The organism is Sphingomonas sp. NIBR02145 (assembly GCF_027359115.1).
Classification (GTDB): Bacteria; Pseudomonadota; Alphaproteobacteria; order Sphingomonadales; family Sphingomonadaceae; genus Sphingomonas; species Sphingomonas kyeonggiensis_A.
The window spans coordinates 2,590,792-2,645,944 of record NZ_CP114791.1 but is presented as its reverse complement, the minus strand read 5'-3'; the positions used below and the strand labels follow the sequence as shown (position 1 = coordinate 2,645,944).

General features: G+C 67.1%; 59 protein-coding genes (2 of these 59 running past the window's edge). 29 read left to right on the top strand and 30 right to left on the bottom strand.

Annotated elements, in window-relative coordinates:
* Positions 1-248, bottom strand: partial view of a GcrA family cell cycle regulator gene (locus O3305_RS11645; protein ID WP_184169023.1) — the beginning only. Its footprint begins 424 nt before the window's first position; 248 of the gene's 672 nt are visible here — the first part of the coding sequence; the start codon lies at positions 246-248; its stop codon lies off the left edge, out of view.
* A 55-nt stretch (positions 249-303) separates the two neighbouring features.
* On the opposite strand from O3305_RS11645, the gene O3305_RS11640 reads away from it, so the two are divergent.
* From O3305_RS11640 to queE, 8 genes are all read left to right on the top strand, one after another.
* The gene (locus O3305_RS11640) at positions 304-1,143 is read left to right on the top strand and encodes an ABC transporter permease (protein WP_269572720.1); all 840 of its coding nucleotides are present in this window, start codon (positions 304-306) and stop codon (positions 1,141-1,143) included.
* Between the two features lie 294 nt (positions 1,144-1,437).
* Positions 1,438-2,634 carry an aspartate aminotransferase family protein gene (locus tag O3305_RS11635; RefSeq protein ID WP_269572719.1) on the top strand — a complete coding sequence of 399 codons (1,197 nt, stop codon included), beginning with the start codon at positions 1,438-1,440 and terminating at the stop codon, positions 2,632-2,634.
* Between the two features lie 177 nt (positions 2,635-2,811).
* Positions 2,812-3,732, top strand: a complete 921-nt coding sequence (gene argF / locus O3305_RS11630; RefSeq protein WP_269572718.1) for an ornithine carbamoyltransferase — start codon at positions 2,812-2,814, stop codon at positions 3,730-3,732.
* A 10-nt stretch (positions 3,733-3,742) separates the two neighbouring features.
* On the top strand, positions 3,743-4,156 hold the full coding sequence (locus O3305_RS11625) for a hypothetical protein (RefSeq protein ID WP_269572717.1): 414 nt from the start codon (positions 3,743-3,745) through the stop codon (positions 4,154-4,156).
* A 101-nt stretch (positions 4,157-4,257) separates the two neighbouring features.
* Entirely contained in the window at positions 4,258-5,184 is a 927-nt protein-coding gene (locus O3305_RS11620; protein WP_184169017.1) for an Hsp33 family molecular chaperone HslO, read from the top strand.
* Positions 5,185-5,253: 69 nt separating this feature from the next.
* The gene (locus tag O3305_RS11615; protein ID WP_269572716.1) at positions 5,254-5,664 is read left to right on the top strand and encodes a hypothetical protein; all 411 of its coding nucleotides are present in this window, start codon (positions 5,254-5,256) and stop codon (positions 5,662-5,664) included.
* 163 nt (positions 5,665-5,827) lie between these two features.
* Positions 5,828-6,511 (top strand): 7-cyano-7-deazaguanine synthase QueC, encoded by a 684-nt coding sequence (queC, locus tag O3305_RS11610; protein WP_269572715.1) that lies wholly within the window; start codon positions 5,828-5,830, stop codon positions 6,509-6,511.
* A gap of 1 nt (position 6,512) precedes the next feature.
* Positions 6,513-7,145: a 7-carboxy-7-deazaguanine synthase gene (gene queE, locus O3305_RS11605; protein ID WP_269572714.1), complete on the top strand. Its 633-nt coding sequence runs from the start codon at positions 6,513-6,515 to the stop codon at positions 7,143-7,145.
* A gap of 163 nt (positions 7,146-7,308) precedes the next feature.
* Here the strand turns inward: queE and O3305_RS11600 are convergent, their stop codons facing one another.
* From O3305_RS11600 to lipB, 3 genes are all read right to left on the bottom strand, one after another.
* A complete protein-coding gene (locus O3305_RS11600) occupies positions 7,309-7,989 on the bottom strand; it encodes a hypothetical protein (RefSeq protein ID WP_269572713.1) in 681 nt (226 codons plus the stop codon).
* Positions 7,990-8,180: 191 nt separating this feature from the next.
* Complete coding sequence (locus tag O3305_RS11595; protein ID WP_269572712.1) at positions 8,181-8,417, bottom strand: hypothetical protein; 237 nt, start codon at positions 8,415-8,417, stop codon at positions 8,181-8,183.
* Positions 8,418-8,531: 114 nt separating this feature from the next.
* Entirely contained in the window at positions 8,532-9,176 is a 645-nt protein-coding gene (lipB, locus tag O3305_RS11590; protein WP_269572711.1) for a lipoyl(octanoyl) transferase LipB, read from the bottom strand.
* Between the two features lie 93 nt (positions 9,177-9,269).
* On the opposite strand from lipB, the gene O3305_RS11585 reads away from it, so the two are divergent.
* Together O3305_RS11585 and O3305_RS11580 are read left to right on the top strand one after the other, a co-directional pair.
* On the top strand, positions 9,270-10,103 hold the full coding sequence (locus tag O3305_RS11585; protein WP_269572710.1) for a DUF7847 domain-containing protein: 834 nt from the start codon (positions 9,270-9,272) through the stop codon (positions 10,101-10,103).
* Positions 10,100-10,840, top strand: a complete 741-nt coding sequence (locus O3305_RS11580) for a hypothetical protein (RefSeq protein ID WP_269572709.1) — start codon at positions 10,100-10,102, stop codon at positions 10,838-10,840. The genes O3305_RS11585 and O3305_RS11580 overlap by 4 nt, the downstream gene beginning before the upstream one ends.
* Here the strand turns inward: O3305_RS11580 and O3305_RS11575 are convergent.
* From O3305_RS11575 to O3305_RS11565, 3 genes are all read right to left on the bottom strand, one after another.
* Complete coding sequence (locus tag O3305_RS11575; protein WP_269572708.1) at positions 10,804-11,403, bottom strand: GNAT family N-acetyltransferase; 600 nt, start codon at positions 11,401-11,403, stop codon at positions 10,804-10,806. The genes O3305_RS11580 and O3305_RS11575 overlap by 37 nt on opposite strands.
* A gap of 127 nt (positions 11,404-11,530) precedes the next feature.
* The gene (gene hemF, locus O3305_RS11570; RefSeq protein WP_269572707.1) at positions 11,531-12,385 is read right to left on the bottom strand and encodes an oxygen-dependent coproporphyrinogen oxidase; all 855 of its coding nucleotides are present in this window, start codon (positions 12,383-12,385) and stop codon (positions 11,531-11,533) included.
* A complete protein-coding gene (locus O3305_RS11565) occupies positions 12,382-12,834 on the bottom strand; it encodes a tRNA (cytidine(34)-2'-O)-methyltransferase (protein WP_269572706.1) in 453 nt (150 codons plus the stop codon). The genes hemF and O3305_RS11565 overlap by 4 nt, the downstream gene beginning before the upstream one ends.
* Positions 12,835-13,036: 202 nt before the next feature.
* Here O3305_RS11565 and petA point away from each other — a divergent pair, with 202 nt between their 5' ends.
* The 4 genes from petA to O3305_RS11545 all read left to right on the top strand — a co-directional run bounded on the left by petA (position 13,037) and on the right by O3305_RS11545 (position 16,339).
* Complete coding sequence (petA, locus tag O3305_RS11560) at positions 13,037-13,585, top strand: ubiquinol-cytochrome c reductase iron-sulfur subunit (protein ID WP_184169006.1); 549 nt, start codon at positions 13,037-13,039, stop codon at positions 13,583-13,585.
* 12 nt (positions 13,586-13,597) lie between these two features.
* The gene (locus O3305_RS11555; RefSeq protein ID WP_184169005.1) at positions 13,598-14,857 is read left to right on the top strand and encodes a cytochrome b; all 1,260 of its coding nucleotides are present in this window, start codon (positions 13,598-13,600) and stop codon (positions 14,855-14,857) included.
* A gap of 15 nt (positions 14,858-14,872) precedes the next feature.
* Positions 14,873-15,709, top strand: a complete 837-nt coding sequence (locus tag O3305_RS11550) for a cytochrome c1 (RefSeq protein WP_184169004.1) — start codon at positions 14,873-14,875, stop codon at positions 15,707-15,709.
* Between the two features lie 99 nt (positions 15,710-15,808).
* Complete coding sequence (locus tag O3305_RS11545) at positions 15,809-16,339, top strand: adenine phosphoribosyltransferase (protein WP_269572705.1); 531 nt, start codon at positions 15,809-15,811, stop codon at positions 16,337-16,339.
* A 135-nt stretch (positions 16,340-16,474) separates the two neighbouring features.
* On the opposite strand, the gene O3305_RS11540 is transcribed toward O3305_RS11545, so the two are convergent.
* Positions 16,475-16,930 carry a MaoC family dehydratase gene (locus O3305_RS11540; RefSeq protein ID WP_269572704.1) on the bottom strand — a complete coding sequence of 152 codons (456 nt, stop codon included), beginning with the start codon at positions 16,928-16,930 and terminating at the stop codon, positions 16,475-16,477.
* 172 nt (positions 16,931-17,102) lie between these two features.
* Positions 17,103-18,383 carry an alkaline phosphatase family protein gene (locus tag O3305_RS11535; protein ID WP_269572703.1) on the bottom strand — a complete coding sequence of 427 codons (1,281 nt, stop codon included), beginning with the start codon at positions 18,381-18,383 and terminating at the stop codon, positions 17,103-17,105.
* 129 nt (positions 18,384-18,512) lie between these two features.
* On the opposite strand from O3305_RS11535, the gene O3305_RS11530 reads away from it, so the two are divergent.
* Complete coding sequence (locus O3305_RS11530; RefSeq protein WP_269572702.1) at positions 18,513-19,967, top strand: alpha/beta hydrolase; 1,455 nt, start codon at positions 18,513-18,515, stop codon at positions 19,965-19,967.
* Here the strand turns inward: O3305_RS11530 and O3305_RS11525 are convergent.
* Positions 19,936-20,550: a hypothetical protein gene (locus tag O3305_RS11525; RefSeq protein ID WP_269572701.1), complete on the bottom strand. Its 615-nt coding sequence runs from the start codon at positions 20,548-20,550 to the stop codon at positions 19,936-19,938. The two genes, O3305_RS11530 and O3305_RS11525, sit on opposite strands and share 32 nt — an antisense overlap.
* Positions 20,551-20,675: 125 nt before the next feature.
* Here O3305_RS11525 and O3305_RS11520 point away from each other — a divergent pair, with 125 nt between their 5' ends.
* Positions 20,676-21,995: an acetamidase/formamidase family protein gene (locus tag O3305_RS11520; protein ID WP_269572700.1), complete on the top strand. Its 1,320-nt coding sequence runs from the start codon at positions 20,676-20,678 to the stop codon at positions 21,993-21,995.
* A 7-nt stretch (positions 21,996-22,002) separates the two neighbouring features.
* Here O3305_RS11520 and O3305_RS11515 read toward each other — a convergent pair whose 3' ends face one another.
* On the bottom strand, positions 22,003-23,112 hold the full coding sequence (locus O3305_RS11515; RefSeq protein ID WP_269572699.1) for a DUF4272 domain-containing protein: 1,110 nt from the start codon (positions 23,110-23,112) through the stop codon (positions 22,003-22,005).
* 38 nt (positions 23,113-23,150) lie between these two features.
* Positions 23,151-24,248 carry a redox-regulated ATPase YchF gene (gene ychF, locus O3305_RS11510; protein ID WP_269572698.1) on the bottom strand — a complete coding sequence of 366 codons (1,098 nt, stop codon included), beginning with the start codon at positions 24,246-24,248 and terminating at the stop codon, positions 23,151-23,153.
* Positions 24,249-24,517: 269 nt separating this feature from the next.
* Between ychF and O3305_RS11505 the strand changes: the two genes are divergently transcribed.
* Together O3305_RS11505 and O3305_RS11500 are read left to right on the top strand one after the other, a co-directional pair.
* Positions 24,518-25,543: a HupA family protein gene (locus tag O3305_RS11505; protein ID WP_269572697.1), complete on the top strand. Its 1,026-nt coding sequence runs from the start codon at positions 24,518-24,520 to the stop codon at positions 25,541-25,543.
* Positions 25,544-25,730: 187 nt separating this feature from the next.
* Positions 25,731-26,918 carry a JmjC domain-containing protein gene (locus O3305_RS11500; RefSeq protein ID WP_269572696.1) on the top strand — a complete coding sequence of 396 codons (1,188 nt, stop codon included), beginning with the start codon at positions 25,731-25,733 and terminating at the stop codon, positions 26,916-26,918.
* A gap of 34 nt (positions 26,919-26,952) precedes the next feature.
* Here the strand turns inward: O3305_RS11500 and O3305_RS11495 are convergent, their stop codons facing one another.
* Together O3305_RS11495 and O3305_RS11490 are read right to left on the bottom strand one after the other, a co-directional pair.
* Positions 26,953-27,393 (bottom strand): GFA family protein, encoded by a 441-nt coding sequence (locus O3305_RS11495; RefSeq protein ID WP_269572695.1) that lies wholly within the window; start codon positions 27,391-27,393, stop codon positions 26,953-26,955.
* A gap of 86 nt (positions 27,394-27,479) precedes the next feature.
* Entirely contained in the window at positions 27,480-28,460 is a 981-nt protein-coding gene (locus O3305_RS11490; RefSeq protein WP_269572694.1) for an aldo/keto reductase, read from the bottom strand.
* 76 nt (positions 28,461-28,536) lie between these two features.
* Here O3305_RS11490 and O3305_RS11485 point away from each other — a divergent pair, with 76 nt between their 5' ends.
* Entirely contained in the window at positions 28,537-28,932 is a 396-nt protein-coding gene (locus tag O3305_RS11485; RefSeq protein WP_269572693.1) for a MerR family transcriptional regulator, read from the top strand.
* 61 nt (positions 28,933-28,993) lie between these two features.
* Here O3305_RS11485 and pth read toward each other — a convergent pair whose 3' ends face one another.
* The 5 genes from pth to O3305_RS11460 all read right to left on the bottom strand — a co-directional run bounded on the left by pth (position 28,994) and on the right by O3305_RS11460 (position 32,408).
* The gene (pth, locus tag O3305_RS11480; RefSeq protein ID WP_269572692.1) at positions 28,994-29,563 is read right to left on the bottom strand and encodes an aminoacyl-tRNA hydrolase; all 570 of its coding nucleotides are present in this window, start codon (positions 29,561-29,563) and stop codon (positions 28,994-28,996) included.
* A gap of 83 nt (positions 29,564-29,646) precedes the next feature.
* Complete coding sequence (locus O3305_RS11475; protein WP_269572691.1) at positions 29,647-30,267, bottom strand: 50S ribosomal protein L25/general stress protein Ctc; 621 nt, start codon at positions 30,265-30,267, stop codon at positions 29,647-29,649.
* Positions 30,268-30,501: 234 nt separating this feature from the next.
* Positions 30,502-30,978 (bottom strand): SRPBCC family protein, encoded by a 477-nt coding sequence (locus tag O3305_RS11470; RefSeq protein ID WP_269572690.1) that lies wholly within the window; start codon positions 30,976-30,978, stop codon positions 30,502-30,504.
* Positions 30,975-31,304 (bottom strand): ArsR/SmtB family transcription factor, encoded by a 330-nt coding sequence (locus O3305_RS11465; RefSeq protein ID WP_269572689.1) that lies wholly within the window; start codon positions 31,302-31,304, stop codon positions 30,975-30,977. Before O3305_RS11465 ends, O3305_RS11470 begins: the two co-directional genes overlap by 4 nt.
* Before the next feature lie 204 nt (positions 31,305-31,508).
* Entirely contained in the window at positions 31,509-32,408 is a 900-nt protein-coding gene (locus O3305_RS11460) for a TraB/GumN family protein (protein ID WP_269572688.1), read from the bottom strand.
* An 81-nt stretch (positions 32,409-32,489) separates the two neighbouring features.
* Here O3305_RS11460 and O3305_RS11455 point away from each other — a divergent pair, with 81 nt between their 5' ends.
* From O3305_RS11455 to ppdK, 3 genes are all read left to right on the top strand, one after another.
* Positions 32,490-33,383, top strand: a complete 894-nt coding sequence (locus tag O3305_RS11455; protein ID WP_184168989.1) for a glycine--tRNA ligase subunit alpha — start codon at positions 32,490-32,492, stop codon at positions 33,381-33,383.
* Entirely contained in the window at positions 33,380-35,494 is a 2,115-nt protein-coding gene (gene glyS, locus O3305_RS11450; protein WP_269572687.1) for a glycine--tRNA ligase subunit beta, read from the top strand. Before O3305_RS11455 ends, glyS begins: the two co-directional genes overlap by 4 nt.
* Before the next feature lie 279 nt (positions 35,495-35,773).
* Positions 35,774-38,440, top strand: coding sequence for a pyruvate, phosphate dikinase (gene ppdK / locus O3305_RS11445; RefSeq protein WP_269572686.1), 2,667 nt, complete (start codon positions 35,774-35,776; stop codon positions 38,438-38,440).
* A gap of 15 nt (positions 38,441-38,455) precedes the next feature.
* On the opposite strand, the gene O3305_RS11440 is transcribed toward ppdK, so the two are convergent.
* The 10 genes from O3305_RS11440 to O3305_RS11395 form a co-directional block, all read right to left on the bottom strand.
* Complete coding sequence (locus O3305_RS11440; RefSeq protein WP_269572685.1) at positions 38,456-39,730, bottom strand: serine hydrolase domain-containing protein; 1,275 nt, start codon at positions 39,728-39,730, stop codon at positions 38,456-38,458.
* Between the two features lie 176 nt (positions 39,731-39,906).
* Positions 39,907-40,416: a helix-hairpin-helix domain-containing protein gene (locus tag O3305_RS11435; protein WP_269572684.1), complete on the bottom strand. Its 510-nt coding sequence runs from the start codon at positions 40,414-40,416 to the stop codon at positions 39,907-39,909.
* Positions 40,417-40,428: 12 nt separating this feature from the next.
* Positions 40,429-41,001 (bottom strand): hypothetical protein, encoded by a 573-nt coding sequence (locus tag O3305_RS11430; RefSeq protein ID WP_269572683.1) that lies wholly within the window; start codon positions 40,999-41,001, stop codon positions 40,429-40,431.
* Positions 41,002-41,068: 67 nt separating this feature from the next.
* Complete coding sequence (locus tag O3305_RS11425; protein ID WP_269572682.1) at positions 41,069-42,076, bottom strand: type II secretion system F family protein; 1,008 nt, start codon at positions 42,074-42,076, stop codon at positions 41,069-41,071.
* 4 nt (positions 42,077-42,080) lie between these two features.
* Positions 42,081-43,061, bottom strand: coding sequence for a type II secretion system F family protein (locus O3305_RS11420; RefSeq protein WP_269572681.1), 981 nt, complete (start codon positions 43,059-43,061; stop codon positions 42,081-42,083).
* Between the two features lie 51 nt (positions 43,062-43,112).
* Positions 43,113-44,405: a CpaE/TadZ family protein gene (locus O3305_RS11415; protein ID WP_269572680.1), complete on the bottom strand. Its 1,293-nt coding sequence runs from the start codon at positions 44,403-44,405 to the stop codon at positions 43,113-43,115.
* The gene (locus tag O3305_RS11410; RefSeq protein WP_311768512.1) at positions 44,402-45,028 is read right to left on the bottom strand and encodes a CpaD family pilus assembly protein; all 627 of its coding nucleotides are present in this window, start codon (positions 45,026-45,028) and stop codon (positions 44,402-44,404) included. Before O3305_RS11410 ends, O3305_RS11415 begins: the two co-directional genes overlap by 4 nt.
* Before the next feature lie 29 nt (positions 45,029-45,057).
* Positions 45,058-46,779, bottom strand: coding sequence for a type II and III secretion system protein family protein (locus tag O3305_RS11405; RefSeq protein ID WP_269572679.1), 1,722 nt, complete (start codon positions 46,777-46,779; stop codon positions 45,058-45,060).
* Between the two features lies 1 nt (position 46,780).
* Entirely contained in the window at positions 46,781-47,812 is a 1,032-nt protein-coding gene (gene cpaB / locus O3305_RS11400; protein WP_269572678.1) for a Flp pilus assembly protein CpaB, read from the bottom strand.
* Positions 47,813-47,874: 62 nt separating this feature from the next.
* Complete coding sequence (locus O3305_RS11395; RefSeq protein ID WP_184168977.1) at positions 47,875-48,348, bottom strand: A24 family peptidase; 474 nt, start codon at positions 48,346-48,348, stop codon at positions 47,875-47,877.
* Positions 48,349-48,397: 49 nt separating this feature from the next.
* On the opposite strand from O3305_RS11395, the gene O3305_RS11390 reads away from it, so the two are divergent.
* The 5 genes from O3305_RS11390 to O3305_RS11370 all read left to right on the top strand — a co-directional run bounded on the left by O3305_RS11390 (position 48,398) and on the right by O3305_RS11370 (position 52,004).
* Positions 48,398-49,342, top strand: coding sequence for an alpha/beta fold hydrolase (locus tag O3305_RS11390; RefSeq protein ID WP_269572677.1), 945 nt, complete (start codon positions 48,398-48,400; stop codon positions 49,340-49,342).
* On the top strand, positions 49,342-50,427 hold the full coding sequence (locus O3305_RS11385; protein ID WP_269572676.1) for an NAD(P)/FAD-dependent oxidoreductase: 1,086 nt from the start codon (positions 49,342-49,344) through the stop codon (positions 50,425-50,427). Before O3305_RS11390 ends, O3305_RS11385 begins: the two co-directional genes overlap by 1 nt.
* 34 nt (positions 50,428-50,461) lie before the next feature.
* Positions 50,462-50,635: a YegP family protein gene (locus O3305_RS11380; protein ID WP_269572675.1), complete on the top strand. Its 174-nt coding sequence runs from the start codon at positions 50,462-50,464 to the stop codon at positions 50,633-50,635.
* A gap of 122 nt (positions 50,636-50,757) precedes the next feature.
* The gene (locus tag O3305_RS11375) at positions 50,758-51,132 is read left to right on the top strand and encodes a hypothetical protein (protein WP_269572674.1); all 375 of its coding nucleotides are present in this window, start codon (positions 50,758-50,760) and stop codon (positions 51,130-51,132) included.
* 113 nt (positions 51,133-51,245) lie between these two features.
* Positions 51,246-52,004, top strand: coding sequence for a hypothetical protein (locus tag O3305_RS11370; protein ID WP_269572673.1), 759 nt, complete (start codon positions 51,246-51,248; stop codon positions 52,002-52,004).
* Positions 52,005-52,241: 237 nt separating this feature from the next.
* On the opposite strand, the gene manD is transcribed toward O3305_RS11370, so the two are convergent.
* Positions 52,242-53,453, bottom strand: coding sequence for a D-mannonate dehydratase ManD (manD, locus tag O3305_RS11365; RefSeq protein ID WP_269572672.1), 1,212 nt, complete (start codon positions 53,451-53,453; stop codon positions 52,242-52,244).
* An 87-nt stretch (positions 53,454-53,540) separates the two neighbouring features.
* On the opposite strand from manD, the gene O3305_RS11360 reads away from it, so the two are divergent.
* Complete coding sequence (locus tag O3305_RS11360) at positions 53,541-54,311, top strand: FadR/GntR family transcriptional regulator (protein ID WP_184168972.1); 771 nt, start codon at positions 53,541-53,543, stop codon at positions 54,309-54,311.
* Between the two features lie 70 nt (positions 54,312-54,381).
* Positions 54,382-55,153 carry the beginning of a hypothetical protein gene (locus tag O3305_RS11355; protein ID WP_269572671.1) on the top strand. 1,106 nt of this gene lie beyond the right edge of the window, so the window shows 772 of its 1,878 coding nt (coding positions 1-772); the start codon lies at positions 54,382-54,384; the stop codon falls past the right edge of the window.

Genomic DNA, 55,153 nt, shown 5'->3' with positions numbered 1-55,153 from the left:
GCCGGAGCCGGCGTGGGGGCGGGCGCAGGTGCTGCGGCGCGGGGCGCGGGCGCCGGCTTGGGCTCGGCCGCGGCCTTGGGCTCGTTGGGCTTCACGGGCGAGGGACGCGACGGCAGGCCCAGGCGGTGCGCCTTGCCGATCACGGCATTGCGACTCACCCCGCCAAGCTCCTCGGCGATCTGGGTTGCGGTCAGGCCGCTGTCCCACATCTTCTTCAGCGTATCGATCCGCTCTTCGGTCCAGCTCAAAACTTCTCTTCCTTCACCTTGCCGTCGGCTCGTGCAGCGGTTACGCGAACGCGCGATGAGCAGCCAGCCTGAATTCGGTCAACAGCTCCCCGAGCCCGGCGTTCCGGTTATCCGCAACGTCAACTGGGGAGGTTTGCGCACCCTCTATATCAAGGAGGTGCGTCGTTTCTTCAAGGTGCAGCTCCAGACGATCTGGGCACCGGCGGTCACGACGCTGCTGTTCCTGGTGATTTTCACCGTCGCGCTCGGCGGCGGCGGGCGGATGGTGAGCGTCCAGCACCACGAGATTCACTTCGCCGAATTCATCGCGCCCGGCCTGATCGTGATGGGCATGCTGCAGAACGCGTTCGCCAACGCCAGCTTCTCGCTGCTCGTCGGCAAGATCCAGGGCACGATCGTCGACTATCTGATGCCGCCGCTCTCGACGCTGGAGATGTTGACCGCGCTGGCCGGCGGCGCCGTCACCCGCGCCTTCTGCGTCGGCGGCACGGTCTGGCTCGCGATGGCCTTGTGGGGCGTCGATGTCTGGCCGCAGCATCTATGGGCGGTGCTGTGGTTCGGCTTCCTCGGCTCGCTGTTCCTGTCGCTGATGGGCGTGATGACCTCGATCTGGGCGGAGAAGTTCGATCACGCCGCGGCGGTGACCAACTTCGTCGTCGCCCCGCTCGCCCTGCTCTCGGGCACCTTCTACTCGGTCGAGCGGCTGGCCCCGACCTTCCAGGCGATCAGCCACGCCAACCCGTTCTTCTACATCATCTCGGGCTTCCGCTACGGCTTCATCGGCGTCGCCGATTCGCCGATCCTCGTCGGCAGCCTGGTGATCCTCGGCCTCGACATCGCGCTGGGCTTCGCCTGCTACGCGCTGCTGCGCCGCGGCTGGAAGATCAAGAACTGAGGGCTGGCGCGTAGTGCGCTCCTCTCCATCGTCATCCCCGCGAAGGCGGAGATCCATTGGCGCTGAACTCGGATGGGACCGCAGCGCCAGCCTGAATGGATTCCCGCCTTCGCGGGAATGACGGTTTTGGCGTTTGCGGTTGTGCCGATAACGCCCCGGCATGCCCTTCGCCCAAACGATTATTGACCTCTCCCGGCCACCCCACGTAAACACCCGCCTCGGGCGGTCCCGATAGGCCGCCCTTTGTCGTTTCTGGAGTCTCGTTTCGAGCTTTTCCTAGAGGAGTATGTTCCCATGACTATCACCCCGCTCATGCCCGTTTACCCGCGGTGCGCTGTGCGGCCGGTGCGAGGCGAGGGGGTGTATCTCTATGGCGAGCGCGGCGAGCAGTATCTGGACTTCGCCGCGGGCATCGCGGTCAACGCGCTCGGCCATGGCCATCCGCACCTGACCAAGGTGCTGCAGGACCAGGTCGCCACGCTGATGCATGTGTCGAACCTCTACGGCTCGCCCCAGGGCGAGGCGCTGGCCCAGCGGATCATCGACGTCAGCTTCGCCGACACGGTGTTCTTCACCAATTCGGGAGTCGAGGCGATCGAGTGCGCGATCAAGACCGCGCGCCGCTATCACTATGTCAACGGCAACCCGCAGCGCCACAAGCTGATCACCTTCAAGAACGCCTTCCATGGCCGTTCGATCGGCGCGATCTCGGCGACCGACCAGCCCAAGATGCGCGACGGCTTCGAGCCGCTGCTGCCGGGCTTCGACTATGTGAAGTTCAACGATCTGGAGGGCGCGCTCGCCAAGATCGACGGCGAGACCGCCGGCTTCCTGGTCGAGACGGTGCAGGGCGAAGGCGGCATGACCGCGGGCACCCCGGAATTCATCCAGGGCCTGCGCAAGGCGTGCGACGAGCATGGCCTGCTGCTCATCCTCGACGAGATCCAGTGCGGCTATGGCCGCACCGGCAAGATGTGGGCCTATGAGCATTACGGCATCACGCCGGACATCATGACCGTGGCCAAGGGCATCGGTGGCGGTTTCCCGCTCGGCGCCTGCCTGGCGACCGAGGAAGCTGCCAAGGGCATGGTGATCGGCACGCACGGCTCCACCTATGGCGGCAACCCGCTCGCCATGGCGGCCGGCCAGGCGGTGCTCGACGTGATGCTCGAGCCCGACTTCCTGCCGCATGTCGAGAAGATGGGCGACCGCCTGCGCCAGGCGTTCGAGCAGATGATCCCCAATCACGATCACCTGTTCGAGGAGATCCGCGGCAAGGGCCTGATGCTCGGCATCAAGATGAAGGACTCGGTGGTCAGCCGCGATTTCGTGGCGCATCTGCGCGACAATCACGGGCTGCTGACCGTCGCCGCCGGCGAGAACGTGTTCCGCGTGCTGCCGCCGCTGGTGATCAACGAGGACCATATCGCCGAGTGCATCGAGCGCCTGAGCGAAGGCGCGCGTTCGTTCGCCCCGCCGAGCGATGACTGAAGAACCATTCCTCCCCGAGCTTGTCTCGGGGAGGGGGACCATGCGTAGCATGGTGGAGGGGCGCCGCGCAGCGGCGTGGATATGGAGCGGCCTTCCGCGCCTTCGGCGCAGCCTCTCCACCACCGGCCTTCGGCCGGCGGTCCCCCTCCCCCAGGCGAGCTGGGGGAGGATTTGAATATGACCCGCCATTTCCTTGATCTGTCCGACGCCGGCACCGCCGGCATCCAGGCGATGCTCGACGATGCGATCGCCCGCAAGCAGGCGCGCGCCGGCTGGCCCAAGGGCAAGGTCGATGCCGACGCCCCGCTCGCCGGCCACGTCCTCGCGATGGTGTTCGAGAAGAACTCGACCCGGACCCGCGTCTCGTTCGACATGGCGATCCGCCAATTGGGCGGCACCTCGATCGTGATGGACGCCGGCAGCATGCAGCTCGGCCGCGGCGAGACGATCGCCGATACCGCGCGCATCCTCTCGGGCTATTGCGACGCGATCATGATCCGCACCGATGATCACCAGAAGGTGGTCGACATGGCGAAATATGCCAGCGTGCCGGTAATCAACGGCCTCACCGATGCCTCGCATCCCTGCCAGATCATGGCGGACATGGAGACGATCCTCGAGGCCGGCTTCGTGCTGCCGGGGCTCAAGGTCGCGTGGCTGGGCGACGGCAACAACGTCCTCGCCTCGATCATGGAGGCCGGTGGGCTGATGGGCTTCGACGTGGTCGCCGCCTGTCCGCAGGGCTATCAGCCCAGCGACGAGGACCTTGCGCGCGGCAAGGGCCGGGCAAAGGTGGTCGGCACGCCGCAGGAAGCGGTGGAAGGCGCGGACATCATCGTCACCGATACCTGGATCTCGATGGGCCAGGCCCATGCCGAGACCAAGCTCGCCGCGATGATGCCGTTCCAGGTGACCGAGGCGCTGATGACCGCCGCGAAGCCGAACGCGAAGTTCCTCCACTGCCTGCCCGCGCACCGCGGTGAGGAAGTGGTCGACGCGGTGATCGACGGGCCGCAGTCGCTGATCTGGCAGGAGGCGGAAAACCGTCTCCATGCGCAAAAGGCGGTGCTGCGCTGGTGTTTCGGCCAGATCGGCTGAGGTACTGGCCGTGACCGCGATCCGGATCACGGCCGCGCTTCTGCTGGTGGCGCAGCTTGTCCGCTGGGCCTGGTTCCTGCTCGGCGGGGTGCCGCTGGCGCGGGCGCTGGCCCATATCGAGTTCAACTGGGACGGTGGTGCGCTGGCGCCGCTGGCGGTGCTGGTGCTGACGCGTTTCGATCGCCGTGGAAGCTGGGTGCAGCGGCTGGGGATCTGGCTTGTCCTGCTCAGCTCGGCCTGCTCGCTGGTCGTCTGGGTGACGCGGCCCGACTATGTCCCGAACTATCCGGAGATCGACGACCGCGTCCTGATCGGCGCCGGCGCGTGGCTGCTGGGCATGCTGGCGCTGGCGGTCGGCGTGGCGCTGGTGAGCGGCGATTGGTTAACGCGGTTCATGCACCGCGAGCGCGGGCAGGCCGGCTGAGTTGCTTCGGCGCCGCGGCGCCCTACATAGCGCGCAACTTTCCGAAAATACGTGCCACATGCGGCATCCCGGCCTATGCGCCGGGCAGCGAGGATTTCGACGTGACCAACACCGCCCCCACCACCGACCTCGATCGCGCGGTCGGCTTCACCATTCCGGCTCGCCACACCCGTGGCCGCGTCACGCGGCTGGGGCCGGCGCTGGACGAGATCCTGGCGGCGCATGCCTATCCCCCGGTGATCGAGCGGCTGCTGGCCGAGGCGCTGACGCTCGCCGCGCTGCTCGGCACGACGCTCAAGGACGCGCAGGGCCAGTTGACGCTCCAAGCGCAGACCCAGGGCGGAATCGTCAACTTGTTGGTGTGCGATTACAAGAATGGTGACCTGCGCGGCTATGTGCAGTTCGATTCCCTCCGCTTGTCCCAGCTGGGCAAAAATCCGTCGCTGTTCGCCCTGTTCAACAAGGGGCATCTGGCGGTGACTTTCGACCAGCCGGCCACCAATGAGCGCTACCAGGGCATCGTGCCGCTCGATACCGCCTCGCTGGCCGAGGCGGCACAGAGCTATTTCCTCCAGTCCGAGCAGATCCCGACCGTGGTCCGCCTGGGTGCCCAGCGTGACAAGACCAGCGGCCAGTGGGTCGCGGGCGGCCTGTTCCTCCAGCATCTGCCGGAGGGAGAGGCCGGGCGCGAGCGGCTGCATGCACGCATGGATCATCCCGAGTGGGAGCATGTCGAGGCGCTCGGCATGACCATGGGGGTGGACGAGCTCGCCGATCCGGCGATCCCGCTCGAGTCCCTGGTCTGGCGGCTGTTCAACGAGGAGGAAGAGGTGCGCATCCTCTCCGATTCGACGCTCGCCAACAATTGCCGCTGCGACGGGGATTATATCACCCAGGTGCTCTCCAAGTTCCCCGAGGAGGAGCGCGCGGAAATGGCTGACGAGAACGGCGTGATCACCGTCGACTGCGCATTCTGCTCCAGCAAGTTCTCGATTCACCTCAGCGATTTCGTTCCACCGGCGTTGTAATTCGCTGCAACACCGCCATATCGGTGCGAAGGGCGCGGGCCTCCGGGGCCGTGACGGGAGGACCTTGTGATGTTGTTCAGGCGTATGATGTGCGCGGCACTTGCCGGCGCGTCACTGTTGATGGTCGGGGATGGCTCGGCGGTGGCGCATCGCGCCGCAGCCCAGTCGGTCCTGACGCAGATCGAGCGTGGCCAGTGGCTGCTCAAGGAGCGGCTGGGCACCGAGCGCAAGGTCTGCTTCACCAATCCGAACAGCTTCATCCAGATCGCTCATGGCCCGGCACCGTGCGAGCAGTTCGTCGTCAGCCAGGACACGCACCAGGCGACAGTGGTCTATACCTGCACCGGCCGCGGCAAGGGCCGCACCACGGTAACCGTTGAGACGCCGCGGCTGGTCCGCATCGAAACCCAGGGCGTGCTGGATGGTGCACCCTTCGAGCAGGAATATGAAGGGCGTCGCGCGCCCGGCAGCTGCGGCTGAACCGGGCTTAACGCTTCTTTCACAGCTACCGGGCTACCGTGGCATCGCTCCTCGTGAGCACTTTCCTCTCTGGCATGGGTTTTCCCAATAAACTGGGCCGCTCTCGGGCGGCCCATTTTGCGTCGTTTTTGCCATGCAGCAAAAACCGGAGTAGGTCGCGTCGATGACCGACAGCGTTGCAATTGTACTGGTTTCCGGCGGACTCGATTCGATGATCTCCGCCGCGCTCGCGCGCGAGGCGGGGCATCGCCTGTTCGCGCTTTCCTTCGACTATAACCAGCGTCACCAGGTCGAGCTGGCCGCCGCGCGCCGCATCGCCGCCACCCTGGGCGCCGAGCGCCATGTGGTGATGCCGATGGACCTGCGCGCGTTCGGCGGCTCGGCGCTCACCGCCGATATCGACGTGCCGAAGGACGGTGTGGGCGACGATATCCCGGTCACCTATGTGCCCGCGCGCAACACCATCTTCCTCAGCCTCGCCCTCGGCTGGGCCGAGGCTTCGGGCGCCCGCGACATCTATATCGGCGTCAACGCGCTCGATTATTCGGGCTATCCCGATTGCCGCCCCGAGTTCATCGAGGGCTTCGAGCGGCTCGCCGAACTGGCGACCAAGGCCGGGGTGGAGGGCGAGCCCTTCCATATCCGCGCCCCGCTCCAGCACATGACCAAGGCCGATATCGTCCGCGAGGGCACGCGGCTCGGGCTCGACATGGGGCTCAGCTGGTCCTGCTATGATCCGGCGCCGGGTGGCGTGCATTGCGGGCTGTGCGACAGTTGCCGGTTGCGGTCCAAGGGATTCGAAGAGGCGGGCATCGCCGATCCGACGAAGTACGCAACGAGGGCCTGACGTGACCTATAGCGTCAAGGAAATGTTCCTCACGCTGCAGGGCGAGGGGGTAAATGCCGGCGCCCGCGCGGTGTTCGTCCGCTTCGCCGGCTGCAATCTGTGGACCGGCCGCGAGCAGGACCGCGCCAGTGCGATCTGCCAGTTCTGCGACACCGAGTTCGTCGGCACCGACGGTCTGGGCGGCGGCAAGTTCGCCACGGCCGATGCGCTGGCCGACGCCGTGCTCGGCTTCTGGGGCGAGGGGGCGGAGAAGCGCTTCGTCGTGCTCACCGGCGGCGAGCCGATGCTGCAGGTCGATGACGCACTGGTCGATGCGCTCCACGCCCGCGGTTTCCGCATCGCGATCGAGAGCAACGGCACGCTTCCCGCGCATCCCGGCATCGACTGGGTGTGCATCAGCCCCAAGGCGGGCAGCGAGGTCGTCCAGCGCTCGGGCGACGAGCTCAAGCTGGTCTGGCCGCAGCCGGGCACCGATGTCGCGGCGATCGAGGGCTGGGACTTCGCCAATTTCCTGATCCAGCCGATGGACAGCGCAGCGGCGCAGGAGAATATCGAGGCCGCGATCGCCTTCGCGATGGAACGGCCGAAATGGCGGCTGACGCTGCAGACGCACAAGATGCTGGGGCTGCGGTAACTTTCCCGGCGGTTGCCTCTGCCCCCAGCCGTCATCCCGGCCTTGTGCCGGGATCCACCGCGAGGCAGGCGAGCAGCAAGGGGCTCGAAGCGATGTGTAAGAGGCCCAGTGGGCCCCGGCACAGGGCCGGGGTGACGAAATTTGCCGAGCGGGCTGGCCTAGCTCAGTTGAGCAGCAGCGGGCCGCACTTCTTGACCTGGTACTGGCCCTTCTTCCAGCACTTGTCGTTGCCGAAGGGCGGCAGCTTCACGCCGTACATGCCGGTGACGACATAGCCCGACGGGCGATATTGCTCGCCCCAGGGGCCGAGGCTCGCGCGCAGTTCCTTGATGCGGTCCTGCGCCAGTTCGCTGAACTTGCCAGGCTTCACGAACACCGCATCATGGCCGATTGCGGCGGCAGTCTGGCAGAAAGAAAGCTGGCCCTGAACAGTCGAGAAGCCCGAATAGATGCGGGTGCCATACTTGTCGAGTTCAAGCTGGCCCTGCTTCTTGTTCTTGTACGTTCTTGCAAAATATTTCTCGAGCGTAGCGTATGAGTCCCGCAGCTCGATCGCGTGATCCTTGATCAGCGAATTGTAATTGTCGACCGAAAGCAGCGTCGGTTCGAACTGGCACTGGAGCGCGGCGACGTTCAGCGCGGCGCGCAGGTTCCAGGCGAGCGCGGCCTGCAGCTCGACCGGGGTGGCGCCAGGCAGCGCCGGGCCGGTCATGCCCGGCTCGGAACCGGTCACGCGCCCGCTCTCCAGATTGGCGGGCTTGAGGAAGAACTGCGCCGAAGCCGGTGCGGAAACGAACAGGCCGATCCCCCCGGCCAGCATCAATGCGATACGCGAAGCAAACATGCTGCCCTCGAAAACTACCAGTTAACCCCGTGGCAACGGGTTACGGTGTTCCGAGTCCGCGTTGAAGCCCCTTTTTGCCGTCCATCCGTGCCATCGCGGCATTTCATCGCAAAAGCATAGGAAAAGCATAAAGAAAAAGGCCGCCCGGTCGCCCGGACGGCCCTTTCATCAAACACTCGACCGAGCGCGAATTACATCGCGTTGGTGGTGTTGGTGGTCACGGTGGTGGTGTTCTCGACCACGGCGCCGTTCTCGGTGGCGGCGGCGTCGATGTTGGTGACCATCGTGTCGGTGGTCACGTTCTCGGTCGGAACGACTTCGGTGGTGTTGGTCACGTTGGTCGACTCGTTGCTGGTGCACGCCGAGGCCAGGAGGGCCGCGCCGGCGATCATCGAACCTGCAACGATCTTCGAAATGACTGCACGCATGTAGAAAGCTCCCTAGATTATGGATCTGGATTACGGATACGCCGTTTAATACCCAAACCGGAGTGGACATTAGACGGTTCGGGCAAACCCCTCAAGACTCGATTTGACCTGCGCTCACGAGAGAGCGTTCAAAAATGGCAAAAATGTGGCGCGCAGTGCCGAATCGAATTGCCCGGGCGTAACCGGCCTGCCGAGCGCCTCGGCGCTGGTGACCGGGAAATCGGGGATGCCACAGGGTACAATCCCATTGAAATCATTGAGGTTCGGCGACAGGTTGATCGCAAAGCCGTGCATCGTCACCCATTGGCGCAGCCGCACGCCGATCGCGCCGATCTTGGCTTCCTGGCCGGCCTGGTCGAGCGTCCAGATGCCGATCCTGCCCTCCGCGCGGAACGCTTCGATCCCCAGTTCGCCCAGCGCCGCGATCACCCAGCCCTCGACGGCATGGACATAGCCGCGCACGTCGCGCTTCCGGTTCCGCAGGTCGAGCATCAGATATCCGATGCGCTGGCCGGGCCCGTGATAGGTGTAGCGCCCGCCACGCCCGGTGCGGAACACCGGGAAGCGCGCCGCATCGACCAGCTCGCTGTCATCGGTGGCGCTGGTGCCGGCGGTGTAGACGGGCGGATGCTCGAGCAGCCAGATCCGTTCGGGGGCGGTGCCGGCGGTCAGCGCGGCGACATGCGCCTCCATTTCGGCGAGCGCGGCGCCATATTCGATCGGCTCCGGCGCGACCCGCCATTCGATATCCTTGGTCATGCGTGCGAATTGCGCATCCGCGGGCGATTCCGCAAGCATTGGCAATAAACTGCGCGCGGGCTAACACCCCGGCAAAGGGAGGACATCGGGCGCATGGCGAAGATGGGCACCGTCTGGGATCGGACGGCGGAGTTTCTGAGCGACAATCTGGGGGCGATCCTGCCGGTGGCGCTGCTCGCCTTTTTCGTGCCCGCCTCGATCGAGGGCAGCTTCCAGGCGGCCAAGGCCAGCGCCGGCCCCGGGCTGGTCCTGTCGCTCTATCTCGTCCAGCTCGCCTTCGGCATCCTGTCGCTCTGGGGATCGCTCACCATCACCGCGATGGCGCTCGACATGGCGGAGGCGCGTGGCGCAGGCGCGATCGGCCGGGCGCGGCTGCTGCCGGCGTTGATCGTCTCGGTCGCGCTGTTCGTCGGCATGTTCGTGCTCGCCATGCCGATCCCGATCGCGCTCCAGCTCGCCGGCTATGACATGATGGCGATCGCGCGGGGCGAGCTGACTTCGCTCAGCACCCAGATGGCAGGCGGCATCGCGCTCTACCTGCTGGTGCTGGTCGCGCTGATCCTGTGGCTCGGCGCGCGCCTGTTCGTCACCAATGCGGTGATCGTGCGCGAGAAGCGGATGTTCTCGGCGCTGCGCCAGTCGTGGAAGCTCACCCGCGGCAGGACCTGGGCGCTGATCGGAGTGATCCTGCTCTACGCACTGGTCTCCTGGGTCTCGATCCTGGCCGCCAACATGGTGTTCGGCAGCATCTTCGCCCTGGTCGCTGGCGGCGCGGCCGACGGCATCTCGCTGGCCGGGGTGCTCACCTCGATCGTCGTCGCCGCGGTGCAGACCGGCTTCACCGTGCTGGTCCCGGCCTTCGCCGCCAAGCTCTATCTCGCGCTCACGGCCGAGGCCGGGCTTCGCGAGGGGCTGATCCTCGCATGAGCCTCACCAGCCGCGGCATCTTCCTCGATGCCGTCTCCCTGTTCCGCGCCGAGCGCGAGCTGCTGATCGCCCTGGCGGGCATGTTCTTCGTCGTGCCGATGCTCGGCGCGGTGCTGCTCGTATCGGGGCTGCAGCTGCCCGCCACCCAGGACGCCGAGAAGCTGCGCGAGGCCATCATGGCCTTTTACGACGCAAACCTGCTGACCATCCTGGCGATCAGCCTGGTGATGGATTTCGGCAGCTTCGCGATCTTCAACCTGTTCCTGCGCGGTGACGGCCGCACCCTGGGGCAGGTGCTGCTGCTCGCGCTCAAGCGCTTCGGCGCCTTCTTCGTGCTCAACACGATCGCCGGGCTGCTCTTTTCCTTCGGCCTGTCGCTGTTCGTGATTCCCGGCCTCTACATGCTGGTGCGCACCTGGCTGGCCGGCCCGGCCTTCGCGGCCGATCCCGCGATCGGAATCCTGGGCGCCTTCCGCGAAGGCTGGCGGCGCAGCGCCGGGGTGACCGGCTTCGCGCTGCTCGGCCTCGCCTCGATGATCTTCTTCCTGGCGCTGGGACTGGTGCTGATCGCCGGGGGCATCCTCGGCACGATCGCCGGCCTGATCGGCGGCGTGCAGGCGATCGCGCCGGTATCGTGGCTGGTCAGCGCGCTGATCGGCGGGGCGGCCTGGGCCGCGCTCGCGCTGATCCGCGTCGCCGCCTATCGGCTCGCCGGCGCGCCCAGGCAGGGGATCTGAGGCGCGGCATCCGCCGCCAGCGCGCCCGCCAGCCGCGGATCGGCGAAGGTCTCCACCGTGCGCTTGTAGGGGACGAAGCCATGCTTGCGGTAGAAGCCGAGCGCGCCGGGCGAATCGAGCGTGCAGGTGTGCACCCAGACGCGGGTGACCTCGGGCGTCCAGGCGAGCATCAGCGCATGCGCCATCAGCCAGCCGCCATGGCCCTTGCCGGCCAGCTCGGGAATGAGACCCACGAACCCCAGCTCGCAGGTCGCCTCGACCCGGAAGTCGAGCTCGAGCATGCCCACCTCGATGCCGGCGCGGTCGACCACCGCAAACACATGCACCTTCGGGTCCTGGATGATCGAGACCAGCCGGTCCTCCGCCATCACCAGCCGCGAGAACCACAGCCAGGGCTCGCCGACGCGGCGGAACAGCGCGCGGTACTTGGCCGGGTCGGGCGCCGGCCAGCGCACCAGCCGCAGCGGCGAATCGGGCAGCGGGCGGGGCCGCGGCCGCGCCAGCATCTCGAGCGCGGTGACTACGGTGGCGATCTGGTCGTCGGCGACCGGGATCAGGCCCATGTGCTGGCCTTGTCCCACACTCCGTCATCTCCGCGCAGGCGGGAATCCAGAGTCACGAAGGACGTCGCTCTGCAACCCTGGATCCCCGCCCGCGCGGGGATGACGAGAGGAGGGAGAGCAGCGTGAATCACGACCACGCCGCCATCGGGGGCAGGCTCATCAGGATCGCGTCGATATTGCCGCCGGTCTTGAGCCCGAACAGCGTCCCCCGGTCATAGATCAGGTTGAACTCGGCATAGCGGCCGCGCCATTCGAGCTGGCGCTGCTTGTCCTCGGGCGTGAAGTCCATCCCCATCCGCTTGCGGACGATGCGCGGATAGATGTCGAGGAACGCACGGCCGACATCCCGGGTGAAGGCGAAATTCGCCTCCCAGCCTTCGTCACCGGCGCCTTCCAGGTGATCGTAGAAGATCCCGCCCACCCCGCGATGCGTCTTGCGGTGGGGGATGTAGAAATACTCGTCCGCCCAGGCCTTGAAGCGCGGATAATGCGCCGGGTCATGCGCGTCGCAGGCCGCCTGCAACGCGGCATGGAATTCGGCGGTGTCTTCCTCGTACGGGACCGGCGGATTTAGGTCGGCCCCGCCACCGAACCAGCGCTTGGTCGTGGTCAGGAAGCGCGTGTTCATGTGCACCGCCGGCACATGCGGATTGGCCATGTGCGCGACCAGGCTGATGCCGGTGGCGAAGAATTTCGGGTCCTCGCCGGCGCCGTGGATCGACTTGGCGAAATCGCCCTCCAGGCTGCCGCCGACGGTGGAGACGTTCACGCCCACCTTCTCGAACACCTTGCCCTTCATCACCCCGCGCACGCCGCCGCCGCCGGGCTCGCCCGAGGGATCGGTACGGTCCCAGGCGATATAGTCGAACCTGGCGTCCGATCCGGCCTCGGCCTCGATCGCCTCGAATTCGGTGCAGATCGCGGTGCGCAGTTCCTCGAACCAGGCGCGGGCGCGCTGCTGCTGCTCGTCGGGTGCGATCATTGCGGGGGGAATCCATCGGTCTGGCGCAGTGCCTCGGCGAGCGAGATGCCCGCGGACACGGCTAGGTTGAGCGAGCGCAGGCCCGCGCGGATCGGGATGCGCACCGCGAGATCGGCGCGTTCATGGACGTAATCGGGGGCGCCGCGCCCCTCGGAGCCGAACAGCAGGGTGTCGCCCGGCTCGAACCGCGCCTGGTTGAGCGGAATCGATCCGCGCGTGGTGAACAGGATCACGCGGTCCGGCAGCTTCTCGGCGAATGCGTGGAAATCGGCATGGCGCACGACATCGGCCTGGCCGCCATAATCCATGGCGGCGCGGCGCAAGGCCGCGTCGTTCCACGCGAATCCCATCGGCTCGATCAGGTCGACGGGCGTGTCGAAACAGGCTCCAAGTCGCAGCACGGCGCCAACATTGCCGGCAATATCGGGTTCGAACAGGGCTAGTCGCATGGCTTTGCTCCTAGCGTTCTATTCCCTTGCGTAACAAGCCGCTGAAAAAGGCTGTTGCGGAAGCGCGCAGCCGCCGTCTATCACCTCGGCTGGCCTATTCGGGGGACATCGAAGGGCAACGAGGGGGCCCTTAGCGCCCGTGTTGAGCTTTACGTTCTGTCCGCGCGTTCGCCGCGGCAAGTCCGAAGTGCAAGGGGTAAACATGGCAATTGAAGCCGATCTGGCCGGTCCCGAGAATCCCCGTCGTCGCGATTATCTCCAATATGCCGCCGTTTCGGTCGCGGCTGTGGGCGCGGGCGTCGTGGTTCTGCCGCTGGTCAATTCGATGAACCCGTCGGCCGATGTGCTCGCGCAGTCCACCACCGAGGTGGACCTGTCGAAGATCGAGCCGGGCATGGCGATCAAGACCAGCTTCCGCAAGCAGCCCTTGTTCGTGCGCAACCTGACGCCGGCCGAGATCGCCGCCGCGGACGCGGTGCCTGTCTCGTCGCTGCGCGATCCGCAGACGCTCGAGCAGCGCACGGCGAAGGATCACACCAACTGGCTGATCACGCTGGGCGTGTGCACCCATCTCGGCTGCGTGCCGCTGGGCGCGGGCGAGGGCGAGAATCGCGGGCCGTTCGGCGGCTATTTCTGCCCCTGCCATGGCTCGGCCTATGACACTGCCGGCCGCATCCGCCAGGGCCCGGCGCCGAAGAACCTCGAGGTTCCAAAATATAACATCAACGGCGCTATCGCCGTGGTTGGGTGAGGATAGAGCGCGATGAGCTTTCCCTGGGCCAAGCATTATGAGCCTAAGAACCCGGTGATGCAGTGGGTGGACTCGCGTCTGCCCCTGCCGCGCTTCGTCTACAACGCCGTCGGCGCCGGCTATCCGGTGCCGCGCAATCTCAACTACTGGTGGAACTTCGGCGTGCTCGCCGGGGTCGCGCTGGTCTGTCAGCTGATCACCGGCATCGTGCTGGCGATGCACTTCCACTCCTCGGCCGCAGGCGCGTTCGAGAGCGTGAATGTGGGCATCATGCGCGACGTGAACGCGGGCTGGTTCCTGCGCTTCGCCCACGCGAACGGCGCCTCGATGTTCTTCGTGGTGATCTACATCCACATGTTCCGCGGCCTCTATTACGGGTCGTACAAGGCGCCGCGCGAGATGGTGTGGCTGCTCGGCGTGGTGATTTTCCTGCTGCTGATGGCCACCGCCTTCATGGGCTATGTGCTCCCCTGGGGGCAGATGAGCTTCTGGGGGGCGCAGGTGATCACCGGCTTCTTCTCGGCGATCCCGGTGGCCGGCGACTGGATCCGCGTATGGCTGCTCGGCGGCTATGCGCCGGACGATGCCGCGCTGAACCGCTTCTTCTCGCTCCACTATCTGCTGCCCTTCGTGATCGCGGGCGCCGTGATCCTCCACATCTGGGCGCTCCACATCCCGGGTTCGTCGAACCCGACCGGCGTGGAAGTGAAGGGCGAGCAGGATACCGTGCCGTTCCACCCGTATTACACGGCGAAGGACGGACTGGGCGTGGTGGTGTTCCTGATCCTGTTCTCGGTGCTGATCTTCTTCGCGCCGGACTATCTGGGCCACCCGGACAACTATATCCCGGCGAACCCGCTCTCCACGCCGGCGCACATCGTCCCCGAATGGTATTTCTGGCCGTTCTACGCGATCCTGCGCGCCTTCACCGCGGACTTCATCCTCCCGGCGAAGCTGTGGGGCGTGCTGGCGATGTTCGGCTCGATCCTGCTGCTGTTCTTCCTGCCCTGGCTCGACAAGTCGCCGGTGCGTTCGGGTGCCTATCGCCCGATGTACAAGGTGGCGTTCTGGGTGCTGGTGTTCGACGTGCTGGTGCTCGGCTATTGCGGCGGCTCGCCGGCCGAGCCGCTCTACGTGATCGTCAGCCAGATCGCGGCGGCCTATTACTTCGCACACTTCCTGATCATCGTGCCGATCATCTCGAGCATCGAGACGCCGAAGCCGCTGCCGGGCTCGATCACCGAGGCCGTGCTGGCCAAGACCGGCGCGTAAGGGGGACCAGGAACCATGACTTCGCTGTTCATCAAATCGATCAAGTTCCTGGTCGGCGGTGCCTTCATCGTCGTGCTGCTGATCGCGCTCTACGGCTCGGTCCGCGGCGTCATCAAGGAACCGCCGGCGGAAACCGCCGAGCACGCCATGCACAAGCATCCGGAGGAGCTGAAGCTCGCCTCGGACGGGCCGTTCGGCAAGTTCGACCGCGCCCAGCTCCAGCGCGGCTTCCTCGTCTACAAGGACGTCTGCTCGACCTGCCACTCGCTCAACCTGGTCTCCTTCCGCAACCTGAAGGACCTGGGCTACAGCGAGGCCGAGGTGAAGAAGATCGCCAAGGACTGGGGCACCAAGCAGCCGGTGTTCGACGAGAAGGGCGGCACCTGGGGCGAGCGTGACAACGTGCCCTCGGATCGCTTCCCCAAGGTCTATTATCCGGGCACCGGCACCCCGCCGGACCTCAGCCTGATCACCAAGGCGCGGCATGACGGCGCGGCCTATGTCCACTCGCTGCTGACCGGCTACGACAAGAAGCCCTCGGCCGAGGCGCTGGCCAAGTTCCCGGAATTCGCCAAGACGCCGGACGGCATGCACTTCAACCCCTATTTCGCGAACCTCAACATCGCGATGCCGCCGCCCCTGACGCAGGACGGCCAGGTGCAATATTCGGACGGCACCCGCGCCACGGTCGACCAGATGTCCAAGGACGTCTCGGCCTTCCTGGTGTGGACCGCGGAGCCGACGCTCGAGACCCGCCGCCAGGCCGGTTTCGCCGTGCTCGGCTTCCTGATCTTTGCGGCCTTCCTGACCTATGGCGCCTATCGCTCGGTGTGGGCAGGCGTTAAGCACTGATCCCGCTTCGGCGGTACAAGACGAAGCAACGCAATCCCGCCCTGGCTCGGCCCGGGCGGGATTGCTGTGTTCAGATCAGTGTTCGAAGGGTCCGTTTCGATGAATGACGATATCCGGCAGCGTATCCGGACCATCCCCGATTTCCCCAAGCCGGGGATCATGTTCCGCGACATCACCACCTTGCTGCTCGATGCGGAGGGGCTGGGGCTCACGATCGACCGCATGGCGGCGGCCGTGGAAGGCAAGATCGACCTGGTCGCGGGCATCGAGGCGCGCGGCTTCCTGTTCGGCGCGGCGCTGGCGGTGAAGCTCGGCGCGGGCATGCTGCTGGTCCGCAAGGACGGCAAGCTGCCGGGCGCGACGATCGCCGAGGATTATGCGCTCGAGTACGGCACCGACCGGATCGCCATCCATGCCGATGCACTGGCCCCGGGCGCCCGCGTGCTGCTCGTCGACGACCTGATCGCCACCGGCGGCACCGCCCGTGCCGCGGTGCGCCTGCTCAAGAAGGCCGGTGCCGAAGTCGTCCAGGCCTCGTTCGTCGTCGACCTGCCCGAGCTGGGCGGCGCCGACGCGCTGCGCAGCGATGGCATCGCGGTGCATGCGCTGGTGGCGTTCGACGGGCATTGATCCCCTGAATTCCCCTCCCTGGAAGGGAGGGGCTAGGGGTGGGTGGAGGCTTGGCGATACTGTTGGGCTGGGTGGAATGGCGGCCGTAACGCGGTCATCCACCCACCCCCGGCCCCTCCCTTGCAGGGAGGGGAGCTAAGCCTGCTCCGCCGGCCGCCGCCGCATCAGCACCAGCCCGGTGAACCGCAGCACCGGCTCGTCATGCTGGTTGAAGGTGGTGGTCTGGTTCTTCAGGCTGCCCATCTCGGGCCGGCTGCGCGAGGGGGTCACTTCCAGCACCTCGGTCTCGACCCGGAGCACGTCGCCGGGATAGACCGGCTTGAGCCAGCGCAGCTCGTCGATCCCCGCCGCGCCCAGGCTCGCCTGGGGTACCACCGACATCTCGGCGACCGTCATCGCCATCGTCATCGCGCAGGTGTGCCAGCCGCTCGCCGCCAGCCGCTTGAAATGCGTCTGCGCCGCCGCCGCGTCGTCGAGATGGAAGGGCTGGGGATCATATTTGCGCGCGAACTCGAGCACCTCCTCGCGCGTGACCTCATAACGGCCGAAGCTCCGCTTCTTGCCGACCTGCATGTCTTCCCAGTAGAGCATGCAATCAGTTTCGGATGAAAACCGATAGGGTGCAAGCCCTCCTTTGTGAGAGGGGGGCGTCAAATCTCTTCAGTTCCCCGGCGAACGCCGGGGCCAAGGGTTTCTCTGCCGTATCGCCTGTGACCCTGGACCCCGGCTTTCGCCGGGGAGCAGCCAGGGCGATGACTCAAACCTACCGAACCAGCACATCCCGGAACGGCGCGTCATTCCCGTCCACCCCGGCCTTGGGCGGCAGGCCGATCAGGTCGCGCAGCAGTGGATAGATGTCGACATTGACGAAGGGCTGCACCGTCGTCCCCGCCCGGAAGGCCGGGCCATTGGCGACGAACAGCGCGTTCATCTCGGGCGAGAGATTGTCGAAGCCGTGATTGCCGCCGATCTGGTCGGGATCGATATCCTTCTCGCCGACCTGCCAGCCGGTCTCGGCCAGGCAGAAGATCGCCGGCACGCGCGGATTGGTGCCGTAATGGAAGCGCGCCGGGATCTCGGCCTTGCGCCAGCATTCGAAATGGTCGTGCTTGCCGAGCAGGGCCTTCTCGACCACGGCCTCGCGCCCCGGGGTCGGGATCAGGCTCAGATAGGGGCCGGATTCGACCAAATGGTAATCCTCGGCCTTCACCAGGTTGTTGATCGAGATGGCGCGCTTGCCGCTGACCTGCGCCATGCCGTGGTCGGCGACGATCACCAGGTTCGCCGGCTGGCCCAAGGCGGCGAGCCCGTCGACCAGCTCGCCGATCCGCTTGTCGACATCGGCAGCCGCCGCCGTCGTGCGCTTGTCGTCGGGGCCGTAGCTATGGCCGGCGCTGTCGACCGTGTCGAAATAGAGCGTCAGGAACTTCGGCCGGATCGAAGCGGGCCGCCGCAGCCAGTCGAGGATCGCGTTCACGCGCTGCTCGCCGGTGATGACCTGGTTGAACTGCGCCCAGTCGCTCGGCCGCGTGCCGCCTTCGATCTTGTACGGCCATTTGTCGGCCTTCACGCCGCCCACTGCGACGTTCGATCCCGGCCAGAATTCGGTACCGGTGCGGATGCCCGCCTTCTCCGCGTCCACCCAGATCGGCATCGCTTCGTTCCACCAGAACGGGTCGTCGCTCTGCATGGTGAAGACTTCCTTCGGCCGCGCCGTGTCCTCCATCTTGTTGGCGGTGATGCCGTGATGGTCGGGATAGAGGCCGGTCACCAGCGTCCAGTGATTGGGGAAGGTCTTGGACGGGAAGCTCGGGTGCATGATCCCGGTCGCGCCGCCCCCCGCCAGCCGCGACAGGTTCGGCGTCACCCCGCGATCGAGATAATCGCTGCGGAAGCCGTCGATCGAGACGAGGATCGTCACCGGCGCGCGCTGCTCGGTAACCGCCGGTGCCACGGCGGGCGGCGGTGCGGCGACGGGTGCCGTGGCACAGGCCTGGAGGACGGCGGCAAGGGCCGCGGCGGCGATCTTCGAATACCAGCGCATGTCGGGGCCCCTGACAGCAAAATGTTGCGGCGGTAAGTCGTACCATCGACGGGACGGGACGAGCAAATCGCCGGCTAACCTCCCGTTCATTTTGGCTGCGTCACGATGCTCGAAACAGGGGAGGGGTGGATGCGGCTGCTGCTCGGATTGGTCTTCGCGGTTGGCCTGGCGGCGGCACCGCCCGCGGCGGCGCAGAGCCCGCTCACCCTCGCCCCCGGCACCGAGACCGCCTCGGACGGCAGCCCGGTCCGCTACGAGGTCGGGGCGATCACCGTTCCCGAAAATCGCGCGAAGCCCGACGGCAAGCGCATCACGGTCGGCGTGCTGCGGATCAAGGCGACGAAGCCGAGCAACCAGCCGCCGATCTTCCTCCTCGTCGGCGGCCCTGGCGTCACCCTGCTCGACACGCTCGGCGATCCCAGCCCGCGCGCGAAGCGCCGGCTGCGCATGTGGCTCGACCATGCCGAGACCAACGACCTCGTGATCGTCGAACAGCGCGGCTACACGCTGCGCGGCGACATGCTCGAGCTGCGCTATCCCGCCGCCCCGCTCGACCGGCCCAGCCGGATCGAGGACGAGATCGCGGTCACGCGCAAGCTGGCCGAAGGGGCGGTGGCCGCCAATTCGGGGCACGACCTGGCCGGCTACACGATCGCCGAATGCGCCGATGATGTCGACGCGGTCCGCCGCGCGCTCGGCTATGACCGGATCAGCCTCACCGCCGCCAGCTTCGGCTCGCAATGGGCCTTTGCCGTGCTCAAGCGCCATCCGGGCACGGTCGCGCGCGGGCTGATCTCCCTGGTCGAGCCGCTCGCCAACGGGTACGACATGCCGGCCCATGTCTTCGCGGTGATGCAGCGCGTCGCCTTCGAGGCCGAGCAGGATCCGGCGCTCAAGCCCTTCATCCCCAAGGGCGGGCTGATCGCGGCGGCGCGCACGGTGCGCGATCGCCTCGCCGCCGCGCCGGTTACCGTCGAGCTGCCCGGCACCGGCAAGGTGGTGCTGGGCCTTGGCGACTATCAGCGCGCGCTGTTCAGCCATGTCGTCGATGCGAGCAAATGGCCGGCCTTCGTGATCGACGCCTATCATGGCCGCTACCAGGCCTGGGCCGCCGAGGAAGCCGAGACCCGCAAGGCCAGCACCACCGCGCTGATCGGCCCGTTGATCGACACTGCAACCGGCGTCACTGCGGCGCGCTGGGCGCAGATCCAGGCGGACCCGGCGCTCGACATGCTCGGCCCGTGGAATTTCGCTTCCTATGCCGCTACCGCCGATGCTTGGCCCACCGCCGATCTTGGCGACGCCTTCCGTCTGCCGGTGCGCGACGAGACGCCGATCCTGTTTGTCCAGGGCGATTGGGACGCCAACACCCCGGTCGAGAATCTGGTGGATGTGCTGCCCTGGTTTCCCAATGCCCGCACGCTGATCGTGCATCGCGGCCAGCATAATGGCCGGCTGCTGCGCGATCATCCCGATCTCGATGCGGCGACGATGCGCTTCCTGCGCGACGGAACGATGCCGGCGCTGCCCGGCCGGGTCGATGCCGCGCCGGTCAGCTTTGCGCTGCCGGCCGCCACCGGCTGAACCAGCGCGCGATCAGCGCCGCCGCGATCGGGAACACTAGCGCATAGCCGATCACCCCGATCATCCGCAGCGGCATCACTCCGCTCAGTGGCCCCAGCAGTCCGAGCAGCGCCAGTGCGCCGCTGCCGAGCAGCAGCCGGTAGATTGTGACCTCGCCGCGAAACGCCGGCGCCATCAGCAGCACGGCAACCGCGAAGAAGCCGTCCCAGGCGAGGATGTCGAGCATATAGGGCAGGCTCGGCCAGGCGAAGGCGTCCTCTGCCCCAAGTGCCAGGATCGACAGATGCACCACGCTGGTCAACGCCAGCGCGGCGGCCATCAGGGGCAAGGCGGGCCGGGTGAAGCGCGGCGCCAGCCCGGTGCCGCGCACGGCGGTGGCGAGCCCGAGCAGGAACGGCACCAGCAAAAGGATCAGTATTTCCATCGCCCCGAACCAGGGCTGGCCGATCGGCGCGTCGCGCTCGGGCAGCGTCGCCAGCCCGATCGCCAGTACCAGCAGATAGGCCAGGCTCAGCCCCGCCACCGCGAAACCCGAGACGATGCCCAGCTGGCGAAGGACGGGGACGGGGGAGGGGCGGCGCATGGCGCATATCTGGCCCGCGTGCCACCGCAAGCGCAAGCCGTGCCGTCGCGAACCCGCCCGCGGTTCATTTGAAGTTCAGTCTTCAAACCATTGCTTCATCGAAACGAAGTCGCAGGGAGGGCGATATGCGGGGTGGTTTGTGGAGTGCGGCGGCTTTGGTCTGCGCGATGCCGGCAGCGGCGCAGGCGCAGGAGCGGGTCGCGGGGCGCTGGATCGTCACCGTCGACTATTTCGGCACGCCCACCGTCTGGACGCTCAATCTCAGGCAGGACGGGGCCACGATCACCGGCGACCTGACCGGCGACGTGCTCACCGGCACGGTCAAGGGCAACGAGATCCGCTTCCTGGCCAGGGACAGCGTCGGCGGCTCGGAGGATGTCACCGCGCGGTTGGTAAAGGGGCGGATCACCGGCGAGATGCTGCTGGTCGACGGATCCGAGCCGAAGCGCATCCCGCACCGCCTGCGCTTTACCGCCGAGCGCCCGTCCGAGCCCGCGGCCCGGCCGCCGATGCGCCACGAATTCGTGCCGACGCGTTTCTACCGGGAGTTCTCGCCGTCCAATCCGCCCGCGCTCCATGTCAATCCGGGCGACACGATCCACACCAGCACGATCGATGCCGCCGGCATCGATGCGGACGGCGTCCGCCGCGCCGCGCCCGGCAATCCGCAGACCGGTCCCTTCTATATCGACGGCGCGATGCCCGGCGACACGCTGGTCGTCCGCATCCGCAAGCTCCGGCTCAACCGCGATACCGCGATCAGTACCAACGGCATGACCGAGCGCGGCCAGGACGCGCGCACCGCGGTCCGCCTGGCGGGGACGGGCAAGCCGGTCACCTGGCGACTCGACCGCGACAAGGGCATCGCCACGCCCGAGGCGCCGGGCGATGCGCTCAAGGGCTATTGGGTGCCGGTCAGGCCGATGCTCGGCGGCATCGGCGTCGCGGTCGATGCCCGCTCGCCCGCGCCCGGCTCGGGCGATGTCGGCCGGTTCGGCGGCAATATGGACTTCAACGAGATGGGCGAGGGGACAACCGTCTATCTCCCGGTCGCGGTGCCTGGCGCCTTGCTCTATTTCGGCGATGCGCATGCGGCGCAGGGCGACGGCGAGACCACCGGCGACGCGCTCGAGACGTCGATGGACGTCGAGGTCGAAGTCGATCTCGTCCGCGGCAAGAGCGCCGGCCAGGTCCGCATCGAGACGTCGACCCACCTCGTCGCGATCGGCATGGACGGCTCGCTCGACGCGTCATTCCGCACCGCCTCGTCGAGCATGTTCGCCTGGCTGTCGGCCGAGTACGGCCTGTCGCCCGCCGACATCGCCCAGATCTACGGCACCGCCGCCGAATATCGGGTCAGCGCGGTGCCGGGCCGTGCCGCGGGCATGGTCCTCAAGATCCCCAAGGCCCGCCTCGCCACGCTGCCGGGCGCGAGGAAGCCCTGAGGGCCGCTCAGCTCGGCGTGTCGATATCGTCCCATTCGGTGCCGCGCGCCTGCTGGAACCCGGTCAGCCAGTTGAGCGCGACATGGCGTTCCATGATGATGTCCGGGCTCAGCCCCTCGGGCTGGGTCCCCTGCTGGTGTGCCTGGCGGACGATCCAGTGCTGGCGCCAGGTCCGGTCGAGCGCATCGAGGATCTCCGGAACGGGGCGAAGCTGCGGATCGGCCGCCGGTGCCTCTGCGAGCTCGAGTACGGCGCGTGCAAGCGTGCCGGCATCGGCAATCTGGTCGCTGGAGTCGAGTTTTCCGGCCGGATTGCCCAGCGCCCAGAGCAGCGTGTTCAGCGCTTCGTAGCGCCAGCCCATCTTGCTGACGGTCTGCGCATCGGGGGCGTCGGCCTCGAGGAAGGCCGCTTCCTCCGGGGTCAGCGATGCCATGCCGACAGGGTTCGCCTCGCGCAGCCGGGGGCGGATGTCGTCGTCGCCGGCACCCAGATTCTCGGCATGGACTGCCACGCAAGTCAGCGCCAACGCGCGCCGCAGCACCGCCGCCGCCGGGCGCAGCACCACCTCGGCCTCGCCAAGCGCGGGCGGCATGCTGGCGGGCGGCCGCGGCTCGATCCCGGCGAGGGCCGCCAGCGTGTGTTCGCGGCGTGCCACGGCGTCGGGCTGGTAGGGCAGGGCGGCGGCGGGATCGCTCGCACCGGCGCCGTCGATCAGCACCGCCCCGTCCGGCGCGCGCACCGAACCGTCGGGCAGGAAGAACACGGCGTTGGCGTCGCGCGCCCATTGCGCGATCTCGCCGAACGCGTCGGCCGCCACCGAGAAGCTGATCTGGTGGCGCACCCGCTGGATATGCCGCCACAGATGATAGCGCGCCGCGGTCATCTGGCCGTCGCCGCGCCCCATCACATAGCCGGTAAAGCCGTCGAGATGCGGCGCCAGCTCGGGATCGGACAGGTCGCGCCGGTTGTGCAATACATGCGCGAAGCCCAGCGGCGGCAGGTCGCGCACGGTGGCATAGGCGTTGACCAGCACGCCCTCATCGTCTGCCGGCAGCGGTTGCGCCGCCGGTTCGGACTCCGCCGCGCCGCGCCCCAGCAACTTGTCCAACAGGCCCATCGAATTCCCCTCTCAGTGGATAGCGATGGGCCTAACGCTCAACTGTGCAGGAAGTGCATCACGTCACCGTCCTTGACGATGTACGCCTTGCCTTCCGCGCGCAGCTTGCCGGCCTCGCGGGCCTTGGCTTCGCCGCCCAGCGCGACGAAATCGTCGTACGCGATCGTCTCGGCGCGGATGAAGCCCTTCTCGAAGTCGCTGTGGATCACGCCGGCGGCGTTCGGCGCGGTGGCGCCTTCGTCCACCGTCCAGGCGCGCGCTTCCTTGGGGCCGACGGTGAAGAAGGTCAGCAGGTGCAGCAGCTTGTAGCCGGCGCGGATCACGCGGGCGAGGCCGGTCTCCTCCAGCCCCAGCTCGCCGAGGAACTCGGCGCGGTCCTCGACCGGCATCGTCGCGATATCGGCCTCGATCGCCGCCGAGACGACCACCGCCTCGGCGCCCTCGGCCTTGGCCTTGGCGAACACCTTGGCCGACAGTTCGTTGCCGTTCGCCGCGTCTTCCTCGTTGACGTTGCACACGTACAGGACCGGTTTGCCGGTGAGCAGCTGCGCCTGCTTGAACACGCGCTCCTCGTCGGCGTCCTTCGGCGCGGTGAGGCGGGCGGGCTTGCCGTCGCGCAGCAGGTCGAGCGCCTGGCCGAGCACGCTCGCGCCGACCTTCGACTCCTTGTCGCCCTGCGCCGCCTTCTTCTGCAGGTTCGGCACGCGCTTCTCGAGGCTCTCCAGGTCGGCGAGCATCAGCTCGGTCTCGACGGTCTCGGCATCGGCGATCGGATCGACCTTGTTGTCGACATGCTGGATGTCGTCATTCTCGAAGCAGCGCAGCACATGGACGATCGCGTCCACCTCGCGGATATTGCCGAGGAACTGGTTGCCCAGGCCCTCGCCCTTGCTCGCGCCGCGCACCAGGCCGGCGATGTCGACGAAGCCGAGCTGCGTCTCGATGATCTTCTGCGAGCCGGCGATCTCGGCCAGCTTGTTCAGCCGGGGATCGGGCACGGCGACATTGCCGACATTCGGCTCGATAGTGCAGAACGGATAATTCGCCGCCTGCGCAGCCGCCGTCTCGGTCAGCGCGTTGAAGAGCGTGGACTTGCCAACGTTCGGAAGCCCGACGATGCCGCAGCGGAAACCCATGTGAAGCCTGTTCCAGTGAATTGGGGAAAGGCGCCCGATAGAGGCAAAGCGCCGCTTTTGCCAGCACGGGCTTGCGGAACGTCCGCCGCGGCTCCGTCTCCGTCACGACGGAGGACGAACACCGACATGCGCGGTTTCGTTTTCCAAGGCCCTCAAAGCGCCGTATTGGGTCCGGATTAGCCGGAACCGGCATGGCTTGACTGAGGGCCATTCATCTGGGGTACAGGGGCAAACCCCTTTCGGTGCCCGTGTGTTTTGAGGAGCAGGGAATGATTCGCCGTCACATGTTCATGAGCGCGCTTGCCGCGACGGTTGCACTGTCGGGCTGCGGTGGCGGCAATAGCTCGACCGCGACTCCGACGCCGACCGCCACGCCTACCCCGACGCCCACCGCGTCGCCGACCTATGCCAGCTTCCCGCTGACCGCGCCGACCGAGTTCTACACCTTCAGCGCCGCGACCAGCTACACCGGCGATCCGGCGACCAGCGCGGTCACCCTCGGCGCCGCCAACACCGAAACGCTGTCGAGCCGCGTGCGCCTCGCCACCGATACCGCGATCGCGACCGGCACCTATGTGATGCGCGAGAACACCGAGGAAGCGCGCTTCTGCGTGCCGACCGGCCAGACCTGCACCGCGACGCTCTCCGCCAATGCGGTCCCGGCCAACACCGAGTTCGTCTTCCGCCGCGACGACACCACCACCGCGGGCAAGTTCGACCAGGTCGAGTATCTCAACAACGTGGTCACCGCCGTGTCGAGCACCGGCGTCGGGCCGACCAGCGACACCGCTCTGGCGCTCAGCCGCGTCAGCTGGGCCAACTGGTGGCGCGGCGATTCGACCGCGGGCCAGAAGCGTCTCGCCTACACCGCCTGGGGCTTCTCGACCGCGACGTCGGACATGCCGACCACCGGCACTGTGTCGTACACCAGCCGCATGACCGGCCGTCTGGTCAGCACCAGCGGCACCAGCACCGCGATCAACAAGGTCAGCGGCACGGTGACCACCAGCGTGAACTTCGCCACCGGCGTGGTCGACATGACCTTCACGCTCAGCACCATCCCGGCCGGCGGCGGTACCCCGGTCGCCTATGCCAACTTCACTGCCCAGGGCGCGATCCCGGTCGGCCAGAACCAGTGGACCGGCAGCTTCACCAACACCAGCCCGCTCACCGGCACGCTGGCGGGTGGCTTCTTCGGCTCGCAGGGCGAGCAGGTCGGCGTGGTCTTCTCGGCCTCGGGCACGATCGGCGGCGCCCAGCAGCGCCTGATCGGCGTGGTCGTCGGCAAGAAGTAAGCCGGCAACGTCGCGAAAACAGGAAAGGGGCTCCGGTTCGCCGGGGCCCCTTTTGTTTGTGCCCCTTTCTCCGTCACCCCGGGCTCGACCCTGGGTCCCGCTTCTTCTGCGTCGAACGCGCCGACCGAGATCGCCACCAGCGTCGGCGCCATCGACAAACGGCGCCCGCACCCGCTAGCGTGCACGGGTGGAACTCGCCGAGCTGATCGCGCCGCTGGCGCCCGAGCACTTCCTTGCCGATTATTGGGGCCGCAAGCCGGTCCATATTCCCGCGCCCGCGGGATCGAACCGCGCGGCCGTCATCGGCTGGGAACGGCTCAACCAGCTGCTCGGCGTGCGGACCCATTGGGGGCCGGAGCATATCAAGCTGCTGCTGAACAGCGCGCCGGTCGCGCCTGATTTCTACATGGACGCGGTTCCCGGCCGCGGCGGCACCCGCCGGTTCGCCGATCCGGCCAAGGTCGAGATGTTCCTGGCGATGGGCGCCAGCCTGGTCGCCGATGCGGTCGAGCAGGTCGCGCCCGAGATCCGCGCGCTCACCGATGCGCTCGCCCGGCAATTCTCGGCGCGGGTCGAGGCCAATCTCTATTGCTCCTTCCAGGGCATCCAGGCCTTCGCCTCGCACTGCGACCTGCACGAGGTGTTCGCGATCCACTGCGTCGGCGAGAAGCGCTGGCGGATCTATGCCAATCGCGCCGAGAATCCGCTCGAGCCGCTGACCGGCGACGATGCCCAGGCGCGGATCGATGCCGCCAAGGGGCCGGTGCTGATGGACGTCACGCTGCGTCCCGGCGACGTGCTCTATATCCCGCGCGGCTATTTCCACGATGCGCTGGCCAGCTCCACCGAATCGCTCCACCTCACGCTCGGCATCACCCCGCATTCGGGCAAGCTGCTGTTCGAGCTGCTCCAGGACATGGCGCTGCGCGAGCCGGCCTTCCGCGCCTATCTCGCCGATGCCCGCGCCCAGGACGGACAGGCGCTGGCCGGCCAGCTCGCGGCCCTCGGCGCGCGGCTGTCGGAGCTCGCGCGCAGCCGCGCGCTGCTCGAGGAAGTGACGCTCCGCCAGCGCCAGCTCGCAGCCCCCGGCCGGGACCTCGCGCTGCCCGAGCGGCCGATGCTCGATTTCTACGCGCGCACCGATCGCGCCGCCTCGGTCGCCTGGCTGGAGACCGGCGCGACATTGCGCACCGGCGCCGGCGACCAGCCGCTCGGCCCGATCGCCGATGCCGCGGACTATGCGCTGTCCCGCCCGGCGGTCAGCGTCCAGGAGCTCCGCGCCCGCTTCGCGCATCACCCCGAAGCCGAGATCGGCGCGCTGCTCGCCCAGCTGGTCCGGCTGGGCCTGCTCCAGCCTTACCGGCCGGAACTCTGATCGGCCGCGCTGCAGCGGGCGACCGATCATCCCGTCACTGGCCCAGGCCGAGCGCCTGCGCGAATTGCGCGGGGCTGGGTGTCTCCGCGAAGTGCGGCGTGTCGCCGATGTCCAGCCAGGGCTGCTTGCGGCTCGTCCAGATATGCGCGGCCGGGGTGAGTTCGTCGCTGCGATCCAGCGTTCCCGCCCGCAGGATCACCATGCCCGGCACCGCGCTGTTGCGATTGGCGATGCGGGTCATGCAGGCCGGGCAGCCGATATGCTCGGATGCCATGGCCTCGTCCGCCCCGATCCGGAAATCGGCAGCCTCGCCGGAGATCGTCACCAGCGTCTCGGGAAGCAGCGCGTGCAGCGCGAAGCCGCCGCCGCTCCAGGTCTGGCAGTCGCGGCAATGGCAGGCATAGCTGAGCGGCAGTGCCTCGAGATCGATCGTGTAGCGTACGGCGCCGCAGCGGCATCCTCCGGTGACCGGCATGAAATTCCTCTTCGATGAAATGGAGCGCGGGGATAGCCGGCCATGCTCCTGAGGCAAGGCACAACCGGCTCTCCCGGCGGATTTGTTCAGATCGCGATGCCCTGCACCGCATCGGCAAGCGTATCGAGGGCGTCCAGCGCCTCCCGGGGCGGATGCAGCGCCAGCGCGGCCAGGTTTTCCTCCAGCCGGGCGGGCCTGCGCGTGCCGGGGATCGGCACGGCCTTCACGCCCAGCGCCGCTGCCTTTGCGTGGAGCCATGCCAGCGCCAGTTGCGCCGGAGTCGCGCCCATCGCGTCGGCCTGCTGCTCGATCTCCGCCACCAGCCGCGCATTCGCCGCCAGATTGTCCGCCGAGAAGCGCGGGAAATGCTGGCGCGCATCCCCCGCTGCCAGCGCGGCGCCAAAGTCGCGGCCGGTCAGCATCCCGCGCCCCAGCGGCGAATAGGGCACCAGCGTCACGCCCAGCCGGGCGGCGACCGGCGCGACCTCGGCCTCGATCCCGCGGGTGAAGACAGACCATTCCGATTGCAGCGCGGCGATGGGGGGGATCGCATGGGCCGCCTCCAGTTCTCCGGCGCTTACCGCGCACAGGCCCAGCCAGCGCACCTTGCCCTCTTCGACGAGGCGCGCCATCGCCCCCACCGAATCCTCCAGCGGCACGGCGGGATCGCGCCGGTGCATGTAGTAGAGGTCGATCGCTTCCACATCGAGCCGCCGCAGCGAGTTCTCGACCGCGGTGCGGATGAAGGCCGGACGATTGTCGAGGCTCCAGTCATCGGGCCGTTCCACGGTGCGGGCATAGCCGAACTTGGTGGCGATCAGCGCCTTGCCGCGATGCGCGCGCAGGAAGGGCGCCAGGAACTTCTCGTTCGCGCCCAGGCCATACATGTCCGCCGTGTCGAACAGGGTGACGCCGCGTTCGAGCGCCAGCTCCAGCGTGGCGCGGGCCTGGGCTTCATCGGTCGCGCCGTAGAATTCGCTCATGCCCATGCAGCCAAGGCCTTGCGCCCCGATGAGCGGGCCATCGGCGCCCAGGCGCAACTGCGGCAGGGAAGGGGGAGGGGTCATGGCGGAAAGGACTCCAAATTTCGAGGAGCCCCGCCCATAAGTGCGTAGCTTAGTACAGGGTCAAGGCGCTTTTCCGATGCTGATCTCGCAATTCGCCAGTGTAACCGGCCTGTCTCCCGAGACGGTCCGCTTCTATGTCTCCAAGGGCCTGTTGCGGCCGGAGCGCAGCGCGAAGGGGGGCTCCAATCCCTATCAGCTCTTCGGCCGGGCGGAGGTTACGGCGGCGCGGATGATCCGGCTCCAGCAATCGCTGGGCTATTCGCTGCGCGAGATCGCGGATCTCAATGCCGAATATCGCGCGGGCGCCGGCTCGCCCGAACGGACCGCAGAGATATTGCGCGAGCAGATCGCGCGGCTGGAGGAGCGGCGCGCCGCCATCGATACCGCGCTGGGGTTCCTCACCGGCAAGCTCGCCTGGGTGGAGGCAGGCCAGCCGGGCGACGCCCCGGAACTGGCCGACTATCTCTGCTGACGATCTCGGTCACCCCGGCCTTGAGCCGGGGTCCCGCTGCATCGACAACCGCTGGCGGCAATCAATCCTGCAGTCGCATCGCCACGTCGTTCATGAACCGCACATCGTCCCCCGCCGCCAGCCAGCTCGCCTCGGCGGCGATCGCGCCGAGCATGTCGGCGAGCGGGTCGAGCTCGTTCTTGGCGTAGTTGCCCAGCACATAGCCGTGCACCCGGTCCTTGTGCCCGGGATGGCCGATGCCGATCCGCACGCGGCGGAAGTCCGGCCCCAGATGCTTGTCGGTCGAGCGCAGGCCGTTATGCCCCGCGGTGCCGCCGCCGCGCTTCACCTTCACCTTCATCGGCACCAGGTCGAGCTCGTCATGGAACAGCGTCACGTCTTCCGGGGTGAGCTTGTAGAAGTCCATCGCCGCGCGCACCGATCGGCCGCTCTCGTTCATGAAGGTGCCCGGCTTGAGCAGCACCACCTTCTCGCTGCCGATCCGCCCTTCGCGGGTCCAGCCCTGGAACTGCTTCTTCTCGGGCGTGAAGCCATAGGTCTCGGCAATGGCGTCCACCGCCATGAAGCCCACATTATGCCGGTGCATCGCATATTGCGGGCCCGGATTGCCCAGGCCGACCCACAGCTGCATCTCAATTCCTGCTCAAACGAAAATCGCCTCCGCACCTAGGATGCGGAGGCGATTTTTTGAAGCCGTAGTTCGAAAAGGGGCGATTACTCGCCGGCTTCCTCGCCTTCGGCCGCTTCGGTCGTGGTCGTGTCGCCTTCGCTCGACTTGAGCGCCGACGGAGCAACCACGGTCGCGATGGTGAAGTCGCGGTCGGTGATCGCCGAGGTCGCGCCCTTCGGCAGGGTCACTGCCGAGATGTGCAGCGAATCGCCGACTTCGAGGCCCTTGAGCGAGATGGTGATCTCGCTGGGGATCTCGGCGGCGTCGACGACCAGGTCGAGCTCGTGACGGACGACGTTCAGGACGCCACCGCGCTTCAGGCCGGGGGCCTCTTCCTCGTCAGTGAAGACGATCGGCACGTTCACGTGCACGGTCGCGTGCTCGCTGATGCGCAGGAAGTCGGCGTGCACCGGACGATCGGTGACGGGGTCGAAAGCCACGTCCTTGGGCAGGGTGCGCTCGCCATTGATCATGACGACCGAATTGAAGAAGTGCCCGGTCATCAGCAGACGATAGAGCTCGCGCTCCTCGACGTGGATGCTCTTCGGGTCCTGCTTGTTGCCGTAGATTACGGCGGGGACGCGGCCATTACGACGAAGCTCGCGGGAGGCTCCCTTGCCAACCTGCTCGCGCGTCTCGGCCGACAGCGTAAGCGTATCGCTCATGTGTCGTTCCAATCAGCTAAAGTTAGTTCAATCCGGCCAGGCCTCCAGGGATGACCCTGGCACGGAAGGCGCGCGCATAGCGGAGGGGGCAGGGGAAAGCAAGGAGAGTCGCCATGCATCCCATAACCGTCATCCCCGCGAAGGCGGGGATCCATTGCCGCTGAACGTGCGGAAAGCGCCGCACCGTCAGCCTGAATGGATTCCCGCCTTCGCCGGGATGATGCGCACTGGTCCCTAAAGTTGGCGCAGCAGCGTTTCCAGCTTCTCGAAGCTCTGGCTCCACCCTTCGCGCATTCCGTCCAGCGCCGGCAGCAGCGCCTCGCTCACCTGCAGCACCACCGTCGACATCTGCATGCGCGTGCCGCCTTCGGGCGCGTCGGTGAAGACCATGGTGGTGCGGTGCTCGATCCCCCAGCTGCCGTCCTCGCCGGGAAAGCCGCGCAGCACCATCACCAGCCGTTCGGGCCGGTCGACCACCTCGAACTCGCCCTGCACCGGGTTGGTACCGTACGGTTCCGGGCCCCGCATATCGATGCGGACACTGCCGCCCGGGCGGGCATCGCTCTCGCAGAACGGCACGTCGAACCCGTGCGGGCCCCACCATTTTTCGAGATGTTCGCTTCGGGTCATGCAATCGAAGACAAGTTCGCGCGGGGCCGCGAAGACGCGGTCGATCGTCACTTCCCGGCCAATGCCAACATTCGCGTTCATTCCGTCTCTCCCGTCTGCAGTTTCGCCAGATAGGCGTCCAGATCATCGAACTTCGCGTCCCAGAACCGCCGATATTCGCCCAGCCACTCGCTCGCCGCCCTGAGCGCCTCGGGCTCCAGCCTGGCGGGGCGCTGTTGCGCCACCCGGCTGCGCGAGATCAGCCCGGCCTGTTCGAGCACCTTGAGATGCTTGGTCACCGCCGGGCCACTGATCGCGAAGGGCTGGGCGATCTCGCCCACATTGGCTTCTCCCAGCGCCAGCCGCGCCAGGATCGCGCGGCGGGTGGGATCGGCCAGGGCGGCGAAGGTATTGCTCAGGGCGTCCATATCTAACCTTTTAGCTATATAACCTATTGGTTAAATAGTAATCGGGCCGGAGTCAAGCAACCGCGCAACCTTTGCGCACTTGAGTGTATGATTGTGTGTGGAAGCCTCACCTTTGCTGCTCCCCGGCGAACGCCGGGGCCCAGGGTCAAAAGCGGGACGGCAGAGAAACCCTGGGCCCCGGCGTTCGCCGGGGAACGGGAGGGCTCAATATCGCACCCGCTCCACCTTCAGCCCGCGCTTCGCCAGCTCCGCCTGCACGCTGGCATCGCCGGCCAGATGCCCGGCCCCCACGGCGGCGAACACCGTGCCAGGCTGTTGCATTCGCTGGGAAATCCAGTCGGCCCAGTTGCGGTTGCGGCGAACGAGCAGCGCCTCGGTCACTTCGGGGGCGGAGGCCATGTCGGCATTGACCAGCCGGGCCAGCCCATCGGCATCGCCCTTGCGCCAGGCGGTGACGGCCTGGTCGATCTTGGTCCCGGCCTCGGGCAAATCGTCGATCGTCTCGACCAGCAGCTTGCGCTGGGCGGGCAGGGGCAGGGCGTCGAAATACCCCAATTGCTGGCGTGCGGTCTCCAGCCCCTCCAGCTTCTTGCCCGCGGCCTTGGCGGCATTGGTCAGGGTCAGCTCGGCGCCCTGTTTGTCGTCATATCCCAGCTGCTTGAGCGGCAGCACCGACAGGAGCGTCGCGGCCAGCCACGGCTCGGCCCGGTCGAGCGAATCGGGTGCCATGCCGAATTTGGGCAGCGCCGCGCGCATCTTCCCGGCCTCGGCGGCGGGCAGCTGCTCGGTCAGCGGCGGACCACCGGCGGCGGTGCCCAACTCGGCGACGATCGCCTGCATCTCGGCATCGGGCGGCATCACCAGTTCGAGCACCAGCGTGTCGGCCTTGTCGAACGCCTGTTTGAGCCCGCCCTGGAACCAGTTGATGCCGGGCTTGAGGACATGGACGGTGCCGAACAGGTAGATGGTGGTGTCGTGGTCCTTGACCACCCACAAAGCCGGATCGGCCTTCTCAGCCGGGGCAGGCGCCTTCTGCCCGCAGCCCCAAAGGGTTAGCGCCATCAGCGCGGGGATCAGGCGGCGTATCACTTGGCTACCGGTCATCCCGAAGCGGTAGCCGCGAAAGCCTGCACGATCCAGCACCGGCATTGACCGTCAGGAGAGGAGACGCCAAAGCGCAGGCCTATGGCACAGCCTCTCAGCTTCCAGCGCATGATCCTCACGCTCCATGACTATTGGGCGGAGAAGGGCTGCGTGATCCTCCAGCCCTATGACATGCGCATGGGCGCGGGCACCTTCCACCCGGCGACGACCCTGCGCGCCCTCGGCCCCGAGCCGTGGAACGCCGCCTTCGTCCAGCCCTGCCGCCGCCCGACCGACGGCCGCTATGGCGAGAACCCGAACCGGCTCCAGCATTACTACCAGTATCAGGTGATCCTGAAGCCGAGCCCGAGCGACCTGCAGAACCTCTATCTGGGCTCCCTCGCCGCGATCGGTATCGACTTCACCAAGCATGACATCCGCTTCGTCGAGGACGATTGGGAATCGCCCACGCTCGGTGCCTGGGGCCTGGGCTGGGAAGTCTGGTGCGACGGCATGGAGGTGACCCAGTTCACCTATTTCCAGCAGATGGGCGGCTTCGACTGCAAGCCCGTCGCCGGCGAGCTCACCTACGGGCTCGAGCGGCTGGCGATGTACATCCAGAATGTCGACAGCGTGTACGACCTCGCCTTCAACGACCAGGGCGTGAGCTATGGCGACGTGTTTCTCGAGAACGAGAAGCAGATGTCGAAGTACAATTTCGAGGTCGCCGACACCGAGACTTTGTTCGAGGGCTTCCGCAAGGCCGTGGCCGAGTGCGAGAATTGCCTGGCGAACAACGTGCCCATCGCCGCCTATGAGCAGGCGATCGAGGCCAGCCATCTGTTCAACCTGCTCCAGGCCCGCGGCGTGATCTCCGTCGCCGAGCGCCAGGCCTATATCGGCCGCGTGCGCGACCTCGCCAAGGGCAGCTGCGAAGCGTGGATTCAGCACATGACGCCCACCTGGCAAGCCAAATACCCGGAGTGGACGGTATGACTGCCGTGACCGAAGACTTCCTGCTCGAACTCCGCTCGGAGGAAATTCCCGCCCGCATGCAGGAAAAGGCGCGCGCCGATCTGGCCGCGCTGTTCGAGGCGCGGCTCAACGCGCTCAACCTGCCGTTCGAAAGCATCGAGAGCTACGCCACCCCGCGCCGCCTCGCGCTGATCGTCCGCGGCGTCGCGGCGATGACCGCTGCCGCCAGCGAGGAGCGCAAGGGGCCCCGCGCCGATGCTCCGGCCCAGGCGATCGAGGGCTTCCTGCGCTCGACCGGCCTCAGCCGCGAGCAGCTCGTCGAGCGCGACGACGGCAAGGGCAACAAGGTCCTGTTCGCGGTGATCGACCGCCCCGGCATCGTCGCCGGCTCGGTGCTCGCCAGCGCGATCACCAGCGCGATCACCGCCTTCCCCTGGCCCAAGTCGATGCGCTGGGGCGCTGCCTCGTCCTCGACCGAAAGCCTGCGCTGGGTGCGTCCGCTCCAGGGCATCATCGCGCTGCTCGGCGACAAGCTGGTGCCGGTCGAGATCGCCGGGGTGAAGAGCGCCTCGGTCACGGTCGGTCACCGCTTCCACCACCCGGGCGGGATCACGATCGGCTCGGCCGCCGATTACATCGAGAAGCTGCGCGCCTGCCACGTGATCGTCGACGGTGCCGAGCGCCGCAACATCATCGCGCTGGGCGCCAAGATGGCTGCGCAAAAGGCGGGCCTGACGCTGATCGAGGATGAGGGGCTGCTCTACGAGAATGCCGGCCTCACCGAATGGCCGATGCCGCTGCTCGGCAGCTTCGACGAAGCCTTCCTCGACGTGCCGCCCGAAGTGATCCAGCTCACCGCGCGCGTGAACCAGAAGTATTTCGTTTGCCGCGATAATGCGGGCAAGCTCGCCAACGCCTTCGTCTGCGTTGCCAACATCGACGCGGCGGACGGTGGCGAGAAGATCGTCGAGGGCAACCAGAAGGTCCTCGCCGCTCGCCTTTCGGACGCGCGCTTCTTCTACGAGACCGACCTCAAGACCCGCCTCGAAGACCTGACCCCCAAGCTCGAGAAGATCGTCTTCCACGAGAAGCTGGGCACGGTGGCCGACAAGGTCGACCGCGTCGCGAAGCTGGCGCGCTGGCTGGTTGAATCCAATATCGTCACCCCGGCGAAAGCCGGGGTCTCAGGCGATGGCGCGGGACAGGAGCCGCACGAGATCCCGGCTTCCGCCGGGATGACGGAATTGGCGGATATGGCCGAGCGCGCGGCGCGCCTCGCCAAGGCCGATCTCGTCACCGGCATGGTCGGCGAGTTCCCCGAGCTACAGGGCCTGATGGGCGGCTATTACGCCGCCGCCCAGGGCGAACCCGCCGCCGTCGCCGAAGCGATCCGCGATCACTACAAGCCGGTCGGCCAGGGCGACGACGTCCCCACCGCGCCGGTGACAGTGGCCGTGGCGCTGGCGGACAAGCTGGATAGCATCACCGCCTTCTTCGGCGTCGACCTGAAGCCCAGCGGCTCCAAGGACCCGTTCGCGCTGCGCCGCTCGGCGCTCGGCGTGATCGCGCTGATCCTCGACAATGGCCTGCGTTTCCCGCTCACCAAGTCGGTCAGCAAGGACGTGCTCGACTTCTTCGCCGACCGCCTCAAGGTCCAGCAGAAGGAAGCCGGTGTCCGCCACGACCTGATCGACGCGGTGTTCGCGCTGGGTGGTGAGGACGATCTCGTCCGATTGCTCGCTCGGGTGAAGGCGCTCCAGTCCTTCGTCACTTCGGAGGACGGCCGCAACCTGCTCGCCGGCTACAAGCGCGCCGCCAATATCCTCAAGAAGGAGAGCTGGGCGCCGGGCGAAGTCGCGGACAACGAGATCTACGAGGCCGAGCCCGCCGAGGCCGCGCTGCGCGAGGCGCTCGACGCCGCCGAGCCCAAGGCCGAAGCCGCGGTAGAGGCCGAGGATTACGAAGCGGCGATGGCCGCGCTCGCCTCGCTCCGCGCGCCGATCGACAAGTTCTTCGACGATGTCACCGTGGTCGATCCCGACGAGTTCAAGCGCGAGATGCGGCTTAGCCTGCTCGCCCGCATCCGCGACGCGGTGAACAACGTCGCCGACTTCTCGAAGATCGAGGGCTGATCCGGGAGCATTCTCCATAGCTGACCCCCGGCGAAAGCCGGGGCCCAGAGTCGCAAGCGATGTAGCAGGTAAACCCTGGGCCCCGGCTTTCGCCGGGGATCAGCGGGTGATGCTTACTCATTGGCGCACGATGTAGGAATGATTTATCTTACGTAACCGGTGTCTTGCCGTGATTTGATCACGGCCAAGCAAAACTTGCCTTCTGACAACGTAGTCAGCGGGTTTCCCCTTGTTCGCACCTGCGGTACGCGCCTGCCCAAGCCTTAAGAAGGGACGGGAATGACGCAGTACGTGTACCGCTTCGGCGGGAGTGTGTCGGACGGAGGCAAGGGCGACAAGAACCTGCTCGGCGGCAAGGGTGCGAACCTCGATGGCATGGCCTCGATCGGCCTGCCGGTGCCTCCGGGTTTCACGATCAGCACGCCGATGTGCGCGGTCTATTACGACCAGGGGGGTATCTTCCCCGAGAGCGTGAAGGCCGAAGTCGCCAACGGCATCGCGCATATCGAGGGCATCACCGGCAAGAAGTTCGGCGACGCCGGTGATCCACTGCTCGTCTCGGTCCGCTCCGGCGCGCGCGCGTCGATGCCGGGCATGATGGACACGGTGCTCAACCTCGGCCTCAACGACACCACCGTCGTCGGCCTCGCCGCGATCAGCGGCGACGAGCGCTTCGCCTGGGACAGCTATCGCCGCTTCATCCAGATGTATTCCGATGTGGTGCTCGAGCTCGATCACGGCCGCTTCGAGGAAGCGCTGGAGATCGCCAAGGAAGACCGCGGCTACAATCTCGACACCGAGCTGACTGCCAGGGACTGGCAGGCGCTGGTCGCCGAGTACAAGGCGATCGTCGAGGAGCTGTGGGGCAAGCCTTTCCCGCAGGACGTGCATGACCAGCTCTGGGGCGCGATCGGCGCGGTGTTCGGCTCCTGGCAGTCGGAGCGCGCCAAGGTCTATCGCCGCCTGAACGACATTCCGGGCGACTGGGGCACCGCAGTCAACGTCCAGGCGATGGTGTTCGGCAATATGGGCGACACCTCGGCGACGGGCGTGGCGTTCACCCGCGATCCCTCGACCGGCGAGAACGCGTACTATGGCGAGTTCCTGATCAACGCGCAGGGCGAGGACGTCGTCGCCGGCATCCGTACCCCGCAATACCTGACCCGGGCCGCCCGCGAAAAGGCCGGCGCCAAGCCCGCCTCGATGGAAGAGGCGATGCCCGAGGTCTATGCCCAGCTCGCGGCCGTCTTCGAGACGCTCGAGAAGCACTATCGCGACATGCAGGACATCGAGTTCACCGTCGAACGCGGCAAGCTCTGGATGCTGCAGACGCGCTCGGGCAAGCGCACCGCCAAGGCTGCGCTCAAGATCGCGATCGACATGGCGAACGAGGGGCTGATCACCCAGGAGGAAGCGATCCTGCGCGTCGATCCGGCGGCGCTCGACCAGCTGCTCCACCCGACGCTCGACCCCAATGCGGTGCGCGATGTGCTGACCAAGGGGCTTCCGGCGTCGCCGGGCGCCGCTTCGGGCATCGCGGTGTTCGACAGCGACACGGCCGAAAAGCGCGCCAATGCCGGCGAGAGCGTGATCCTGATCCGCGTCGAGACCAGCCCCGAGGACATCCACGGCATGCACGCCGCCAAGGGTATCCTGACCGCGCGTGGCGGCATGACCAGCCACGCCGCGGTGGTCGCGCGCGGCATGGGCCGGCCCTGCGTCTCGGGCGCCGGCAGCCTGGCGATCAACGCGCGCGAGAAGCTGCTGCGCGTCGGCAGCCGCGAAGTGCGCGAAGGCGATCTCGTCACGATCGACGGCTCGACCGGCGAAGTGATGCTCGGCGCGGTGCCGACGGTGCAGCCCGAGCTGGCCGGCGATTTCGGCACGCTGATGGTCTGGGCCGATGCCAAGCGCCGCCTCAAGGTGCGCACCAACGCCGAGACCCCGCTCGATTGCCGCACCGCGCGTGATTTCGGCGCGGAGGGCATCGGGCTTTGCCGGACCGAGCACATGTTCTTCGAGCCGTCGCGCGTCACCGCGGTGCGCGAGATGATCCTCGCCTCTGACGAGGCCGGGCGCCGCGTCGCGCTCGAGAAGCTGCTCCCCGAGCAGCGCAGCGATTTCGTCGAGATCTTCGAGGTGATGGCCGGCCTGCCCTGCACGATCCGCCTGCTCGATCCGCCGCTCCACGAGTTCCTGCCGCATGAGGAAGCCGAGTTCGCCGAAGTCGCGGCGGCGGCCGGGCTCGATGTCGAGACGCTCAAGCGCCGCGCCGCCGAGCTGCACGAGTTCAACCCGATGCTCGGCCATCGCGGGTGTCGCCTGGGCGTGACCTATCCCGAGATCTACGAGATGCAGGCCCGTGCCATCTTCGAGGCGGCGTGCATCGTCGCCGAGAATAGCGGCGAGGCGCCGATCCCCGAGATCATGATTCCGCTGGTCGCCACCGCCAAGGAACTCAGCCTGATGAAGGCCGTGGTAGATCGTGCTGCGAAGGACGTGTTCGAGGAGCAGGACCGCACGATCCAATATCTGGTCGGCACGATGATCGAGTTGCCCCGCGCGGCGCTGCGCGCGGGCGAGATCGCCGAGGTCGGCGCCTTCTTCTCCTTCGGCACCAACGACCTCACCCAGACCACGCTCGGCGTGTCGCGTGACGACGCGGCGAAGTTCCTCACCACCTATGTGGAGAAGGGGATCTACGCCAAGGATCCGTTCGTCAGCCTCGATGTCGAAGGCGTCGGCGAGCTGATTGCGATCGCCGCCGAGCGCGGCCGGGCGACCCGGCCCGACATCAAGCTCGGCATCTGCGGCGAGCATGGCGGCGATCCGGCCTCGATCGCGTTCTGCGAGGAGACCAGGCTCGATTACGTGTCGGCCTCGCCCTACCGCGTGCCGATCGCGCGGCTGGCGGCGGCTCAGGCGGCGTTGCGAAACCCCGCCTGAGCCGCCGCGCGCGGTTCAGGGCATCACGGCTTTCACGGCGGCGGCCAGTTCGCCGCCGAAGTCGCCATTGTAGCGCGAGTTGATCACCGCGCCGATGGTGATGCCGTTGCTGTAGGTGATGATCAGCGTGTTGATCTCGCCCTTGTTCCAGCCGGCCGGGTGGTAGCCGCCATGGTAATAGGCGGTGAGCCCGCCGCCATAATCGGCGTAGAACATCCCCAGATTGCCGTCGCGCATCTGGTCCACCGTCGCCTGGGGCAGGATCTTCTCGGTCAGCATCAGGTCGTGCATGAACCAGGCGAGCTCGCGCGAGTTCAGGTTCCAGCCCTGAGAGCCGCACACCGCGGTCATGTCTCCCCAGTCCTGGCCGGGCAGCACGGTCGTGAAGTCGAAATTGTCGGCATTATATGCGCCCGAGCCGTTATCCTTGCTCGACTTGTAGCTCAGTGCCGGGCGGGGCTGGGGCGACTTGCAGGTGAGGAAGGGCATTCCCGCGCTGTTGAAGGTCTGGCGATTGACGATCAGGTGATATTGCTCGCCATAGTCCGCGCCGCTGCTGGCGGTGATGCCGTACATGCGGACCAGCATGACGCGCTGGAAGGCGTAGTTGGTATTGGCGTAGCGATAGGCCTTGTTGATGTTCGGCGCCTTGGCCGCGCAGGCCTTGAGCGTGTCGAAGCCGATCCCGCAATTATCGTCCCAGATGCCGCTGGTATGGCTCAGCAGCTGGCGAATGCTGACTTCCTTGAACTTCGCGTCGAAGGTCCAGTCGCTCGGCAGGTACTTGTATGCCTTGTCATCGAGCGTGACGTTCTTCTGCGCCATCACCCGCATCAGCGTGGCGGCGGTGATCGTCTTGCTCACGCTGGCGATGGTGATGCGTTCCTGGTCGCTCATCGCGCGCGGGCTGGGGTCGGGGGCGCGGCGCGCCGAACCGCCCGCGGCGGTCGCGGTCGCGCCGCCGGGGGCCATCACCGTCACCGACCAGCCGACCGCCTTGCCGGCGAACTGGGTCTTCACCTTCTGGGCGATCTGCGCGACGGCGAGTGCTTCCTGGTTGATCTTGATGCCGCCCTTGGGGAGCCAGCTGCCCGAGCTTGCGGGGCGCAGCTTGTAGGGGCGGCTGACCGGCTGGTCCTGCGCCGGAAAGCGTTGGCGCAGTTCGAGGGGCGAGACCTGGCGAAGGTCCTGGGCGGTTACCTGGAGTTGCGGGCGGACGGTAACCTGGCCCAGGGCCGGCGCCGCCACGCCAAGAAGGGGAATCGCTACGAGGACGTGCTGCAACTTCACGGCTCTTCTCCGAAAGACAGAGGCACTGGGCTGGTGCGCGCCAAGCCGGTCCGATTCGGGCGATCGATGCCGGCGACGAAAGAGCGATCCCGTGCACGCCTATAGCCGATGCCGGGCGGATCGGCATCGTAAAAAAACTGTTCAGTACCCATGTTCGGCGAAGAGAGTCGCGGCGATCAGCCGAATTTCTCCGCATGCGCGCGCTCGTTGCCGGCGGCGAGCAGCGCGGCCTGTTCGCGCCAGCCCTGTTCGGCGATCGTGCCGGCGGGCAGCTCAAGCCGCTGCTCCAGCGCCGCCTCGTCGGCGGGCGCCATCTTCTCGATCTCGCGATAGGTCTTGATGCCCAGCTCGTTGAGCCGCTTCGCCTGGGCGTCGTCGATGCCCTTGATCCGCACCAGATTGTCGCGGCCCCAGCCGAACCAGCCACGCCAGGCAGCACCCGGCTTGTCGTCGGCCGCAACCGGGGGGGCAGGGACCTGGCCACGCAGCGCCTTCACTTCGGCCTGGAGCGCGCGGATGCGTTCCTCGGCCTCGTCGCGGGTGCGCGCGTGCTCGAGTTCCTCGTCCTGATAGCGCTCGCGCCACTTCGCCCCGCCCGAACGGCTGGCCAGCCCCAGGAACCAGCCGGCGACCAGAGTCAGTCCCAGCGCCGCAAACTGCGTCGCGGTTTCGAACGGAAGCGGCATTATCGGGCGATCCTAGTGGGCGTGCTCTGGGTGTGCGGGCTCGGCTGCTGCCGGCTCCGCATGCGGGGGCTCGTCATGCGCCACCGGCTCGGCGGGGGCAACGGCAGCCGGCGCTTCCTCGACATGCACGGGTTCGGCGTGCGCGGCGGGTTCCGGAGCGGGGGCCGGCTCGGCGGGAGCCGCTTCGGCTGGTGCGGCAGCTTCGTGCGATTCCACCGCATGGGTGACCGCGGCGCCCGCAACGGCCCCGGCGACCGCGGCTGCAGCCACGGTTGCGGTCGAATGGCCTTCGGGCTGGGGTGCGGGTTCGGGCGCAGCGGCGGCGACGGGCTCGGCCACCGGTGCCGGTGCAGCTGCGCGCAGCTTCGCATTCTCGGCTTCCAGGTCGCGGATGCGGCGGGCGGAGTCGCGTAGGTCGCTCTCGGCGCGGTCGCGATAGCCCGCGTTGTCGATCTCTTCTTCCTCGAGGCGCTGGCGCCACTTGCGGCTGCCGCTGTGGCTGGCGAGCCCCAGGAACCAGCCGGCGATCAGCGTCAGACCCAGCCCGGCGAGCTGCGTGATCGTCTGGAACGGCAAATCATGCATCGAGTCGACCTCCCCTTAGTCGGGCGGGAGGCTATCTCGCCCGGGCAGGTCGCGCTACCGAAATTGGTTAAGGACCCTTGGAGATCAGCGCGTCGTTGATCGAGCAGGCCGCCGGGCCAAGGATCACGATGAACAGCACCGGCAGGATGAACAGGATCAGCGGCACGGTCATGATCGCGGGCAGGCGGGCGGCCTTTTCCTCGGCGCGCATCATGCGCTCGTTGCGGAATTCGGCCGAGAGCACACGCAGCGCCGAGGCGAGCGGGGTGCCGTATTTCTCGGTCTGAATCATCGTGGTGACCACGCCGCGGATCGAATCGAGGTCGATGCGCTCGGCGAGATTCTCGAAGGCCTGACGGCGATCGGTGAGGAAGCCCAGCTCGATCGCGGTCAGCTGGAATTCCTCGCCCAGCTCGGGATAGGCCTTGCCCAGTTCCTTGGAGACGCGCGCGAAGGCGGCATCGACGGTGAGTCCCGCTTCGGCACAGATCACCAGCAGGTCGAGCGCGTCGGGCAGGCCCTTGCGGATCGCGGCACTGCGCTTGGTGATCTTGTTCTTCAGGTAGATGTCGGGGAACTTGTAGGCGAGAATGAAGCTGCCGGCGACCAGACCATAGGCCTTCATCGGGCTCCAGTCCGAGAACATCTCGGTGCCGTAGACGAAATAGAGCATCGGCCCGCCGATCACGATCGGCAGGACCAGGCGGCCGAAGATCACCGCGACCGCGAATTCCTTGCGGCGGATGCCGGCCTGGAGCAGCTTGGTCTGCGCCTGCTTGACCTGGCTGTCCTGCAGCACCTTCATCGAGGAGAGCAGCGAGCGGATCCGGTCGGTGGTCTCGCTCTTCTGGACCAGCTTGGCGCGGCGCTTCGAGGTGGAGGCGGTGATGCCCGCCTTGAGCTGCTCGCGGCGTTCGTTGAGCGACTTGACGCGCTTCGCCATCGGGTCGCGCACCGTGGTGGCGGCGTAGATCGCCAGCAGCACCGCGAAGGCGGCGACGGCCGACAGGATCGATGCCACCCAGATGATGTCGATGCCCATGATCGTGGGGCCGGAAGGAGGTGCGCCGTTCATCGCATCAGATCTCGAAGTTGACCATCTTGGCCATGATGAAGGCACCGAGCCCCATCCAGATCAGGCCGCCGCCGCCGATCATCATCAGCCGCTCGTCCTTGAAGAAATTGGCCATGTAGTTGTTGTTGATGAACCACACGAGCGTGAACACGATGAAGGGCAGGGCGCCCACGATCAGTGCCGACGCCTTGGATTCCGAGGACATCGCCTTGATCTTCAGCTTCATCTGGGCGCGCTTGCGCAGCACGTCGGCCAGGTTGGCCAGCGTCTCGGCCAGGTTGCCGCCGGTCTCGCGCTGGATCTGGATGGTGATGGTGAAGAACTGGAATTCGGGCGTGCCGAGCCGGTCCGCGGTTTCCTGAAGCGCGGTGTCGAGCGACTTGCCGATCTTCATCTTGTCGCTGACCGCGCGGAATTCCTCGCCCACCGGGCCTTCGACTTCCTGCCCGACCACACCCATCGTCTCGGTGATCGGCAGGCCCGAGCGCAGGCCGCGCACGAGCAGCTCGATCGCGTCGGGAAACTTGGAGGTGAACTTGGCGACGCGGCGCTTGATGAAGAAGCCGACCACGAAGTGCGGCAGGCCGACGCCCAGGAATAGGCCGACGCCCAGCGCCAGCAGGATCGGCAGGCCCTGGAGCAGGATCAGGCCGGTGGGCACCAGCGTGAGGCCGGCGCTGACCATCATATACTGGCCAAGCGTCCATGGCTTGCCCGTCATGTTCAGGCGCTTCTGGAGCAGGGCCGGATTGGGCAGGAAGCGGGCGGCGGTCGCGTCCATCTTGGTCGCGCGGGCGGCGGCCACCCGGCGCATCTGCGCTTCCATCGCGTTGGCGCCGACGGCGCTCACCACGTGGCGCTCGCGCATCGTCTTCACGCGGCGCGCGCCTGCGCGCTCGGCGGATGGGCCCGAAAAGGCGAACACCATCAGCACGAGCACCAGGAAGGTGCCTCCAGCGAGCATCAATACCGGCAGCATGTCCACGCCGCGCTAACTCCGCCTGTGTGATCCCCGCGCAGCCTGGCTGCGCAAAGGTTACTTCCTTGCCTTGACCGGCATCTTCACCTTGAACTTCTCGAGCAGCGAACCGCCGCCCTTGGCCGGCTTTCCGCCCTTGGCCTTCGCCTTGGCGCCGCCGTCATCGGTGCCCGAATCGGCGATGCCGACGATGCGCTGGGCAAGGTCACCCAGCGGTGCCACGCCCTTGTTGCTCCGGCCCACCTCGGCAAGCGGCTTGCCCAGCTTGGCCGATTGCGATGCCAGCTTGGCGTCGAACGGCAGCAGGAAGTCGATCTTGCGCTCGATCGAGCCTTCGAAGTCCTTGCGGCTGATCTCCAGAACGCCCGCCTGTTGGATTTTGTTCGCGACCACGATGACCTGGGTCTGCGGCGCGTTCGACTTGAACCAGCTGAGGATGCGGATCGCGTCACGCGCGGCGGCGAGCGTCAGCTCGGTCACCAGCACGGCCACCTGCACATCGGTGATCAGGTGCGGATGGTTGACCAGCATCGAGCGCGGCAGGTCGACCACGGTGCACTCGAAGGCGGTGCGGATCTCTTCCTGCAGCTGATAGAAGGCCGCGCCGTCGGTCATGATCGGCGAGTGGATCGGCGCCTCGGCGCTGAGCACCGCGAGCCGGTCCGACGCGCGCACCATCGCGCGCTCGATGAACAGGCCGTCGATGCGGCTCGGATTCTCGATCGCGTCGGTCAGGCCGCGGCCGGGCTCCAGGTCGAGAGCGAGCGCGCCGGTGCCGAAATGCACATCCAGGTCGAGCAGCGCCGTGGTGCGGCCCTGCTTCTCGCCCATCAGCCAGGCGAGCGAAGTCGCGATCGTCGAAGCGCCGGCACCGCCGCGGGTACCGATCACCGCGACTGCGCAGTGCGCGCGCTCGGCTCCGGTCTCGGCGGCCTTTGGTGCGTTGAGCGCGGTCTGCGCCTGGGCGAAGGCATCGCGCAGCGCATCCGGGTTCAGTGGCTTGAGCAGATAGTCGTGGATGCCGCTGGCGACGAGGTCGCGATACAGGCGCACGTCATTGACCTGGCCCGATGCGATCACAACCGTGCCCGGTTCGCAGACTTCGGCGAGCGCGTTGATGTCGTTCAGCGGATCGCCGCTCTCGGACAGGTCGACGAACAGGATGTTCGGGCTGGCCGAGACCGACAGGGTCTGGACCGCGTTGCGCAGGCCGCCCTTGTTGACCTTTTCCGGCGACCAGCCGAGCTCGACGGCGATCGGACGCAGGATCTCCGCCGTCGCCTCGTCGCAGACGAAGGCAACGAACGGATCGCGATGCCCGGTGCGGGCGGGATTGAAGGGCGCGTTCACTTCGGCGTGCTCCCACCAGAGTTCAGCGTGGCGCCGCCGGCGCCCGAGGGCGCTGCCGTACGGAAGGCACCGATCGCCTTGGCGCTGGTCGCCGGGTCGCCGGTGGGCGAGCCGGGCGCGCCGCGGACGAGATCGGCCGGATCGGCGATCATCGCGGCGAGGTTGGCATTGGTGGAGCAGCCATAGTTGGAGCTGGTGCTCGCCTCGAACGTGTATTCGGCGGGACGCGAATTGTCGGGGCAGCCCGGCACCGCAGCGGTCATCCGGGTGACGACCACGCGGATCGTGCCCGGCGCGATCTGGCCGGCGGTCACCGGGGCGCGATCGGCGAGGATCAGGCCGTAGCGGCCCGCCTCGGCGGCGATTTCCTGGCGGCCGGTGGTGCCGGCGGCGCCGTCGTCGATCGCCACGCGGTCGCCGTAGCGCAGGTTCATCGCCGACATCCAGCCGGCCAGGCGCTGGCTCTCGCCGGCGGCAAGGCCATAGCCGGTGGTCTGCAGGTCGAGCACATAGTCGTTACGCTGCACGACCGGCTGATGCACCGATTCGACGCCGCCATTATAGGTGCCGCAGCCTGCGAGCAGCAGCGCCGGGACGAGCAGGGGAGTGAAGCGCGGAAGCACGGGCGATCTCCTCGTCAGTCGCATCGGGATCAGAAGCCGAAGCCGGGGGCCGCGGAGCCACCCTTCTTCTGCTTGCGGTTGTTGGTGGGAGCCGGCGCGACCTGGACGGGCGCGACGGGCTGGTTGGTCGGTGCGGGCGAGAAGGCGCCCACCGCGGGCTGGCCGTCGGCCGGCGCCATGCTCGGCTTCGGACGATCGTTGGTCTTGTCCTTGCCGGACAGCGAGCCCAGGAGCACGCGCTCCAGGTCGTTCGGCGCGCGATAGCCGTCGGTCGGCAGCACGATCTGGTTCGCGTTGACCGGCTTCACCAGATACGGGGTGATCACGATCACCAGTTCGGTCTCGTTGCGCTGGAAGCCGTTGGAGCGGAACAGCGCGCCGAGCACCGGCACGTCGCCCAGGCCGGGCGTCTTGGTGACGGTGTTGTTGTGGCTGTTCTGCAGCAGGCCGCCGATCACCATGCTTTCGCCCGAACCGAGCTCGACCGTGGTCTCGCTGCGGCGCGTGCTGAGCGCGGGGATGGTGACGCCGTTGAGCTGCACCGCGCCGGCCGAAGTCAGCTGCGACACTTCGGGGCGGACCCGAAGCGAGATGCGGCCGTCGCTCAGCACCGTCGGCGTGAACGCCAGGCTGATGCCGTACTGCTTGTACTCGACGGTGGTGGTGCCCAGGCCCTGCGCCACGGGGATCGGAATCTCGCCGCCGGCCAGGAAGTTGGCGGTCTCGCCCGATCGCGCGGTCAGGTTCGGATTGGCCAGCGTGGTCACCTGGCCGATCGTCTCGCCGATATCGATCGCCGAGAGCACGTCCAGGCCGAACAGCTTGCCGGCCAGGCCCATGGTGGCGTTGTCCGAGCCGCGGGTGATGTCGGCCAGGCCGCTCGCGCGCGGGTTGAGGAACTGGCCGGTCGAGGGATCATAGGCGCCGGTGATGCTGACGCCGTTCTGCGTCATCGTCGCGACCGGATATTTGGCCAGGTCGGCGGCGGTGAACGAACCCGGGCTGCGGCCCTGGGCCAGGCCGAACTGGAAGCCGCCGGTCGAGTCCTTGGTCGTGAAGTTCACGCCGATATTCTTGACGAAGCTGCGGCTCACCTCGGCGAACTTCACCTGCAGCTGCACCTGCAGCGGCGTGGCGGTCTTCAGCCGGTTGATCACCGCGATCTTCACCTGGGCGTTCGGATCGCTGCCGTTGACGCCCGGGTTGAGCAGGCTGGTGACCAGGCGCTGGGCCTGCTCGCTGTCCTGCGGGGACTTCACCGTGCCGTTCAGCACCGCGATCTGGCCGACCGTGGTCACCTGGATGTCGGCATCCGGCATCGCGACCTTGATCATCCGGTCGATCGAAGTGAGGTTCTGCGCGACGCGGACGGTGGTCGAGAACACCACCGCGCCCGAGGCGCTGGTGGCGAACACGGTCGCTTCACCGAAGTCCTTGCCGAACAGGTGGATCTGGCGCGGATTGTTGACATAGACGTCCGCCACGCCGGGGTTCGACGTCCAGACATTCGCCACATTGCCCGGCAGCGTGATCAACTGGCCCTCGCCGATCGACAGCAGGATCTCGCTGGTCGGGCGCTGGGTGCCGGCCGGCAGGCTGGCGACGCCGACATTGGCGCGCGACTGGCTCGGGCGGGTCTGGTGCGGGCGCTTGGCCTTTGCCGATTGGGCGAAGCCGGTCGCCGGCGCGCCGACCATCGCGGTCGACACGATCGCGGCAAGCGAGCGCTTCAGAAGAAGCTTGCTGGTCATCTTAGTTCTTGCCCCCCAGAGCAACGGCGGTCTCGGCATTGCCGCGAACGATGGTGACGACCGGGCCGCGCGGAGCGACCGCACCCGGATAGCCTTGGCCCGGCGCCACGCCGGCAGGCGCCCCGCCCATCGGGGCGGCGTCGCGCGGCTTGGCCGGAACGGTGCTGCGCTGGAAGCGCGACACGTCGGCGCCGGTCGCGAAGGTGGTCGCGCCCTCCTGGGGACGCGTCGCCACCTTGGCGATCATTTCCTTTTCCTTCTTCGGATCGGTCGGCACTTCGACGTCGCCGGCGGCGATCGCTTCCTCGAGCTCGCCCTGGTTGTCGGCGATCGAGCGCAGCGACAGCGAGAGCGTGCCGATGGTCTGCGCGACCGCGATCTTCTCGGCGATCTTCGGAGTCGCCTCGACCGTCACGGTCGAGAAGGTGTTGACGATGGTGTTGCCCTTGTCGTCGGTCTGCTTGTCGGTCTTCTGGTCGGTGGCGAGCACGCGCAGGTTGCGCAGGATCGTCTCCGAAGCCTTGAGCGGCGGGCCATCGCCACCGCCCGACACCGACTGGGTCAGCACCAGGTCGATCCGGTCGCCCGGGAAGACGAAGCCGGCAACGGCGCTCTGGGTCGAGACGGGCACGGTGACCGCGCGCATGCCGGCGCCGAGCGCGGCGGCGAGGAAACCGCGGTCGCCGGGCTTCACCAGCGCGCCCTGGGTCACCGGCTGACCGGCGGGAATCGGGAAGCGAACCACGGTGCCGACCAGCTTGGCCGGATCCGATTCGCTCTTCACATAATAGGCGCCCTCGACCAGCTCCTTGGGCCAGGGGCGGAATTCGAGCGACTGGGCGTCGAGGATGGTGCCCACGGGCAGCTCGCGCTTGGCGACGAGCACCTCGGTGGTGTTTTGCGGCTGCACCGCGGCAGGCACGGCCCCGGCCTGGGGCGCGGGTGCGCCGCTCATCAGGCTGCGCGCCATGAATGCGGTGATTGCGGCCACGACCAGCGCACCGACGAGCAGGATCAGCTTGCGTGCATCCATTTCGCTATTCCCAAGCCTTCTCAAAAAAACGTCGGCGTTGTGGTTGCGCCAGCGTTAAGTATTCACCCGAACTGGTTAAAAATCGGTTCGCGAAGAACGAGCAGCGCTGCGATTGCGATGGCCACGCCATAAGGAATTTCCACAGGTCCCCCCCGGGCCGGCCGCAGTTTTTTCTCGATCACCATCACCAGGGTGAGCCCGCCGCCGATCAGCGACATCAGCACCAGCATCCACACCAGCGGCTGCATCGGCAGCCATAGTGCGAGCGCGCCGATCATCTTCACGTCGCCGCCGCCCATCTGCCCCAGCGCGAAGGCGCCCAGGAAGAAGCCGAAGACCAGCGTGGCGATGCCCAGCTGCAATGCCATGTCGGGCCACAGGGCCAGCCCGTTCGCCCACCACCAGAGCGGCGCCATCAGCGCGATGGCCGCATTCTTCCAGTTGGCGATCTCACGGGTGCGCGCGTCCTGGATGCCCGCCGAGACGAGCAGCAGCGCGAGCGCAACAAGCAGCAAGGTGACGAACCACTCCCCCATAGGAGCAAAGTCCTAGACGGGACGGCTTATCAAAACGTAACCAAGCGATATGCGTGAAAATCCGGATATTCGCCGTACCCTCCCCGCCGGGGCCAAGGTCCACCACTGGACCGCGCCCGACGGCTGGCACCTGCGCGCCTTTGCCTGGCCCGCCGACACCGCCACGCCGCGCGGCTCGATCCTGTTCCAGGGCGGCCGCGGCGACATCTTCGAGAAGTATCTGGAGGCGTTCCACCACTGGCACGAACAGGGCTGGACGATCACCTCGTTCGACTGGCGCGGCCAGGGCGGCTCGGGCCGGCTCACCTCGCGTGCCAATTGCGGCGACATCGACAGCTTCGACAGCTTCATCGCCGATCTGCGCGCCTTCTATGCCGAATGGGAAGCCGCGACTCCGGGGCCGCATGTCGTGATGGGCCATTCGATGGGCGGCCATCTGATCCTGCGCGGGCTGGTCGAAGGCGCGATCCGCCCCGATGCGGCGGTGATCGTCGCGCCGATGCTCGGCGTGAAGAGCGCGCTGGGCCCCTTTGCCGAGCGTGCCGCGCGCATCCTGGGCGGAGTCGGCGATCCCACCCGCCCGGCCTGGAAGAGCAACGAAAAGCCCTATACCACCGAAACCCGCGCCAATCTGCTCACCCATGATCGCGATCGCTATTCGGACGAGATCTTCTGGCAGCAGCACAATCCCGAGATCGTCACCGGCCCGCCGAGCTGGCGCTGGCTGATCCAGGCGTTCAAGTCGATGCGCGAGCTTGCCGGCAATCCGAAGCTCAGGAAGATGCCGGTCCCCGTGCTGGCGCTGGTCGCCAAGGCCGATGGGCTGGTCGACGCAAAGGCTGCGCTCAGGATAGTTCCCAGGCTGCCCGATGCCCGCATCGTCAGTTTCGGCAAGGAAAGCGCGCACGAGATCCTGCGCGAGGGCGACAAGGTCCGCAATCGCGCGATCGGCGAGATCGACCTCTTCCTCGCCGCCCGCGCCCAGCGTCGCTGATGGCCTATGACGTTGCGATCATCGGCGCCGGCATCGCCGGGGCCAGCCTCGCGGCCGAGATCGCGCCGCATGCGCGCGTGCTGCTGCTCGAGGCGGAGGACCGTGCCGGCTATCACTCGACCGGCCGCTCGGCGGCCTTCTGGTCCGAAAGCTATGGTGGTCCGGCGATCCAGCCGCTGACCACCGCCTCGGGTGGGCCCTTGCGTGACGGCGGCTATCTCGAGCCAATGGGCTCGGTCCATATCGGCCGCGCCGACGAGGCGTGCGCGATCGACGCGTTCCTCGCCGAGTTCGAGGGCACCGGAGTCGAGCTGCGCGCCGTCGATCCCCAGGCGCTGATCCCGGGGCTGCGCCCCGAATGGACGCTCGGGGTGCTCGAGCCGAGCTGCGAATATATCGATGTCGGCGCGCTCCACGGCGACATGCTCGCCACGGCCAAGCGGGCAGGGGCGGCGCTCCATACCGATGCCGGCCTGCTCTCCGCCCGTCGCGAAGCCGGCCGCTGGCTGCTCGAGACGCGCGCAGGCGCGTTCGAAGCCGATATGCTGGTCAATGCCGCCGGCGCCTGGGCCGATCCGGTGGCCGAGATGGCCGGTGTCACTCCGCTCGGCATCACGCCCTATCGCCGCACGATCATGCAGTTGAAGACCGATCCCGCGCCGGCGCCGCTCAGCCCGATGGTCGCGCATATCGGCGGCAGTTTCTACTGGAAGCCCGAGGCGGGCGGCCGGCTCTGGCTAAGCCCGCATGACGAAATCGAGACCCCACCCTGCGACGCCCAGCCCGAGGATCTGGACGTCGCGCTGGCGATCGACCGGTTCGAGCATGTCGTCGACTGGCGGATCGAGAAGCTCGAGCACAAATGGGCGGGCCTGCGCAGCTTCGCGCCCGATCGCCTGCCGGTCTATGGCTTTGCGGGCGACGCGCCGGGCTTCTTCTGGTGCGCGGGGCAGGGCGGCTTCGGCATCCAGACGGCGCCCGCCGCCGCGCAGCTCGCCGCGGCGCTGCTGCTCGGCACCTCGCCCGATCCCGCGGTGGCGGCTATTGACCCGGCCACCTATTCGCCTGCACGTTTCGGCGGCTAACTTAGGTTAGCGGTTTGAGTCCGGGAGAAAGCGAATGGCACACAAGTTCGTGATCGAGCAGAACAAGGCCGGCGAGTATGTCGCCAAGTTCAAGTACAACAGCGAAGTGATCTTCTGGACCGAAGGCTACACGACCAAGGCGAGCGCGAAGAACGCGATCGAGTCGATCCTGAAGAACGGCCCCGGCGCTCCGGTCGAGGAGGGCTGAGCCCTTCCCACTTCCGTTCCCCGGCGCAGGCCGGGGCCCAGGGTTTCTCCGCTGGAATGCTTCTGACCCTGGGCCCCGGCTTTCGCCGGGGAACTGTCCGGCGCAGCGGGCGAGGTACGGCCATGAAGCTGCGCACCCCTCGCGCCCTCTGGGCCGCGCTTCTTACCACAGCTGTTCTCGCCGCATGCGGGCCCGCGCCCAGGCTGGCGGATGGCTGCTATTATCTTGGCACCAGACCGGTCATGCGACTCGCGGGCAGCGATGGGCGTTTGCTCGTCCCCGGTGCCGTGCATGACTTCCGGGTGGTGCGGGCGGGCGCCGAGATACAGGTCACGCCGGGCTTCCTGTTCGACGGCAGCGGCGATGCCGATCTGCACAGCGTGGCCTGGAACGCGCCGCAGCGCTTCGAGATCAAACGCGATGCGCGCGAACCGACCCTGGTGGTCCACCGGGTCGCATGGGGCGACAGCGCGCTGAAATCAGGGCCGGCCTGCTAGGCGCCTTCCCATGTGGAGCTTCGCGCGCTCCGCATCCCCCAAACGGATCATTCGGTGTCTTTCCCCGGCGCCGTCGCGCGGGCAGTGTGGCTGTCGTCAGGCCCGGGGATTCGATGGAAATTGCACGCCGCACGTTGCTGATGGCAGGAATCGCTGCCTGTATGCCGTTGCCCGCCTTTGCCGGTGCGGCAGCGGCCGAGCCGCTGGTCGTGCTGATCTCGCTGCCGGTCTGGTCGCTCAGCATGGGCCTCGAAACCCCGGATTTCGCGCTCTATGCCGATGGCACGGCGATCTATCGGCATGGCGAGGGTTTTCGGACGGTCCGGCTCGAACCGTTGGAGCGTGATGCGCTGGTTCGGGACCTGAACCTCCCCGTGCAGGCCGGGCTGGCCCGCCACTATGAGGTGGAAAGCTGGACTGACGGCAGCAATGTCACGCTGTATCTGTATGGCGCGGAGTCGCCGCAGGTCCTCTCGGTCTATGGCGACCCGTCGATCGCGCGGGTGCGCGAGAAGCTGCCGCCGTTGGTCGTCGCAGCCTATGATCGGCTGGCGCATTTCGATCCTCCGCGCGCCACGGCGTGGATGCCCGAGCGGATCGAAGTCGTGCTCGGCCTCTATAATCCGGTGCCGGAAGGCGCCCCGCTTGCATGGCCGCGGCGCTGGCCCGGCCTGAATGATCCGCGGACCGTCCACTGGAAGGATGGCCAGTACAGCCTCTATCTGCCGGTGCAGGATCTGCCCGCCCTGGACCGCCTGTTGGCGCGCAAGGCGCCGGGGCAGCCGATTGCGATCGACGGAAAGTCCTGGGGGCTCATGCCGCGCATTCCCTTCCCGGGCGAGGCGCGCTGGATGAAGCGGGAACGCGCCTAGCCCTGCCTTGCAATGTAGGATTTCGCCTGCTTGGCTGGCGCGGTCGTGCTCGTTGCCCGCCGCTCTTTGCCCTGTCGGATGAAATAGGATCACGCGCGCGCAACAATGTTGCGGGATGAATCGCGTTTCCGTCAAAAGGGTCAAAATTGCCGCAGCGAAAACCCGCTCTTGGCCTGTACTTCGTGTACTTTCGCGAGTCGCCGGCGCTCGCGCTGTAGGCAAGCGCCGGCGTGAATCTCACCAGTTGAACATCGTCCCGTCCTCGAGCCGGTTCACCGGCAGATAGGCGCGCTTGTACTCGTATTTGGCGGCCAGGACCTCGTCGATGTCCACGCCCAGCCCCGGCTTGTCGCCCGGGTGCATCAGCCCGTTGTTGAGGCTGTAGGCATGCGGGAACACCGCGTCGGTCTCCTCCGAGTGGCGCATATATTCCTGGATGCCGAAATTCGGCACCGACAGGCCGAAGTGCAGCGCCGCCGCCATGCATACCGGCGACAGGTCGGTCGCGCCGTGGCAGCCGGTGCGCACCTGGTAGAGGTCGGCCAGTGCGGCCACCCGGCGCAGATGGGTGATGCCGCCGGCATGCACCACGGTCGCGCGGATATAGTCGATCAGCTGTTCCTCGATCAGCTGCTTGCAGTCCCAGATCGAATTGAAGATCTCGCCCACCGCCAGCGGGGTTGTGGTGTGCTGGCGGATAAGCCGGAAAGCGGCCTGGTTCTCGGCCGGCGTGGCGTCTTCCAGCCAGAACAGCCGGTACGGCTCCAGGTCCTTGCCCAGCCTGCCTGCCTCGATCGGGGTCAGCCGGTGATGCACGTCATGCAGCAGGTGGATGTCCCAGCCCAGCGACTCGCGTGCCTTGTCGAACAGCTCCGGCACGAAGCGCATGTATTTCGACGTGCTCCACTGCGATTCCTCGGGCAGCGATCCCTTGGCCGGCTCGTAGTAGAAGCGCTCGCCCGACACGCCATAGGTCGTGGCCATGCCCGGCACGCCCGACTGGAGGCGGACGGCCTTGTAGCCCTGCTCCAGATATTCGTGGGCGCGTTCGATCGTCTCGCTGATGTCAGAGCCATTGGCATGGCCATAGACCATGCAGCCTTCGCGGGCGGCCCCGCCGAGCAGCTGGTAGACCGGCATGTTGGCCAGCTTGCCCTTGATGTCCCACAGCGCCATGTCGACGGCGGCGATCGCGCTCATCGTCACCGGGCCGCGGCGCCAATAGGCGCCCTTGTAGAGATACTGCCAGATATCCTCGATGCTGTGCGCATCGCGGCCGATCAGGCAGGGAATGACGTGATCGTTGAGGTAGCTGGCCACCGCCAGTTCGCGGCCGTTGAGCGTCGCGTCGCCGAGGCCATAAACGCCCTCGTCCGTCTCGATCTTCAGCGTTACAAAGTTGCGGCCGGGGCGCGTCACGATAACGCGGGCGGCAGTGATACGTGGCAAGTTTAAACCCTCTCAAGTGGTCAGGCCAATATCCACTTGTATGACCTATCGTGTCAACCTACGAGGTTGTGTAAGGATGAGGACGGCATGAAGATCACAGGCAACAAGCTTTATCAGCGGGTAGCCGCTTCGATCACCGAAGCGATCGAGGCCGGGCGCTGGTCGCCGGGTTCGCGCCTGCCGGGCGAGCGCGACCTCGCCGAGGAATACAAGGTCAGCCGTCCGACCATCCGCGAAGCGATGATCGCGCTCGAGATGAAGGGCTGGATCGAGGCGCGGCATGGCTCCGGCCTCTATGTCACCAAGCGCGAGCATGGCAGCGGCGAGCGCGCAGATTCGCTCAATTTCGACGTCGGCGCCTTCGACCTGACCGAGGCGCGCATCCTGTTCGAAGGTGAGGCGGTTGCACTGGCCGCGGTGTCGATCACCGACGAGCAGCTCGCCGAGCTCGAGGAATTGATCGAGGAAATGGCGGCCGACGACTCGAACGAGCCCTCGGTGATGGACGCCGATCACCGCTTCCACCTCGCCATCGCCAATGCCACCGGAAACGCCGCGATCCGCAGCGTCGTCGACTATCTCTGGGACCTGCGCGTCAACTCGCCGCTGGCCGCCAACATGTTCGCCCGCGCCAAGCGCGGCGGCATCACGCCGCGAGTCGAGGAGCATCGCCCGATCCTCGATGCGCTCAAGGCGCATGACCCGCATGCGGCGCGCAACGCGATGCGCCGGCACCTGCGCGGCGTGGTCGACGACCTGCTCGAGGCTACCGAGCTCGAGGCGATGCAGCGCGCGCGCAACGAGATCGAGACGCGCCGCGACAGCGTGGCGCGCCGCCTGAAGATCGGCTCGGCCTGATCCCGCAAGCGAGTGGCTTGACACCGATTACCTGAAGATTGAAATTGGCCTTACCAAAAGGAGAGGCCAATTGAAGAACCTGTCGCGTGCGCCGCTGGGCGCCGCCTGTCTCGCGTTGCTCGCCGTCCCCGCGGCGATCGCCCAGCCCGCAGCGCCTTCGCCCCATGGCCCCGTCTATGCGGTGGCGCCGCCCATGGACGCGACGATCGAGCAGCGGCTGATGCCCCAGCTGGCCGCGCTGCTCCACCAGCTGCTGCGCGAGAAGCGGGCCATGCGGCTCGACGGTGTGCCGGTGTTCGACAGCGGCGACAAGTTCCTCCCCGGCAAGATCGCTTCTGGCCTCAGCTATCTGCTGCTCGACACGCCGCGCACCGATCCAAAGCTGGCCGAATATCTCGCCGGCTACCGCGAGATCGCCGACCTGACGCTCGACGACCCCAACGATACCTGGGGCATCTACTATTACATCTCGGCCCTTCACGCCCTGAAGCAGGCCGGTCTGCTCGATCAGGCGGTGCGCCCCGAAACGATCGCGCGGCTTCGCGAGAAGCTCGACTGGCGGCGCTTCGTAGATGCGAAGTCGCTCGACCTGCTCCACGACCTGCCCAACAACTACTACGGCGTCGCCTTCAGCGTCGCGCGTCTGCGCTACCTGCTCGGCTGGGAGGACGAAGCGGCGTCCACGGCGCTGCTCCAGCGGATGATCGAGCATTATCGCAGCTATTCGGGCCAATATGGCTTCGCCGACGAGACCGACGGCCATGGCCGTTTCGATCGCTATTCGGTGTTGCTGATCGGCGAGATCGCCCAGCGCTTCATCGAGACCGGGATGTCGCCGACGC

Bases quoted from the DNA above. Each gene is read 5' to 3' on its own strand.
- O3305_RS11520 (WP_269572700.1), top strand. From the start codon at position 20,676: ATGCGGGGTGGTTTGTGGAGTGCGGCGGCTTTGGTCTGCGCGATGCCG.
- O3305_RS11375 (WP_269572674.1), top strand. From the start codon at position 50,758: ATGAAGCTGCGCACCCCTCGCGCCCTCTGGGCCGCGCTTCTTACCACA.
- lipB (WP_269572711.1), bottom strand. From the start codon at position 9,176: ATGACCAAGGATATCGAATGGCGGGTCGCGCCGGAGCCGATCGAATAT.
- O3305_RS11485 (WP_269572693.1), top strand. From the start codon at position 28,537: ATGCTGATCTCGCAATTCGCCAGTGTAACCGGCCTGTCTCCCGAGACG.
- O3305_RS11360 (WP_184168972.1), top strand. From the start codon at position 53,541: ATGAAGATCACAGGCAACAAGCTTTATCAGCGGGTAGCCGCTTCGATC.
- O3305_RS11535 (WP_269572703.1), bottom strand. From the start codon at position 18,383: ATGCGCTGGTATTCGAAGATCGCCGCCGCGGCCCTTGCCGCCGTCCTC.
- O3305_RS11595 (WP_269572712.1), bottom strand. From the start codon at position 8,417: ATGCGTGCAGTCATTTCGAAGATCGTTGCAGGTTCGATGATCGCCGGC.
- O3305_RS11525 (WP_269572701.1), bottom strand. From the start codon at position 20,550: ATGCGCCGCCCCTCCCCCGTCCCCGTCCTTCGCCAGCTGGGCATCGTC.
- O3305_RS11555 (WP_184169005.1), top strand. From the start codon at position 13,598: ATGAGCTTTCCCTGGGCCAAGCATTATGAGCCTAAGAACCCGGTGATG.
- O3305_RS11515 (WP_269572699.1), bottom strand. From the start codon at position 23,112: ATGGGCCTGTTGGACAAGTTGCTGGGGCGCGGCGCGGCGGAGTCCGAA.
- ppdK (WP_269572686.1), top strand. From the start codon at position 35,774: ATGACGCAGTACGTGTACCGCTTCGGCGGGAGTGTGTCGGACGGAGGC.
- glyS (WP_269572687.1), top strand. From the start codon at position 33,380: ATGACTGCCGTGACCGAAGACTTCCTGCTCGAACTCCGCTCGGAGGAA.
- O3305_RS11430 (WP_269572683.1), bottom strand. From the start codon at position 41,001: ATGCATGATTTGCCGTTCCAGACGATCACGCAGCTCGCCGGGCTGGGT.
- O3305_RS11455 (WP_184168989.1), top strand. From the start codon at position 32,490: ATGGCACAGCCTCTCAGCTTCCAGCGCATGATCCTCACGCTCCATGAC.
- O3305_RS11550 (WP_184169004.1), top strand. From the start codon at position 14,873: ATGACTTCGCTGTTCATCAAATCGATCAAGTTCCTGGTCGGCGGTGCC.
- O3305_RS11580 (WP_269572709.1), top strand. From the start codon at position 10,100: ATGAGCCTCACCAGCCGCGGCATCTTCCTCGATGCCGTCTCCCTGTTC.
- O3305_RS11425 (WP_269572682.1), bottom strand. From the start codon at position 42,076: ATGAACGGCGCACCTCCTTCCGGCCCCACGATCATGGGCATCGACATC.
- hemF (WP_269572707.1), bottom strand. From the start codon at position 12,385: ATGATCGCACCCGACGAGCAGCAGCAGCGCGCCCGCGCCTGGTTCGAG.
- O3305_RS11545 (WP_269572705.1), top strand. From the start codon at position 15,809: ATGAATGACGATATCCGGCAGCGTATCCGGACCATCCCCGATTTCCCC.
- O3305_RS11575 (WP_269572708.1), bottom strand. From the start codon at position 11,403: ATGGGCCTGATCCCGGTCGCCGACGACCAGATCGCCACCGTAGTCACC.
- argF (WP_269572718.1), top strand. From the start codon at position 2,812: ATGACCCGCCATTTCCTTGATCTGTCCGACGCCGGCACCGCCGGCATC.
- O3305_RS11600 (WP_269572713.1), bottom strand. From the start codon at position 7,989: ATGTTTGCTTCGCGTATCGCATTGATGCTGGCCGGGGGGATCGGCCTG.
- ychF (WP_269572698.1), bottom strand. From the start codon at position 24,248: ATGGGTTTCCGCTGCGGCATCGTCGGGCTTCCGAACGTTGGCAAGTCC.
- O3305_RS11640 (WP_269572720.1), top strand. From the start codon at position 304: ATGAGCAGCCAGCCTGAATTCGGTCAACAGCTCCCCGAGCCCGGCGTT.
- O3305_RS11490 (WP_269572694.1), bottom strand. From the start codon at position 28,460: ATGACCCCTCCCCCTTCCCTGCCGCAGTTGCGCCTGGGCGCCGATGGC.
- cpaB (WP_269572678.1), bottom strand. From the start codon at position 47,812: ATGGATGCACGCAAGCTGATCCTGCTCGTCGGTGCGCTGGTCGTGGCC.
- O3305_RS11405 (WP_269572679.1), bottom strand. From the start codon at position 46,779: ATGACCAGCAAGCTTCTTCTGAAGCGCTCGCTTGCCGCGATCGTGTCG.
- O3305_RS11505 (WP_269572697.1), top strand. From the start codon at position 24,518: ATGATTCGCCGTCACATGTTCATGAGCGCGCTTGCCGCGACGGTTGCA.
- O3305_RS11475 (WP_269572691.1), bottom strand. From the start codon at position 30,267: ATGAGCGATACGCTTACGCTGTCGGCCGAGACGCGCGAGCAGGTTGGC.
- pth (WP_269572692.1), bottom strand. From the start codon at position 29,563: ATGCAGCTGTGGGTCGGCCTGGGCAATCCGGGCCCGCAATATGCGATG.
- O3305_RS11380 (WP_269572675.1), top strand. From the start codon at position 50,462: ATGGCACACAAGTTCGTGATCGAGCAGAACAAGGCCGGCGAGTATGTC.
- O3305_RS11460 (WP_269572688.1), bottom strand. From the start codon at position 32,408: ATGACCGGTAGCCAAGTGATACGCCGCCTGATCCCCGCGCTGATGGCG.
- O3305_RS11530 (WP_269572702.1), top strand. From the start codon at position 18,513: ATGCGGCTGCTGCTCGGATTGGTCTTCGCGGTTGGCCTGGCGGCGGCA.
- O3305_RS11615 (WP_269572716.1), top strand. From the start codon at position 5,254: ATGTTGTTCAGGCGTATGATGTGCGCGGCACTTGCCGGCGCGTCACTG.
- O3305_RS11635 (WP_269572719.1), top strand. From the start codon at position 1,438: ATGACTATCACCCCGCTCATGCCCGTTTACCCGCGGTGCGCTGTGCGG.
- O3305_RS11495 (WP_269572695.1), bottom strand. From the start codon at position 27,393: ATGCCGGTCACCGGAGGATGCCGCTGCGGCGCCGTACGCTACACGATC.
- O3305_RS11390 (WP_269572677.1), top strand. From the start codon at position 48,398: ATGCGTGAAAATCCGGATATTCGCCGTACCCTCCCCGCCGGGGCCAAG.
- O3305_RS11565 (WP_269572706.1), bottom strand. From the start codon at position 12,834: ATGCGACTAGCCCTGTTCGAACCCGATATTGCCGGCAATGTTGGCGCC.
- O3305_RS11370 (WP_269572673.1), top strand. From the start codon at position 51,246: ATGGAAATTGCACGCCGCACGTTGCTGATGGCAGGAATCGCTGCCTGT.
- O3305_RS11465 (WP_269572689.1), bottom strand. From the start codon at position 31,304: ATGGACGCCCTGAGCAATACCTTCGCCGCCCTGGCCGATCCCACCCGC.
- O3305_RS11540 (WP_269572704.1), bottom strand. From the start codon at position 16,930: ATGCTCTACTGGGAAGACATGCAGGTCGGCAAGAAGCGGAGCTTCGGC.
- O3305_RS11385 (WP_269572676.1), top strand. From the start codon at position 49,342: ATGGCCTATGACGTTGCGATCATCGGCGCCGGCATCGCCGGGGCCAGC.
- O3305_RS11470 (WP_269572690.1), bottom strand. From the start codon at position 30,978: ATGAACGCGAATGTTGGCATTGGCCGGGAAGTGACGATCGACCGCGTC.
- queC (WP_269572715.1), top strand. From the start codon at position 5,828: ATGACCGACAGCGTTGCAATTGTACTGGTTTCCGGCGGACTCGATTCG.
- O3305_RS11435 (WP_269572684.1), bottom strand. From the start codon at position 40,416: ATGCCGCTTCCGTTCGAAACCGCGACGCAGTTTGCGGCGCTGGGACTG.
- petA (WP_184169006.1), top strand. From the start codon at position 13,037: ATGGCAATTGAAGCCGATCTGGCCGGTCCCGAGAATCCCCGTCGTCGC.
- O3305_RS11585 (WP_269572710.1), top strand. From the start codon at position 9,270: ATGGCGAAGATGGGCACCGTCTGGGATCGGACGGCGGAGTTTCTGAGC.
- O3305_RS11395 (WP_184168977.1), bottom strand. From the start codon at position 48,348: ATGGGGGAGTGGTTCGTCACCTTGCTGCTTGTTGCGCTCGCGCTGCTG.